We start from the raw sequence: 57,671 nt of genomic DNA on the forward strand, positions 1-57,671 counted from the left end.
GTGTGTCAGGCTCAGAACCGTGACTGACATACCGCCATCGGGAGCAAGCCCCCTCCCACAGTAACCGCGTTAAGCCTTAACTGACTGGCATTTGGGCTTACCCCGCTCGCTACATGGCGGCCACCAGGCTGCTGATGAACGCGGCGCTGTCGATGATGCCGTCATGGTCGGTATCGATCATCACCGAACGCTCGATGCGCCCCTGGCCGATCACCGTCGCCATGTTCTGCTCGATCAGGTCCTTGAAGCGCCCTGCCCGGCTCATGGACGCCCACCAGCAACTCACGGGGGCCTTGATCGGCTTGAAGTCGGATGCCGTCATGCGTTCGCTCAAGGCCCGGTCAACCTCCCAGGAGATCTGCGCCTCATTGCCACGCAGCAACTCCTCCTTGACCGCGATGAAGGCTTCGCCCAGGGTCTGTTCGGCCCAGGCGACGAACACCGGCCACTGCTGGTCCTCGGCCTCGCGCTGACACGCCTGCCAGGCGTCCTGGATCTGTTCGGCAAAGGCCGGGAACATCACTCCGAGCAAGGCCGCACGTCGCTCGTTGGCCGAGACCTCGCGATCATCCTGCGTCACCACCGCATCCCAATACGGCTTGAGCCACTGCGGCGGTGCCGAGTCGATCCAGCCGACAAACTCAACCTCGCGCCCGGCCTGCTCCAGGCCATAGGCGACTTCCATCGCCATATTGCCACCCAGCGACCAGCCTGCCAGGCGGAAGGCGCCCAAGGGCTGCGCCGCCAACAGTTGCGCCGTGTAATCCTCGACCATCGCCTGCCACGGCGGCACCGGCGTACCGGCTTCGGCCAGTGCACGGCAGATCACCCCGAATACCGGACGCTGCTCCCTGAGTGCCAGGGCAATCGCGGTGTAGCAATGCACCGAGCCGAAGCTTGGGTGGAACATGAACAGCGGTGTGCCTTGCGTCTGGCTATTGAGCTTGACGATCAGCGAGCGACGCGTGTCGCCCTGCAAGCAGTTGACCTGGCCGCGCACGGTCGGGTTGAGCATCAGTTGGCTGATGGACAAATCGACCTCGCTGAGCTTGCGGATCCGCTCCTTGAGCATCAGCACCAATAACGAATGGCCGCCCAGCTCGAAGAAGTTGTCGTTCAGCCCAACCCGCTCCACACCCAGCACGTCGCTCCAGATCGCCGCCACCTGCTGCTCCAGTTCGGTCTGGGGCGCCTGATAGCGCTCGGCGCCCTGGGCCTGGGGCTTGGGCAAAGCCTTGCGATCCAGCTTGCCGTTGGGACTCAACGGCATCTGGCTCAGGACCACCCACTGCGCCGGCACCATGTAGTCCGGCAACTGCGCGCCCAGATGGGCCATGACTGCGGCCTTCCAGTCGTCCTCTGGCTGTTGCAGCACCACATAACCCACCAGGTAAGCCGCATCCACCGCCAGCACCGCCGCTTCACGAATACTCGCGTGCTCCAGCAGGCGCGCCTCGATTTCTCCCAGCTCGATACGCAAGCCGCGGAGCTTCACCTGGTGGTCGATGCGCCCGGCGTATTCGATCACGCCGTCGTCGCGATAACGCGCCAGGTCACCGGTGCGATACAGCCGCTCGCCGCTGCCGAACGGGTCAGTCACAAAGCGCTCGGCGGTCAACCCCGGACGGCGGTGATAACCCCGCGCCAGGCCCTTGCCGCCCAGGTACAACTCGCCCAACACGCCCACCGGCGCCGGCTCCAGGTTGCCGTCCAGCACGTAGCAAGCGAGGTTGGCGATCGGTCGACCAATCGGGACGGCATCGCGACCCTCCTCCACACAGGTCCAGTGGGTCACGTCGATAGCCGCCTCGGTGGGGCCATACAGGTTGTACAACGCTGCATCCGGCAGCTTGGCAAACACTTGCTGCTGGGCATCCGCAGGCAAGGCTTCACCACTGCACACAATGCGTTGCAGGCTATGGCACGAGGTAACCGCCGCATCCTGCAGGAATGCCTGCAACATCGACGGCACGAAGTGCAGCGTGGTGATGGTCTCGGCATTGATCAACTTGACCAGCCGGGCCGGGTCACGGTGATCCCCCGGCGCTGCCACGACCAGGCGCGCGCCGGTCATCAACGGCCAGAAGAACTCCCACACCGACACGTCGAAGCTGAACGGGGTTTTCTGCAGCACACTGTCACTGGCATCCAGGCCATAGGCTTGCTGCATCCAGCACAACCGGTTGGTCAGGGCGTTGTGGCGATTGCCGGCGCCCTTGGGTTGACCGGTGGAACCCGAGGTGTAGATGACATAGGCAAGGTTTTCGCCATCGACCGCAATGCCTGGGTTGTGCTCGGCATGGCCCGCCAGCCACGCATCCCCCAGTTCCAGCACCAGGTGTTGGACGCCCTGGGGGATCGGCAGTTGCGCCAGCAGATGACGCTGGGTCAACAACAAGGCCACGCCGCTGTCTTCGAGCATGTAGGCCAGCCGGTCACGCGGGTATTCCGGGTCCAGCGGTACGTAGGCGCCGCCGGCCTTGAGCACCGCCAGCAGGCCCACCACCATTTCCAGCGAACGCTCCAGCGCCAGCCCGACCAGCACGTCCGGCCCGACACCCTCTGCGATCAAGCGATGGGCCAGACGGTTGGCCCGCGCATTCAACTCGGCGTAGCTCAGGCACTGCCCACCAAACACCACGGCCGGCGCCTGCGGCGTACGCACCACCTGTGCCTCGATCCATTGATGCACCGCCTGATCCAGCGGATAAGTCTCGGCCGTGGCGTTCCACCCCAGCAGCACCTGCTCGCGCTCGTCGCGGGCCAGTGAAGGCAATGCACCAAGGCGCTGCGAGGCATCGCCGGCCAGTGCTTGCAGCAATTGCTGGAAGTGCTCGGCCAGGCGTTGAATGTGCGGTGCGCTGAAGCACTGGCGGTTGTAATTGAACTCCAGGCCCAAGGTATCGCCAATCGCCAGCAGCACGGTCAGTGGATAGTGGGTCTGCTCCAGGCTGTGTACCGCACCAAAGCTCAGCCCCGACGGCGCGCTCTGCTCCAGCGCCTCGGACACCGGGTAGTTTTCGAACACCAGGATGCTGTCGAACAACGCCTCGCCGCCCAACCCGGCCCAGCGCTGGATGTCGAACAACGGCGTGTGCTCCTGCTCACGCAAGCGCACGTTCTGTGCCTGCACCTGTTGCAGCCACTGGCTGACCGTCCATTGCGCATCCGGCGTCGCCACCACCGGCAGGGTGTTGATGAACAAGCCGACTTGCTGCTCGATGCCGCGCAGTTCCGCCGGGCGCCCGGCCACGGTGGCACCGAAGGCGACCGTGGCCTGCCCGGTGTGATGCTGCAGCAGCAATAGCCAAGCGCCTTGCACCAAGGTATTGAGCGTCACTTTGTTGCGCTGGGCGAAGGCTTTCAGCTGTTCGGTTTGCGCGGCATCCAGGCTCAGGCGGTATTCGCCGTTGGCCCCAGGTTGCGCGTCGCGCACCTCACGGGCCAGGCGGGTCGGCTCGCGCAGGTTTGCCAGCTGGTCTTTCCAGAACGCTTCGCTGACCGCCTTGTCCTGTGCCTGCAACCAGGCGATGTAGTCGCGGTAACGCCCGGTCGGCGCCGGCAACACTTCACCGGCGTACTGCTGCAACACTTCGCCGAACAGCTGCGAACCGCTCCAGCCGTCCATCAGCATATGGTGGTTGGTGTAGATCAGGTGATAACTCGACGCTGCGGTACGCACCACCGACAAGCTCAACAACGGCGCCTGCTCCAGCACAAAACCCTGGGTCCTGGCGGCCTGCGCCCTGTCATCCAGCGCCTGGGCGCTATCTGCCCGCTCGCGCCAATCGAGTTCGGTAAACGGCAGGCGGGCCTGTTTGTAGACCACCTGCAAGGGTTGCTCAAGCTCGGTCTGCCAGAGGAAACCACTGCGCAGGATCTCGTGACGGTCGACCGCCGCCTGCCACGCCTGGCGAAAACGCGGGACGTCCAGGCCCTGCACATCGATACGCATCTGGTTGATGTAATCCCCAGACCCTGCACCATACAACGACTGGAACAACATGCCTTGCTGCATGGGCGACAGCGGATACAGGTCTTCGACCTCACCGACATTCAGCGGCAAGGCATCCAGTTGCGCTTGCGACAACCGCGCCAAGGGGAAGTCCGATGGCGTCACGCCCTGGCTGGCCGGCTCACAACAGTGATCAATCAGCGCCTTGAGTTGCGCGGCGTAATCGTCGGCCAACTGCTGCACGGTGGCTTCGTCAAACATGGCCTGGCTGAAACTCCAGTTCAACTTCAGCTCGCCGCCGTACACCTGGCCGTTGATCTCCAGCCAGTTGCCCAGGGGTGCATCGGGGCTTTGCTCGGCACCGCTGGCGTCACCGGAGGGCGCGAACAGCCCCTCTTGCTCGCCGCTGTCGAAACTGGCGTCGAACTGCCCCAGGTAGTTGAAGGTAATGCGTGGGCGCGGCAAGGCGGCCAGCGCCTGTTGTGCCTCGGGATTGCCCAGGTAGCGCAGCGCGCCGAACCCCAGGCCCTTGTCGGGCACCGCACGCAGTTGCTCCTTGATCTGTTTGAGGGACGCGGCCAGGGAGTCCGCCGGCACCAGTTGCAGCGGGTAGAGGCTGGTGAACCAACCGACCGTACGGGTCAGGTCGATCTCGTCGAACAGGTCTTCGCGCCCATGGCCCTCCAGGCGGATCAACATCGACGCCTCACCCGTCCAGCGCACGATGACTCGGGCCAGCGCCGTCAGCAGCAGGTCGTTGATCTGGGTTCGGTAGGCACTCGGTGCGTCTTGCAACAAACGACGGGTATCGCTCGCGTCCAGTTGGGTGCTCACGCTCAGCGCCAGGCGGTTGCTCAAGCTGGCGTGCGGGTCGGCCACCGGCAAATCGGTAGGGCTGCCCTGCAACTGCGTTTGCCACCAGCTCAGTTCCTGCTCCAGCGCCGCGCTGCGCGCATAGGTTTGCAGGCGTTCGGCCCAGGCGCGGGTGGCGCTGGTCTTGGCCGGCAAGACCACTGGGGCACCTTGGGCGAGCTGCTGATAGGCGCGTTGCAGGTCTTCCAGCAGGATGCGCCAGGACACGCCGTCCACCACCAAATGGTGGATCACCAGCAGCAAGCGCTGGGAGCCGTCGGGCAATTGCGCCAGCACCGCACGCAGCAAGGGGCCGGCCGCCAGATCAAGGCTGCGCTGGGCTTCGTCGCCCAGGGCGTCGAGCTCCTCGACCTGGTTCAGCGACGTCTGCCACAACAGCTGATCCGCCTGATGCAGCTGCGGCTCGCGATACGTCGCGTTCCAGCCCGCCGCGCCCTCGACGAATGCCGTGCGCAGGGCATCGTGGTGCACGATCAGCGCTTGTAAGGCCGCGACCAGCAGCGACGCCTGCAATGGCTGGTGGGGTTGCAGCACCACCGACTGGTTCCAGTGGTGACGCTGGGGAATCTCATCGGCAAAAAACGCCTGCTGCACCGGCAGCAGCAACAACGCGCCGGTCTGCGCCGACTGGTCCAACTGCACCGCGCCCTCGCCTTCACGGGCCACGGCAGCCAGGCTCTGCACGGTCTGGTGCTGGAACAGGTCCTTGGGCGTGAACCGCACACCGGTCTGGCGCGCGCGGCTGACCACCTGGATCGAAATGATCGAGTCACCGCCCAGTTCGAAGAAGTTGTCGTGCAGCCCCACCTGCGGCAAACGCAGCACATCGGCCCAGATCGCGGCGATCTGCTGCTCCAGCTTGCTCTGGGGCGCCACATATACCTGCTGCAACTGGCTCACATCCGGCTTCGGCAAGCCCTTGCGGTCGAGCTTGCCGTTAGGTGTCAGCGGCATGCGTTCGAGGAACAGCAGATGCGTGGGCACCATGTAGTCCGGCAGGCGGGTTTTCAAGGCGCGACGCAGGGCTTCGCGGCCGTTGGACTGGGCCACGGCGTCGTCCAGCAGGGTCGGGTCCAGGGGCACCACATAGGCCACCAGTTGCTTGCCGGTCGGGCCGTCCTGCGCCACCACCACGGTTTCACCCACGCTGTCCTGCTCGCGCAGGCGCGCTTCGATTTCACCCAGTTCGATGCGGAAACCACGGATCTTCACCTGATGGTCGACACGCCCCAGGTAATCCACTACGCCGTCCGGGCGCCCTCGGGTCAGGTCACCGCTGCGGTACACGCGGCTGCCGGGCTTGCCGAACGGGTCCGGCACAAAACGCTCGGCGGTCAGCGCCGGACGCTCCAGGTAACCCCGCGCCACACCCTCGCCGCCCAGGTACAACTCACCGGCCACGCCGATCGGTTGCAGGTTCAACTGCGCATCGAGCACGTAGCCGCTGCGGTTGCCCAGCAGCGTGCCAATCGGCGCATACACCGCCCCGCACGGGTCGCCTTTGCGGGCTTTCCACAGCAGCGGCGTGACCACGGTTTCCGTCGGGCCGTAGCCATTGAACAGGTAGGTCGGGCGCAGTGCGCGCCAGGCCAGGTCATAGCTCGCCTGGGCCACCGCATCACCGCCGAAGCAATACACACGCACGGCCGGCGGGTTGCCGTCACGCTCGGCATGTTCGGCCAGCTGTTGCAGGTACACCGGCGGGAACACTGCCATGGTCACCTTGTGACGGTGCATCTGTTCGTAGGTGTATTCCGGCAGCCACAGGCTGTCGTCGCGGATCAGCACGCTGGCGCCGTTGATCAGCGGGTGCATCCAGCCTTCGTGGGAGCCGTCGAAGGCGAAGGACATGAAGTGCAATTCGCAATCGGTCGGCCCGGTTTCATAGCGCTCGCCGGTGGCGATGATGTGCGCCACCAACGGCCCATGGGACACCGCCACGCCCTTGGGCAGGCCGGTGGAACCGGAGGTGTAGATCACGTAGGCCAGGTTGTTGCCGTATAGCGTCACTTGCGGCGCACCGTCGCTGTAATCTGCCCACACCGACACCTCGTCGATTGCCAGGGCTTGCAAACCCTCGGGAATCGGCAACCGATGCTGCACCGCCGAATGGGTCAGCAACAGCTGGGAGCGGCTGTCCTGCATCATGTACAGCAGGCGATCGCGTGGGTACTCGATATCCAGCGGCACATATACGCCACCGGCCTTGAGCACCGCCAGGAAGGCCACCATGATTTCGGCACTGCGCGGCATGGCGATGGCCACGCGCACTTCAGGGCCAACACCACGGGCGATCAGCGCATGGGCCAGGCGGTTGGCCTGGCGGTCGAGCTCGCCATAACTCAGGGTTTGCGTATCAAACTTCACTGCGACGGCGTCGGGGTTCTCCCGGGCGCGGTCGGCGAACAGTTCATGCACCAGGCGCTCGGCCGAGAAGCCGGAATCGGTGCAGTTCCAGCGTTCGAGAATCTGCTGTTGCTCGGCAGCATCCAGCAACGGCAGTTGGCTGAGGGGTTGTGCAGGGTTGGCGACCATGCCTTGCAACAGGTTCTGCCAATGCCGGGCCATGCGTTGCACGGTGGCGGCTTCGAACAGGTCCTGGGCGTACCCCAAGGTCGCCCAGATACCTTCGGTAGACTCCTGGATATCGAGGTCCAGATCAAAGTGGGCGGTCTTGCTTTCCCACTCCAGGCCTTCAACCCGCAGGCGTGGCAGTTGCTGCTGCACCTGCGCCTGGCCGACATCGGTCTGGTGGTTGAACATCACCTGGAACAGCGGGTTGTGGCTAAGGCTGCGCTCCGGCTGCAGGGCTTCGACCAGTTGCTCGAACGGCAAATCCTGATGCGACTGGGCCTCCAGCGCCCGCTGGCGGGTATGTTGCAGCAACTGCTCGACACTCATCTGGCCGTGCAGGTCGGCCTTGAGCACCTGGGTGTTGACGAAGAAACCGATCAGGCGTTCGGTCTCGCTGCGGTTGCGGTTGGCGATCGGTACGCCGACGCGAATCTCTTCCTGGCCACTGTAGCGGTGCAACAGGGTCTGGAACGACGCCAGCAACAGCATGAACAGCGTGACGCCTTGTTGCTGGGCCAATGCCTTGAGCTCAACCGTCAACGCCGGCGCCAGTTCGATAGCCAGGCGCGCACCGCGATGGCTTTGCACGGCCGGGCGCGGGTGGTCGAACGGCAACTCCAGCACGTTTTGCTCACCGCCGAGCACGTCGCGCCAGTACGCCAACTGACGCTGCTTCTCACCGGCATCCATCCACTGGCGCTGCCACACGGCATAGTCGGCGTACTGGATCGGCAACGCCGGCAACTGCAAGTCCTGGCCCTGGCTGTAAGCGGCATACAACTGCACCAGTTCCTCGACCATCAACTGCATCGACCAGCCATCGGAGACGATGTGATGCTGCACCAGCACCAACACATGTTCGTCCGCCGCCAGGCGCAACAAGGTCACGCGCACCAATGGGCCTTGTTGCAGATCGAACGGCTGGGCGATCTCTGCCTCGACCCGCGCCTTGAGCTGGGTTTCATCGATATCCACCTGGGTGATGGGCAACCTCGCAAACGGCTCGATCACCTGCACCGCGCCCGCAGGCTCCTGGCGGATATAGGTACGCAGGCTTTCGTGACGGGCCAGCAGCGTGTCAAAGCTGCGTTGCAGCGCGGCGTGGTCCAACTGCCCGTGTAAACGCAGTGCGCTGGGGATGTGATAGGCCGCGCTGTGGGGCTCCAATTGCCAGAGAAACCACTGGCGTTCCTGGGCGTACGACAGCGGCAACGGCTGTTCGCGACCGGCCGGCAACAAGGCCGGAGCCGTTGGCGCGCTGTTGTCCTGGACCTGCATCGCGGCCACGAAAGCGTCCAGGCGCGGGTGTTCGAAGAGCGCCTTGAGCGGCACTTCCAGGCCCAGCGCCTGGCGAATACGCGATACCACCTGCATTGCCAGCAGCGAATGCCCGCCCAGTTCAAAGAAGTGCTGGTTCAAACCGACCCGCTCGACACCCAGGATATCCGCCCAGATTGCCGCGACTTGCTGCTGCAACGCGCTGACCGGCGCCAGCCATGCCTGCTGCAGCGGGCTGCCGTCCGGCTTGGGCAGCGCCTGGCGGTCCAGCTTGCCGTTGGGGTTGAGGGGCATGCGGTCAAGGAAGATCAGGTGCGCGGGCACCATGTAGTCCGGCAGATGCTCACGCAGGGTCTGCATCAATAGCTCCCCCGCCGCTACGCGCTCGGCTTCGGACAACGGCTGCGTCGGCACCAGGTAGGCCAACAATTGGTTGTCGGCCGCCAGCAACAGCGCTTCGCGCACGCTGTCCTGGGCCAGCAGCAACGCTTCGATCTCTCCCATTTCAATACGGAAACCGCGGATTTTCACTTGGTGGTCGACACGCCCGACGTACTCGACCACACCATCGGCGCGATAACGCGCCAGGTCGCCGCTGCGATACAGGCGCTCGCCGACTGCGCCGAACGGGTCGGCGACAAAGCGCTCGGCGGTCAGGCCCGGGCGCTGCAAATAGGCGCGGGCCAAACCGCTGGCGCTGGCGATATACAACTCGCCCACGGCCCCGGTCGGCAACAGGTTCAGGTCGCCGTCCAGCACATACAAGCCGCGCCCGGGCAGTGCACGGCCAATCGGGCTGGCCGTGACGCCGACCACGCTGGCGGGGTCGGTACAATCGAGCACGCTGGACACCACCGTGGCTTCGGTCGGCCCGTAGGTGTTGAGCAGCCGCACATGGCCCAGCTCCGCCCGCTGCCACAACATCGGCCCATCCAGCGGCATGGCTTCGCCGCCGATATGGATCTGGCGCAACGCCCCATAGCTGCGTGGCCCGGCGGCCAGGCAATCGTGCAGGAACAGCTTCCAGTAGGCGGTCGGCAAGTCGGCCAGGGTGATGCCCTGGGCGATGATCTGCCGGTACAACTCGGCGCCGTCCCACAGCTGCGGCCCGCGCAGAATCACGCTGGCACCCAGGGTCAGCGCCGGGTACAGCTGCTCGACGAAACCATCGAAGTTCAGGGTCGCGAACTGCAACACCCGGTCACTCGGGACCAGCCGTGAATAATGCGCCGCGATACCGGCGAACTCACTCAAGGCGGCATGGTTGATGGCAACGCCCTTGGGTTTGCCGGTGGAGCCGGAGGTGTAGATCACATAGGCCAGGCTTTGCGGTTCAAAAGCCCGTTGCGGATTCTCGTCGCTGTACTGCGCCAATGCGCTGTCGGCAAGGTCAAGGTCCAATGCCGCCAGCCCCGCCGGCAACGGCAGGCGCGAGCGCAAGTGGGATTGGGTGAGCACCCATTGCGCGGCGCTGTCTTCGAGCATGTGCACCAGGCGTTCGCGGGGATACTGCGGATCAAGTGGCACATAGGCCCCGCCGGCCTTGAGCACCGCCAGCAGGCTGATCACCATCGCAAAGGAGCGCTCGACGGCAACGCCCACCAACACTTCCGGGCCGACGCCCTGGTCGATCAGGTAGTGCGCGAGACGGTTGGCCTGCCGGTTCAATTCGCCATAGCTGATGACCTGATCATCCAGCACCAGCGCCGGATGCTCGGGTTGAGCCTGGGCCTGGGCCTCGAACCGATGATGCACCGCCTCGGGTTCGGCGGCCGTCGCCGGGGCATTCCAGTCGTGCAGCAGCGCGTGGGTTTGCGCGGTGCTCAGCATGGCCAGTTCCGCGAGACGGCAGTGAGGCGTGCTGACAATCGACGCCAGCAGGTTCTGCCAATGCTCGGCCAGACGTGTGATCGTCGCGGCGTCGAACAAGTCGGTGGCATAGGTCAGCGCCGCCCAGAACCCTTCGGCGGACTCATGAGTGTCCAGGCTCAGGTCGAAGTGGGTGGTGTGGTTGTCCCAGTCCAGCTCCACCACACGCAGGCCCGGCAGTTGCTGGCCGTCGCGACCGCCCTGGGCGTCGGTCTGATGGTTGAACATCACCTGGAACAACGGGTTATGGCTCAGGCTGCGTTCCGGCTGCAAGGCCACCACCAGTTGCTCGAATGGCAGGTCCTGGTGGGCCTGGGCTTCGAGGGCGCGGCGTTTAGTCTGTTGCAGCAGTTCGGCGAAGGTCATCTGCCCGTCAAGGTCGGCCTTGAGCACTTGGGTATTGACGAAAAAGCCGATCAGCCGCTCGGTCTCGACGCGGTTACGGTTGGCAATCGGCACGCCGATACGGATATCAGACTGCCCGCTGTAGCGATAGAGCAAGGTCTGGAACGACGCCAGCAACAACATGAACGGCGTCACGCCCTCTTGCTGCGCCAGGCGTTTGAGACCCGCGACCAGCGCTGCGGGCAAGTCCACTTGCAGGCTCGCACCGCGATGGCTTTGCTGGGCCGGGCGCGGGCGGTCCAGGGGCAGTTCCAGCACCGGTTGTTCGCCGCCCAACAGAGTTTGCCAGTACGCCAATTGGCGCGCGCGCTCCCCCGCCTCCATCCAGCCACGTTGCCACAGGGCGTAGTCGGCGTACTGGATCGGCAGCGCCGGCAATTGCCGCTCAGTGCCCTGGCTGAAGGCCGCGTAGAGTTGCACCAGCTCCTCGACCATCACCTGCATCGACCACCCATCTGAGACGATATGATGCTGCACCATCACCAGCACGTGTTCGTCTTCAGCCAGCTGCAACAGGGTCACCCGCAACAGCGGCGCCTGGTGCAGATCGAACGGCCGCGCGACTTCCGCTTCCACGAAGGCCAGCAACTGCGCTTCTTCAATGCACGCCTGATGGATCTCGACCTGCGCCTCGGGCAGCACCGTTTGCAGCACCTGCTCGCCCTGCTCGACCAATTGGGTGCGCAGGCTTTCGTGGCGGGCCAGCAGGCTGTCGAAGCTGCGCTGCAATGCCGTCAGGTCCAGGCGCCCCTGCAAACGCAGGGCACCGGGGATGTGGTAGGTGGCGCTCTCTGGGTCCAGTTGCCAGAGAAACCATTGGCGCTCCTGGGCGTAAGACAACGGCAGCACTTCGGCATCGTGCCGCGTGGGGGCAATCGGCAGTTGAGCGAAACTCATGCCACGGCTTTGCAAGCGCTGGTAGAACTGCTGGCGCTGCTCCAGAGGCAAGCGAAGAAAGCGCGACACCAGGTCGATATTGGGGTTGGAAAGCATGGTTCAAATCGCCTCTAGTTCGCTCAAAAAGTCACGTAGATCATCAAAATCTTCCGCGCTGCCGGCGCGGAAGGTGGCTGCAGCCTGCACGTAGCTGCGCAGCGATTCGGTCTGGAACAGTTCCACCAGCGGCACCTCCAGGCCCAGTTCGGCCTGGACCCTCGAGGTGATCTGGATCGCCAGCAAGGAGTGGCCGCCGACTTCGAAGAAGTTGTCGTTCAAGCCCACCTGCGGCAGGCGCAGTACCTCGGCCCAGATCGCGGCGATCTGTTGCTCCAGTTCGCTCTCAGGCGCCACGTACTGCTGTTGCAGCAGGCTTGCGTCCGGCTCGGGCAGGCCCTTGCGGTCGAGCTTGCCGTTGGGCGTCAGCGGCATCTGGGCCAGGAACATGAAGTGCGCAGGCACCATGTAATCCGGCAGGCGGGCTTTCAGGGCGCGGCGCAAGGCGTCACGGAACTCGGCCTGATTGCTCAGGCCGGCATCGGCCGGTACGACGTACGCCACCAACTGCTTGCCGGTCGGGCCGTCCTGGGCCACCACCACGGTTTCACCCACGCTGTCCTGCTCACGCAGGCGCGCTTCGATTTCACCCAATTCGATGCGGAAACCACGGATCTTCACTTGATGGTCGACACGCCCCAGGTAATCCACCACGCCGTCCGGACGCCCACGGGTCAAGTCGCCGCTGCGGTACACACGGCTGCCGGGCTGGCCGAACGGGTCCGGCACAAAACGCTCGGCGGTCAACGCCGGACGCTCCAGGTAACCCCGCGCCACACCCTCGCCGCCCAGGTACAACTCACCCGCCACGCCGATGGGTTGCAGGTTCAACTGCGCATCGAGCACGTAGCCGCTGCGGTTGCCCAGCAGCGTGCCAATCGGCGCATACACCGCCCCGCACGGATCGCCCTGGCGGGCTTTCCACAGCAGCGGCGTGACCACGGTTTCCGTCGGGCCGTAGCCATTGAACAGGTAGGTCGGACGCAGTGCGCGCCAGGCCAGGTCATAGCTCGCCTGGGCCACCGCATCACCGCCGAAGCAATACACGCGCACGGCCGGAGGGTTGCCGTCACGTTCGGCATGCTCGGCCAGCTGTTGCAGGTACACCGGCGGGAATACCGCCATGGTCACCTTGTGACGGTGCATCTGTTCGTAGGTGTATTCCGGCAGCCACAGGCTGTCGTCGCGGATCAGCACGCTGGCGCCGTTGATCAGCGGGTGCATCCAGCCTTCGTGGGAGCCGTCGAAGGCGAAGGACATGAAGTGCAATTCGCAATCGGTCGGCCCGGTTTCATAGCGCTCGCCGGTGGCGATGATGTGCGCCACCAACGGCCCGTGGGACACCGCCACGCCCTTGGGCAGGCCGGTGGAACCGGAGGTGTAGATCACGTAGGCCAGGTTGTCGCCGTCCAGCCTCACCTGCGGCGCGGTATCGCGGTAGTCGGCCCAGTCCTCGGTGCGATCGATCGCCAGGGTGTCCAGGCCATCGGGAACCGGCAGTTGCTGCAATGCCACGGTATGGCTCAGCAGCAGCTGCACACGGCTGTCCTGCATCATGTACAGCAGGCGATCACGCGGGTACTCGATATCCAGCGGCACATACACGCCACCGGCCTTGAGCACCGCCAGGAAGGCCACCATGATCTCGGCGCTGCGCGGCATGGCAATGGCCACACGCACTTCCGGCCCCACGCCACGGGCGACCAGCGCATGGGCCAGGCGGTTAGCCTGGCGGTCGAGTTCGCCATAACTCAGGGTTTGCGTATCGAACTTCACTGCGACGGCGTCGGGGTTCTCCCGGGCGCGGTCGGCGAACAGCTGATGCACCAGGCGCTCGGCCGAGAAGCCGGAATCAGTGCAGTTCCAACGGTCGAGAATCTGCCGCTGCTCGGCAGCATCCAGCAATGGCAGTTGGCTGAGGGGTTGCGCAGGGTTGGCGACCATCCCTTGCAACAGGTTCTGCCAATGCCCGGCCATGCGTTCGATGGTGGCCGGGGCAAACAGGTCGGTGGCGTAACTCAGGGAGGCGCGCAGCGTCTGCTGGCTTTCTTCCACGTCCAGCGCCAGGTCGAACTGCGCGACGCCGTCCTCCCCGCTCAATACCTCGACGTGCAGGTCGACCAAACGTTGCAGATGGCTGTCCGCCGCAGTGACGCGGTGGTTGAACAGCACCTGGAACAACGGGCTCAGGCTGAAGCTGCGCTCCGGTTGCAGCGCTTGCACCAGTTGTTCGAACGGCAGGTCCTGATGGGCCTGGGCCTGCAGGGAGCGTTGGCGTACCTGGGCGAGCAATTGCTCCACGCTCATCTGCCCATGGAGATCGGCCTTGAGCACCTGGGTGTTGACGAAGAAACCGATCAACCCCTCGGTTTCGAGGCGGTTGCGGTTGGCGATGGGCACCCCGACGCGCACATCTTCCTGGCCGCTGTAGCGGTGCAGCAGCGCCTGGTAGGACGCCAGCAGCACCATCGGCAACGTCACCCCGGTGTTGTGCGCCAGTTGGCGCAACCCGGCCAATAACTCGGGCGCCAGCTCGATACCCAAGCGTGCCCCACGATGGCTGGGCAGCGCCGGGCGCGGGTGGTCGAACGGCAATTCCAGTACCGGCTGTTCACCGCCCAGTTGCTCGCGCCAGTAGGCCAGTTGACGCGCTTTCTCGCCGGCTTCCATCCATTGGCGTTGCCACACGGCATAGTCGGCGTACTGGATCGGCAGCTCCGGCAGCTGCGGCTGCTCACCCTGACTGAAGGCGGCGTACGACTGCACCAGTTCCTCGACCATCAGTTGCATCGACCAACCATCGGAGACGATGTGATGCTGCACCAGCACCAGCACGTGATCGTCCTCGGCCAGACGCAACAACGTAACCCGCAGTAGCGGCCCGCGCAGCAGGTCGAACGGCCGTGCGATCTCGTCCGCGACCCGCGCCTTGAGATCGGCGTATTCGGTGTCGGCCAGGGCGATATCGATCACGCCGGTCGCTTCAATGACCTGCACCGTACCACCGGCGTCCTGGCGCAAATGGGTGCGCAGGCTTTCGTGGCGGGCCAGCAAGCTGTCGAAGCTGCGTTGCAGTGCGTCCAGGTCCAGCGGGCCGTGCAGACGCAAAGCACTGGGGATGTGGTAAGCCGCACTGTGCGGGTCCAGTTGCCAGAGGAACCATTGGCGTTCCTGGGCATAGGACAGCGGCAGCGGCTGCGTGCGGTCGGCCTTGAGCAGCGCCGGTGCGGTGACGCCCTCCTCGCCCAGGGCACGTACGAAGTCACCCAGCAAGGGTTGTTCGAACAGGGTCTTGAGCGCCACTTCCAGGGCCAGTGCCTGCCGCACGCGCGACACCACCCGCGTGGCCAGCAGCGAATGCCCACCCAATTCGAAGAAGTGATCGTCGAGGCCGACCTGCGGCACGTCCAGCACCTCGGCCCAGATCGCCGCAACCTGTTGCTCCCTTGGGCTGACCGGCGCCACATGGCGTTGGCGCGCCAAACTCGCGTCCGGCTTGGGCAGCGCCTTGCGGTCGAGCTTGCCGTTGGGGGTCAACGGCAGGCTGTCGAGAAACAGCAGGTGCGCCGGCACCATGTAATCCGGCAGGCGCTCACGCAAGGCGGCTTTGTACGCCTCCTGCGTATCGGGCGCCGCGCTGACCAGATAAGCGATCAAGCGCTCGTTGTCGGCCAGCACCACGGCTTCACGCACACCCTGATGTTCGCGCAGGCAGGCTTCGATCTCGCCCAGTTCGATGCGGAAACCGCGCACCTTGACCTGATGGTCGACCCGGCCGATGTACTCCACTACGCCGTCGTCGCGGTAACGCGCCAGGTCGCCAGTGCGGTACAGGCGCTCGCCAGGGGCGCCGAAGGGGTTGGGCACGAAGCGTTCGGCGGTGAGTGCCGGCCGTGCGTGATAACCCCGCGCCAAGCCCACGCCGCCGATCAGCAACTCACCGGGGGCGCCCAACGGGCAAGGGGTCATGCCGGCATTCAGGATGAACAGCGAGGTATTGGCGATCGGCCGCCCGACAAAGGGCTGCGCCTGCGTCAGACGGTGGGCAGCCGACCAGATGGTGGTTTCCGTCGGACCATAGAGGTTCCAGACCGGCCCTTGCAGGTCGAGCAGGCGCTGGGCCAGGTCCGTCGGCAGCGCCTCGCCGCCACACAGGCATTGGATACCGCGCAACAGCTCGGCGCGTGGGCTGTCGAGCAGCATGCGCCAGGTGGACGGCGTGGCTTGCAGCACACTGGCCGATTGCTGGTGAGCCAGATCGAGAATGGCTTCCGGGTCGAGGGCCATTGCCTGGTCGCTCAACAGTAGCGTGGCGCCGACCGTCAGCGGTACGTACAGCTCCAGGGCGAAGATGTCGAACGAGAACGTGGTCAGCGACAGCACGCGCGCCTGCGCATCGATGTGCAGGGTGTCGGCCATGCCGCTGGTAAAGCTGCACAACGCCTGGTGCCGCACCATCACGCCCTTGGGCTTGCCCGTGGAGCCGGAGGTGTAGATCACGTAAGCCAGGTGCTCCGGCACAACCTCAACCTGAGGGTTGTGTTCAGCGCCGTCGGCGGCGTCCACCTGCAACACCCGCAGACCTTGCGGCTGCGCTAGTTGCCCGAGCAGGTGCGGCTGGGTCAACAGCACCCGGGCGCGGCTGTCTTCGAGCATGAAGGCCAGCCGGTCCGCCGGGAATTGCGGGTCCAGCGGCACGTAGGCGCCACCGGCCTTGAGCGTGGCCAGCAGGCTGACGATCATGTCGAGCGAGCGTTCGACATGCACGGCGACCAGCACATCCGGGCCGACGCCGGCGGCGATCAAGCGGTGGGCCAGGCGATTGGCGCGTCGGTTGAGTTCGCCATAGCTCAGGGCCTGGTCATTGAATTGCAGCGCAACCGCGTGCGGCTGGGCCAGCGCTTGGGCTTCGAACAACTGATGCACGCAGCGCTCATGTGGGTACGCGCGGTCGCTACGGTTCCAGTCGCTGATCAGTTGCTGCGATTGCGCCGTGCTGAGCATCGGCAACTCATCCAGGGCCAGCGCCCCATCACGCACCACGGCACGCAGCAGGTTTTGCCAGTGCTCGGCCAAGCGTTCCACGGTCGCCGCCTCGAACAGGTCGGTGGCGTAGGTCAGCGAGGCCCACAAACCGTCGGCCGACGCTTCGGTTTCCAGGTTCAGGTCGAACTGGGTGGTGTGCGCCGCCCAGTCCACCGGCTGCAGGTCCAGGCCGGGCAAATGCAGCGGCGCCGGGCGCAGGTTGTCCTGGTGGTTGAACATCACCTGGAACAGCGGGTTATGGCTCAGGCTGCGCTCCGGTTGCAGCGCCTCCACCAATTGTTCGAAGGGCAAGTCCTGGTGGGCCTGGGCCTCCAGGGCCCGGCGCTTGACCTGGGCCAGCAACTGCTCGAAGGTCATGTGCCCGCTGAGGTCGGCTTGCAGCACTTGGGTGTTGACGAAGAAACCAATCAGCCGCTCGGTTTCCAGACGGTTGCGGTTGGCGATCGGCACCCCGACGCGAATCTGCGACTGCCCGCTGTAGCGATGCAGCAAGGTCTGGAACGAGGCCAGCAGCAACATGAACAAGGTCACGTCCTGGCGCTGGGCCAGGGCCTTGAGTTCGGCCAACAAGGCGCGGTCCAGCTCAATCGTGCAGCGTGCACCGCGATGGCTTTGCTGCGCCGGGCGCGGATGGTCCAGCGGCAATTCCAGCACCGCCTGTTCACCGCCCAGGCGCCCACGCCAGTAATCGAGCTGGCGCTGTTTTTCCCCGGCCGCCATCCAGTCGCGCTGCCACAGGGCATAGTCGGCGTACTGGAGCGGCAACGCCGGCAGCGGAGCCTGGCCCTGATAGAGCGCCACCAGTTCGTCGATCATGACCTGCATCGACCAGCCGTCGGAGATGATGTGATGCTGGGTAATCACCAGTACGTGGTGCTCGGGCGCCACCACCAGCAGTTTGACGCGCATCAGCGGGCCGTTGCGCAGGTCGAACGGGCGCTGGATCTCTTGCGTTACGGCCTGCTCGACGCGGGAAGCGGCGACGTATTCGAGCTCGATCGAAGTCGTCTGGCGCGGTTGAATCACCTGCCAGGTCTGCTCGCCCTGCTCCACAAAAGTGGTGCGCAGCGGCTCATGACGCTGCACCAGTGTTTGAAAGGCCAGCTCCAACGCGGCGATGTCCAACGGGCCGTGCAGGTGCAAGGCGCTCGGCACGTGATAAGCGGCGCTGGTCGGGTCCAGTTGCCAGAGGAACCATTGGCGTTCCTGGGCAAAGGACAACGGCAGCGGTTGATCGCGCTTCACCGCCACCAGCGGCGGCGCGGTGTCGGCTTGCAGCCCCGCGCAGGCGACCGCGAATGCTTGCAGGGTCGGCTGCTCGAACAGCGTGCGCAACGGCACTTCCAGCGAAAGGGCCTGGCGCACCCGCGAAATCACTTGGGTGGCCAGCAACGAATGGCCGCCGCGCTCGAAGAAATGGTCATCGAGCCCGACCTGCTCAACCTGCAACACGGCCTGCCAGATCGCCGCCAGTTGGATTTGCACGGCACTGTGAGGAGCGACGTAGGCGTACTGCATCCGGTTCAGGTCCGGCAGTGGCAAGGCGCGACGGTCGAGCTTGCCGTTGTTGTTCAACGGCAAGGCGTCCAGCACCTGCCAATGGGTCGGCACCATGTAGTCCGGCAGGGATTGGCGCAGCGTGCTCGCCAGTGCCTGGGTGTCCAGTGTCTGCTCGCGGGCGGCAACGATGTAGGCCACCAATTGCGCGCCGGTGGCGCTCGGCTGGGCGATCACCGCCGCTTCGCGCACCTGGGGCAAGGCTTGCAGGCTGGCTTCGATTTCGCCGATTTCGATACGGAAACCGCGAATCTTCACTTGATGGTCGATGCGCCCGACGTACTCCAGGGCGCCTGCCGCGTTGTAACGGGCCAGGTCGCCACTGCGATAAAGTCGCGCACCGGGCACGGCAGAAAACGGGTCCGGCAGGAAACGTTCGGCAGTCAGCGCCGGGCGGTCGAAGTAACCCTGGGCCAGCCCGGCGTCGGCGCCAATGCACAGCTCGCCGATGCCATCGGTGGCCAGCAACTCAAAAGCGCTGTCGAGCACATACAGCGAGCGGCCTGCAATCGCCTGTCCAATCGGCACACCGAACACCTCGCTGGCATCGGCCAGTTGGCAGTCATGCACGCTGGACACCACGGTGGCTTCGGTCGGCCCGTAGGTATTGACCAGCCGCACGCCGCCCAACCCTGCCGCATGCCAGGCACGCAAGCCTTCCACCGACATGGCTTCACCGCCCACATGCACTTGCCGCAGGTTACCCAGTGGCTTGCGGTCGACGGCGCATTCCTTGGCCAGCAAGTACCAGTAGGCCGCCGGCAAGTCGGCCAGGGTCACGCCTTGCTCGACGATTTCCCGCGCCAGTTGCCCGGCATCCCACAGTTCATCGCCACGCATGATCAGCGCCGCACCGGCACACAGTGGCGGGTAGCACTGTTCGACAAAGCCGTCGAAACTGAACGTGGCAAATTGCAGTACACGATCCTCGGCGGTCAGGCGGCTGTAGCGTTCAGCGCTGTCGCAGAACTGGCCGAGGGCCGCGTGGTCGATGGCCACGCCCTTAGGCTGGCCGGTGGAGCCGGAGGTATAGATCACGTAGGCCAGGTCGGCCGCCGCTGCCCGATTGAGCGGGTTGCTGGCGGGGTAGCCGGCCGACTCGTCGCCGCTGGCGGTGAACGCCACGCGGGCCAGCCCTGGGGGCAGCGGCAGGTCGTTGAGCAACCCGGTTTCGCAGAGCAGCAGATCAAGGCGACTGTCAGCCAGCATGTAGGCCAGGCGCTCGGCCGGGTAGTTCGGGTCCAGGGGTACATAGGCCGCGCCGCTCTTGAGCACCGCCAGCAGGCTGACGATCAATTGCGGGCCGCGCCGTGCCGCCAGCCCTACCCGCCGGCCCGGGCCTGCGCCCTGCTCCAGCAAATGGTGGGCGAGGCGGTTGGCGCGTGCGTTGAGTTGGGCATAGCTCAAACGCACATCACCGGCCTGCACCGCCAAGGCATCCGGGGTAGCCTGGGCCTGAGCGGCAATGCGCTCATGGACCCGCGTGTGCCGCTGGGCAGCGGCGGCGCACTGGCTGAGTGCAAGCACGTCGCGCTGCGCGCTGGCGTCCAGCAGTTGCAGGGTGCCAAGCGGCGCACGGGCGTCGTCGAGCATCTGCGTCAACAGGTGCTGCAGGTTGGCGCTCAACCCTGCGACTTGCGGCGCGCTGAAACGCGCGCAGTCGTAGCTGAACTCCAGGCGCAGGCTGGCGCCCAGTTCGATACCCAGCGTCAGTGGGTAATGGGTATGTTCATGGTTGTGCAACGGGCCGAAGCTCAGGCCGGCCGGTGCGCCCTGCTTCAAGGCCTCGGCCACCGGGAAGTTTTCAAACACCAGCAAGCTGTCGAACAGCGCAGCACCTGGTTGACCGGCCCAGCCCTGGATGTCGTAGAGCGGCACGTGTTCGTGCTCGCGCAGGCTGAGGTTCAGGGCTTGCAGCTCGCCGAGCCAGTCGGCAACCGATTGCGCCGGTGCAGCCGCGCTGATGATCGGCAAGGTGTTGATGAACAGGCCCAGTTGCTGTTCGATCCCCGGCAACGGTGCTGAACGCCCGGCCACGGTGGCGCCGAAGGCCACGCACACCTGGCCGGTGTAGCGTTGCAACAAGAGGCTCCAGGCGCCTTGCAACAGCGTGTTGAGGGTAACTTTGTGTTGACGGGCATAGGCCCCGAGACGTTGGGTGAACTCACTGCCAAGGGCCACGTGATGATCCGCCATGCCCACGCCATCGACCGGTGCACGCAGCGCGTCAGCCAACAAGGTTGGCGCTTGCAACGGCGCCAGGGCGGCTTTCCAGAACACTTCGCCCGACGCTTGCTGCTGCAGCCAGCCCAGGTAATCGCGGAACTGCCCCAACGGCGCCGGCAGCGCCTGGCCGGCGTAATGGGCGAGGACTTCACTGAGCAACTGGGCGTTGCTCCAGCCATCCATAAGGATGTGGTGACTGGTGAAAATCAGCTGCCAGGCCGTGCCTGCACCGCGCACCAGCAGCAGGCGAAACAGCGGCGCGCTGCTCAGCTCGAAGCCGCGCTCGCGCTCAGCCACGGCCAGCGCGTCACAGTCGGCGTTTACGTCTTCAATCACCTGTAATTGCAGGTCGACCTGACGCTGAATCACCTGGTGAGCGCTGTCCAGGCCCTGCCAATGGAAGCTGCTGCGCAGGATGTCGTGACGGTCCAGCACTGCCTGCCAGGCGCGGCCGAACCTGAGCAGATCCAGACCTTCGATGTCCAGGCGCAGTTGGTTGATGTAAGCCTGCCCCTCGGGCGCGTACAAGGTGTGGAATAGCATGCCCTGCTGCATGGGCGACAGCGGATACAGATCGGCGATGGCCGGCCCGGCGACCGGCAGCGCGTCCAGTTGCGCCTGGGTCAGGCGTGCCAACGGGAAGTCCGACGGCGTGACCTGCCCTGCCGGCGTGGCGCAGCAGTGTTCGATCAAGCCCTTGAGTTCAGTGGCGTACTCGTCCGCCAGGTGCTGGATGGTCGAGGCCTGGAACATGTCGCGGCTGAAGCCCCATTGCAACGCCAGCTCGCCGCCATACACCTGCCCTTCCACCGTCAGCCAGTTGGCCAGCGGCGCTTCGGGGTCCTGCGCCTGGCCGCTGGTCTGGCTGGCCGGCACCCACAGCGTCGAGTCATCGAACTGGCGATCGAACTGCCCCAGATAGTTGAAGGTGATACGCGGCGCAGCGGCGCCGGCCAGGGCCTCGCGCACCTCAGGGGCGCCCAGGTAGCGCAGCAGGCCGTAGCCCAAGCCCTTGTCGGGTACGGCGCGCAGCTGTTCCTTGACCGACTTGATCGCACTCGCCAGCTCACCCCCAGCCCGCAAACGCACGGGGAACAGGCTGGTGAACCAACCCACGGTGCGCGTCAGGTCGATATCGTCGAACAGGTCTTCACGCCCATGCCCCTCCAGCTGGATCAACGCAGCGGGCTGGCCGCTCCAACGCCCGACCACGCGGGCCAGTGCGGTCAGCAGCAGGTCATTGACCTGGGTGCGATACGCCGCAGGCGCCTCTTGCAGCAGTTGGCGGGTATGTTCGGCATCCAGGCGGATTTCAATCTTGCTGCCCAGGCGATTTTGCAGACCACCGTGGGGGTTGTCGCAGGGCAGTTCGGCGTCGACGGCCTGCGCCTGCCAGTACGGCAGTTGCGCATTGAGGCGTTGGGCATGAGCCTGCGACTGCCGAGCCCACTGCTGGAAAGCACTGGTCTTGGCCGGCAGCGGTGCTGCGCGGTAAGCCTGTTGCAGATCTTCCAGCAGAATGCGCCACGACACGCCATCCACCACCAGGTGATGCACCACCAGCAGCAGACGCTGGCTGCCATCGCCCAGGTTGACCAGGGCGGCGCGCAACAGCGGCCCCTGGCCCAGGTCGAGACTGCGCTGGGCTTCATCGCACAAGGCGGCCAGTTGAGTGTCGTCGTCGGCTTGGGACTGCCACAACGCAGCCTCGCTGACCGGCGCGGCGTAGGCTTGCCGCCAGCCATCGGCATGCTGCACAAAACGCAGGCGCAGCGCGTCGTGATGGTTGATCACCTGCGTCAGCGCCGCCTCCAGGCGCCCAGGCTCCAGCCGTTCACGCGGGGTCAGCAGCAACGACTGGTTCCAGTGGTGGCGCGCCGGGATCGCCTGCTCGAAAAAGCTCTGCTGCACCGGCGTCAGGACCACCTCGCCCGTGACCGGCCCCTGGTCGATCACGCTGGCTTGCTCAAAGCTTGCCACCAAGGCCAGGCTGCACACGCTCTGATACTGGAACAAGTCCCGCGGGCTGAGGCGAATGCCTGCCTGGCGTGCACGGCTGACCACCTGGATGGAAATGATCGAATCGCCGCCCAGTTCGAAGAAGTTGTCGTCCAGGCCGACCTGTTCCAGGCCCAGCACGTCACTCCAGATCGCCGCCAGGGCTTTTTGCAGCGTGCTTTCCGGGGCGATAAATGCCTGTTGCGGCGCGGCGTCCGGCAGCGGCAAGGCTTTGCGATCCAGCTTGCCGTTGGCGGTCACCGGCAGTTTGGCCAGCACCATCAGGTGCGTCGGCACCATGTATTCCGGCAGGCTGCCGAGCAGCCACGCCTTGAGGTCGGCGGGTTCGGCGCTTTCCAGCACCAGGTAGCCGACCAACTGCTTGCCGCCCTGCACCAGCACCACGGCTTCGCGGACTGTGGGGTGCTGCAGCAGGCGGGCCTCGATTTCGCCCAGCTCAATGCGCAAACCGCGCAGTTTCACCTGATGATCGAGGCGGCCGAGGTATTCGATCACGCCGTCGGCACGCTGGCACACACGGTCGCCAGTTCGATACAAGCGCTCGCCGCGCAGGAACGGGCTCGGCACAAAGCGCTCGGCCGTCAGCGCCGGGCGCCGATGGTAACTGCGCGCCAGGCCGGTGCCGCCCAGGTACAGCTCACCCGCGACGCCGGCGGGCACCGGGTTGAGCTGGGCATCGAGCACGTAAGTGGCCAGGTTGGCGATCGGACGGCCGATCGGCACGCTGTCGGCGCCTTCGTCGACGCAGGTCCAATGGGTCACATCGATGGCCGCTTCGGTCGGACCATAGAGGTTGTACAACCCCACCCCCGACAACTTGGCGAACACTTGCGATTGCGCGTCCAGGGGCAAGGCTTCACCGCTGCACACAATGCGCTTGAGGCCCGTGCAGGCGTGCACGCCCGGCTCATGGATGAACGCCTGGAGCATCGAGGGCACGAAGTGCAAGGTGGTGATGGCGTACCGGCCGATGGTTTCGATCAGCCGCGCCGGCTCACGGTGCTCACCCGGCGCTGCGACCACCAGGCGAGCGCCGGTCATCAGCGGCCAGAAGAACTCCCACACCGAGACGTCGAAGCTGAACGGGGTTTTCTGCAGGACCGCGTCGCCCTCATCCAGGCCATAGGCGTGCTGCATCCAGCACAAGCGATTGACCAGCGCACGATGGCTGTTGCCGGCGCCCTTGGGTTTGCCGGTGGAACCGGAGGTGTAGATCACGTAGGCCAGGTTCAACGCCTGGAGATCCACGGCCAGCGATTCGCGGCTGTAGCCGTCGAGCCAGCCTTCGGCCTGGTCCAGGGCAATCACCGGGACACCGGCGGCGGGCAACATCGGCAGCAGGTGTTGCTGGCTGAGCAGCAGCGCGATGCCACTGTCTTCGATCATGTAGGCCAGGCGGTCCTGCGGGTATTCAGGGTCCAGCGGCACGTAGGCGCCCCCGGCCTTGAGGATCGCCAGCAACCCCACCACCATTTCGATGGAACGTTCGACGCAGATGCCGACCAGCACGTCCGGGCCGACGCCCTGTTCGCGCAAGGCATGGGCCAACGGGTTGGCACGGGCATCCAGCTCGGCGTAGCTCAAAGTGCTGGTACCAAACTGCAACGCCGGTGCGTGCGGCGTGCGCTGCACCTGGTCCTCGATCAACTGATGGATGCCGCGTTCGGTCGGGTAGGTCTCGGCGGTCTGGTTCCATGCGTTCACCAGCACATGCTGCTCGTCGGCGGCCAGCATCGGCAGCTCGCCGATGCGTTGCTCGCCATCGGCAACCATGGCCTGCAGCAGGCTGATCCAGTGGCGCGCCATGCGCTCGATGGACGGCGCGTCGAACAGGTCGTTGGCGTAGGTCAGTGCGGCATGCAGGGTGCCGGACTTTTCAAAGGTGTCGAGGGTCAGGTCAAACTGGGTGGTACGCCCTTGCCACTCCACCAGCGCCAGTTCCAGGCCCGACGCAGTGCTGACGGCGGCGATATCTGCGACCAGCGGCTGGTGGTTGTACATGACTTGGAACAGCGGCGTATGACTGAGGCTGCGCTCGACTTTCAGCGCTTCCACCAGGCGCTCGAACGGCAATTCCTGATGGGCCTGGGCCTCCAGGGCGTGCTCCTTGATGCCTTGCAGCAACTCGGCAACACGGGTTTGCCCGGTGAGTTCGGTACGCAGCACCTGGGTGTTGACGAAGAAACCGATCAGCCCTTCGACTTCGGTGCGGTTGCGATTGGCAATCGGCACGCCGACGCGAATATCGCTCTGCCCGGTGTAGCGATGCAGCAGCACGTTGAACGCGCCGAGCAGCAGCATGAACAGGGTGACGTTATGGGTTTGCGCGCAACTGCGCAGTTGCGCGGCCAGTGCCGGGTCAATCGCGAAATTATGGCGGGTGCCCTGATAGCTGGGCATCGCCGGGCGTGGGCGGTCGGTCGGCAACTCCAGCACCGGATGCTCATCGCCCAGACGCGCCTGCCAGTATTCCAACTGACGCGCCTGCTCCCCCGCTTCCAGCCACCGGCGCTGCCACAGCGCATAGTCGCTGTATTGAATCGGCAACGCCGGCAGCCGGGGCTGCTCATTGCGCTCATGGGCGTCGTAGCAGCGGATAAATTCGTCGATCAGCACGTTCATCGACCAACCGTCGGAGACGATGTGATGCAGGGTCAGCAGCAGGACATGCTCCTGCTCATCAAGCTTGAGCAGTTGCACGCGCAGCAGCGGGCCGTCCTCCAGGTCGAACGCCAGCAGCGATTGCCGGGTTGCCGCGTCGTTGACGGCCGGCTCGCGCGCATCAGCCGGCAATGTGCTGAGATCCACCTGTTCGATGACCAGCGACGGCACTTTGGCGACTTGCGCCAGGCGATCATCCGCCTGGCGCTGGAACACCGTGCGCAAGGTTTCATGGCGCGCCACCAGGCTGGCGAAGGCTTGCTCCATCGCCGGCACATTCAGCGCACCCTTGAGCCGCACGGCACCGGGCAGGTTGTAGGCACCGCTTGCCGGGTCCAATTGCCAGAGAAACCACATGCGCTGCTGGGCGTAGGACAACGCCTGGCGATCCTCCACTTCCACTCCTGCCGGAATCGGAAACCGGGAAAAATCCACGCCTTCTTTCTGCAGGGCCTGCAGGAACAATTGGCGTTTTTCCAGGGGCAGTCCGATAAACCGGCGAGCAAGTTTCAAGGAGTCTTCAGCATTCATTTCTTGGGGTCCGGAGCAATAGGCGGGAAGCACAAAGGCACGTCGTCCCTATAAAACGAACCGGGAAGGGAAAAATTAGCGGGGGGGGTTGGGACCGGTATCTGCTGGAACGCAGCGACAGGGAACGGTCCTACACGAAACCCGTAAGCAACTGATGTTGCGAGTGAAATGCCTGGCCTAGGGTGAGCGGCGCCAGGTCACCGAACTGTTGCAGGACAAGCAGAGGGGCCGCATCAGCCCAACCGCCGATACCCTACCACCGCTGATCCCAGCACCACCGCCCCCGCCATCAGCGCCACCCAGAACCCACGGGTGGCGCCGTAGTGGTCAATCATCCAACCCGAACTGGCGGCCCCCATGGCCACGCCGATGCTCAGGCCGGTGATCAGCCAGGTCATGCCTTCGGTCAGGCGGCTGGGTGGGACGATCTGCTCCACCAGGGCCATGGACACAATCAGGGTCGGCGCGAAGAACAACCCGGAGACGAACACCGTCAGCGCCAGGCCGGGAATATTGCTCACCAGCAGCAGCGGCAATGTGCTCAACGCGGTCGCCACACCGCAGAACAGGAACTGCCGGGGCAACGGCGCCTTGCGCTTGAAGGCGCCGAAAGCCAGCCCGGCCAGGCACGAACCGATGGCATACACCGACAACACGATGCTCGCCGCGGCCGGCTGGCCTTGCTGCTGGGCAAAGGCCACGCTGACCACATCCACGACGCCCACGATCACCCCCATGGCCAGCAACAGCACCATCAGGATCAACACCGAGGGCGAAGCGATCAGCCAGCGGCCATGATGGCTCTGGTGTTCGTGGACCGGCGGCTCGGTTGCGCGTTGCAGCACAAAGGTGGTGACGCCCACCGCCAGCAGCAAAGCCGCAACCAACGGCCCGGCCTGCGGGAACACCACCACGCACAAGCCGACCGATATCGGCGGGCCGATGATGAAGCACACTTCATCCAGCACCGATTCCAGCGCAAACGCGGTTTGCAGCTTGGGTTGGCCGCGATATAACGCGGTCCAGCGCGCCCGCACCATGGCCGACATATTGGGCATGCAACCGGCGAAGGCCGCGAATACGAACAGTGTCCAGTCAGGAGCTTGCACATAGGTGCACAGCAACAACAGCAACAAGGCCCCGCCGCCGATCAACGCGGCAATCGGCAGGACCCGGCCCTGGCCGTAACGGTCAACCAAACGTGAAACCTGCGGCGCACACAAGGCCGTGGCCAAGGCAAACACCGCCGCCACCGAGCCCGCCAGGCCGTAACCGCCGTGCACCTGCGAGAGCATGGTGATCAGCCCGATACCGGTCATGGACACCGGCATGCGCGCCAACATGCCGGCCAACACGAAAGCGCGCGAGCCAGGCGCCTGGAACAGCTCGGCGTAGGGATTTGCCATCAATCAAACGTCTTGTTTTGTGGATTTGTGCAAGCTTGTATCACACCAAGCGCTTGATCTGCTTGTGCCGCCATACCACGCGATAATACGCAGTCTGCAAGGCCAGCATTGCCAGGTAGGTCACCGGAAACGCCATCCACACCCCTTCCAGGCCGAAATGCGCATTGAACAGGTACGCCATCGGCAGCTCAACGCACAGCACACAGAAGATCGAGATGGCGACCGGCATCAGCACCACGCCGCTGGCACGCATGATCCCGCCGATCACCGCCTGGAAACCGAAGACCAGCACGCTCCACAGCATGATGTGCAGCAGGTGTTCGGCGTTGACTCGCGCAGCCTCGTCGGTGATGAACAACCCCAGCAGCCAATGCGACAGCAGGTAGCCGAGCACGATCAAGCCACCGGTCAGGCAGGTATTGATCAGCAGGCCCGTGCGCAGGATCGGCCCGATACGTTCCAGGCGCCCGGCACCGATCGCCTGGGCGCCCAGGATCGAGGCGGTAATGGCGATCGACAATGCCGGGAATTGCACATAGTTGACGATCTGCGTCACCGCGCCATACGCCGCCGTGGCCTGGGAACCGTGGCCGTTGACCAGGGCGAGAATGACCAACTCCGACAGCGACAACACCACCATCTGCAAGCCGGTGGGCAGGCCGATACGCAGGACTTTACCGAGAATCACGCGGTCCAGGCGCAAGGCGCCGAGCAACTCACGGTCCGGTGCCATCACATGGTTTTTATGCCGCAGGCGCAGCATCAGGAACAGCATCGCCAGGGTGTTACCCACCAGCCCTGCGTACACCGCGCTCTGGATACCCTGGGGCGGCAGGCCGAGCCAGCCGCGAATCAGCGCCGGTGTCAGCAGCAGGCCGGCCAACGTCGACACCATCAGCGCCAGCAGCGGCGATATCGTGTCACTGACGCCGCGCAACAACTGGGTGTAGAGGATGAAGACCAGCAACAGCGGCATGATCAACATCATCATCTGGGCATACCCGACGGCCTCCTCCAAGACATCAACCGGCGTGCCCAACGCCTGCAAGGCCGGGCGCGCAAACAGGCTGCCCAGCACCGCCGCGACCAAGCCTACCAGCGCGCCCAAGGTCAGGGTGGCGCCAGTGATCACCTTGACCATTGAGGTTTCCTGGGCACCCCAGGCCTGACCGATCAGCACCGAGGCGCCCGCCCCCAGACCGATCACCAGGGCAATAAAGAAAAACACGATGGGGAACATCCCCGACACCGCTGCCAACGCCTGGGTGCCGAGCATCTGCCCAACGTAGATACCGTTGAGGGTGCCGGAAAAGCTCTGTAGAAAGTTGGACAGCACCATCGGTGCCAGAAAGAGCAGGTAGATCTGCCAAAGCGGGCGTTGCAAGGGGCTTTGCATGAAAAACGGGGCCTCGGGTCACTAAAGCGTCCGAGGGTTATACCGCAATTGGATCCCATCTTCCTGTGCTTTTGGGCGCCGCCTTGCAACAGGCATGCGGCAAGCGCCGGCTCAAACTCAGCCTACTCCGCTATCTCTTTTCGCCGCCGTGAGGCAATTGCCCCACCGGGCACGCGGCGACGCCTACCGCGCTGCGAGTGAACTGCTCGACAGTCTCCTGCGCCTTTCGTGCGTCCAGCACCCAGTTGCGGTAGAACTCGAACGGACAGTCCGCCACGCCCTTGTCGCCGTCCCCCGAGGCATGCATGCCGGTGTAGCCACGGTGCAGCAGCTTGAACAGATGGTTCTGTGACTGGTCATTGGCCCGTGCATCGCGAATCTGCGACACCGACAGCTGCGCATACTGGATGCCCATTTCCTCCTCGCCACATTCGCCCAGAGTACGCCCGTCGAAGCCAATGATTGCCGAGTGGCCAAAGTACGCATACACACCGTCGAACCCGGCCGCATTGGCCACCGCCACGTAGCAGTTATTCGCCCAGGCCATACTCTTGGACATCTGCACCTGCTGCTCCTTGGCCGGGTACATATAACCCTGGCAACGCACGATCAGCTCGGCGCCTTTCATCGCGCAGTCGCGCCAGATCTCCGGGTAGTTACCGTCATCGCAGATGATCAGGCTGATTTTCATGCCCTTGGGCCCGTCGCATACGTAGGTACGGTCCCCCGGATACCAGCCTTCAATCGGACACCAGGGAATGCACTTGCGATAACGCTGCACGATCTCGCCGAGGTTATTGATCAACACCAGCGTGTTGTAAGGCGCCTTGTGCGGATGCTCTTCGTGGCGCTCGCCGGTCAGGGAAAATACGCCCCAGGTATTTGCCTGGCGGCAGGCCGCCGAGAAGATTGCGGTTTCCTCGCCGGGAATACTCGCCGCGGTAGCCATCATTTCTTCAGGGTCGTACATGATGCCCATGGTGCTGTACTCGGGGAACACCACCAGGTCCATGCCGGGCAGGCCCTGCTTCATGCCGACAATGATCTCGGCAATCTTCTTGGCGTTATCGATGACTTCGGCCTTGTTGTGCAGGCGCGGCATCTTGTAGTTCACCACCGCTACACCGACGGTGTCCGGGCTGCTGGAAATGTCGCCATGGCGCATTGCAATGCTCCTGTTCTAGTGACTGATCATCCACGGCCGTGGGCCGGTCCTGGTCTTGAGCCCCAAGGGATTGGCCTTGCTCGGCACGACTTTTTTACTCGTACCGCAGCAACTGCAACCGACCGGGTGCTTGCGACTTTCCTGGTATTCGCCGACGGTTTGCGGCGCGTGGGCGCTGCGCTCGTTGCCGGCGATAGCCTTGCGCTGGTTTGCCGACAGGGTTTGCAGCGCCGGGGCCGATACCAGCAGTTGCCCGCCAGGTCCTTCACAGTACGGGCATTGGCTGGGTTCGTTGCGCTGCGCCATTGGGCGCAACATCGTGAAGGTGCCGCAGCTGTCGCAGGGGTATTCGTAGGTCGGCATGGCTACAGGTCCAGGGCGATGGGCAGGTCGATACTGCCGTCGAGGAACCGGGTCGGGCCGTTGGCGCTGGGGTTGATGTCGAACTCGAAGATTTCCGTCGGCAACCACAAGGTCGCGCAGGCATTCGGGATGTCCACCACGCCGCTGATGTGCCCTTGCACCGGCGCGGAGCCGAGCAGCGCATAACCCTGGGCCGGCGAGTAGCCGAACTTGGTCAGGTAGTTGATCGCGTTCAGGCAGGCCTGGCGGTAGGCGACGTTGACATCCAGGTAGTGCTGCTGGCCCTGTTCGTCTACCGAGATGCCTTCGAAGATCAGGTAGTTCTGGTAGTTCGGCGTGATCGGGCTCGGCTTGAACACCGGGTTCTTGATCCCGTACTTGGCCATGCCGCCCTTGATCAGCTCGACTTTCATATGCACCCAGCCGGCCATTTCGATGGCGCCGCAAAAGGTGATTTCGCCGTCGCCCTGGCTGAAGTGCAAATCGCCCACCGACAGTCCCGCGCCTTTGACATAGACCGGGAAGAAGATCTTCGAACCCCGGGACAGATCCTTGATATCGCAGTTACCCCCATGTTCACGCGGTGGCACCGTACGCGCGCCGGTCGCGGCGGCATCATCACGCGCCTGGCCTTTCATCTTGCCCATATGGGCTGTGGCGGCCAGCGGTGCATTGGCCAGTGGCGGGACACGGGTCGGGTCAGTGTCGATCAGTTCCTGTTCGCGGCGGTTCCAGTCGGCGAGCATCACCGGATCGGGCAGGCAGCCGATCAGGCCGGGATGAATCAGGCCGGCGAAGTTCACGCCGGGAATGTGCCGCGAGCTGGTGAACATGCCTTTGAAATCCCAAATCGCTTTTTGCGCATGGGGGAAGTGATCGGTGAGAAAGCCGCCGCCGTTCTGGCGCGAAAAAAACCCATTGAAGCCCCACTGGGAATCCGCCTTGGCGCCGATATCCAGCAAGTCGACCACCAGCAGGTCCCCCGGCTCGGCGCCGTGCACACCTACCGGCCCGGACAGGTAATGCACGGTGGACAGGTCCACATCGCGCACATCACTGGCGTCGTCGTTGTTCTTGATCGCGCCGGCGGTCCAGTCGTAGGTTTCAAGGATGAAGTCATCACCCGGCTTGACCCAGCACGCCATCGGGATATCCGGGTGCCAGCGGTTGTGGATGTGCTCGTTCTCGGTAACAGGCTGGTTGAGGTCGACTTTGATCAGTGTTTCGGTCATGGACTGGCTCCTGGGAAGGATGACAAGGCGTGGGATCCAGTCTCAGGCGGCCAGGAAAAACGGGAAATACGTCGGATGACGTATGAATCCAGGTTTTATTCCATCAATTTGCTCGATGATGGTTTAAGTATTTACTGATTGGACCCGTGGCAGGCAGATAGATAGATTCGCGGCAAAGATAGCTTTTAGCCATCACTCCTTGCCCTCCCGAATATCGAGCTTTCCATGAAAAAACCTGTGTCGTTGGCGATGCGCATCGGACTGGGCTTCGCGTCCACCCTGTCGTTACTGGTGCTGATCACTGCGGTCGGTATTCAACGCGTGGGCTTTATCGACAGCACGCTCAAGGATGTCGGCGAAAAAGCCGCCGTGGTCCAACGCTACGCGATCAACTTCCGTGGCAGCGTGCACAACCGCGCCATCGCCATTCGCGACGCGGTACTGGTCAAGGATGAGACGACGCTCAGCCACCACTTGGCCGAGATCGAGCAACTCAAACGCGATTACCAGGACTCGGCGGTGCTGATGGATCGCCTGTTCGCCCAGACCACGGCCGGCGCCGAAGAATCCCGGCTTCTGGGGGATATCAAGGCCATCGAGACCCAGGCCCTGGCCTCCACCGAACGCGTGATCAGCCTGCGTCGCGGCAATGACATTGCCGGCGCCCAGGAGCTGCTGCTGACCCAGGCATCGCCGTACTACACCGAATGGCTCAAGCGCGTGAATGCATTGATCGACTTCGAGGAAGCCCAGATCAAGCAACGCCTGGACACGGTGCAATCGGCAGCCGGCAATTTTGCCGTGCTGATGCTGCTGGCCAGTGCCGTGGCAATCGTCTTGAGTGTGCTGGTATCGCTGCTGATCATTCGCCAGGTCAAGGCGACCCTCGGTGCCGAGCCGGAAGAAGTCGCCCAAGCGATCCGTCGCCTGGCCAATGGCGATTTGAACCAGCTCATCGAAACCCGCTACCCCGATAGCGTGATGGGCATCCTGAAAAACGCCCTGGCGCGTCTGCGCGACACCATCACCGAAGTACGCTCGGCGGCCCAGGCGCTACGCCACTCCTCGGTCACCCTGTTGACGGTGGCCAGTGACAACCGCCAGCAGATCACCCTGCAAACCAGCGAGGCCCAGCATGTAGCGGCCGCGATCACGCAAATGGCCGCCTCGGTCAGCGAGGTTTCGGGCTACGCCTCGACCGCATCGAAAGCGACGAGCCTGGCGGATGCCGAAGTGGACAGCGGCCATCGCCTGGTGGGCGAGGTCACCGTGGCCATCGAGGAGCTGGCGACGATCCTCGACCAGGCCACCAGCCGGGTAAACCAGGTGTCCAGTGACAGTGAAAACATCGAGACCGTGATCGAAGTGATCAACGCGATTGCCGCCCAGACCAACCTGCTGGCACTCAACGCCGCCATTGAGGCGGCGCGGGCCGGTGAACAGGGTCGTGGTTTTGCGGTGGTGGCCGACGAAGTCCGCTCGCTGGCGACGCGCACCCAGGCGTCCACCCAGGAAATCCGCGACATGATCGGCAAGCTGCAAAGCGGCACCCAGGACGCCGCGGGCATCATGCAACGCAGCCGCAGCCTGGCCCAGGTCACCGTGGCGCAGACCCGCGACTCACAAGCGGCACTGGGCAAGATCAGCCAGGAAGTGGGCGCGATCAACGCGATGAATGCGCAGATCGCCAGTGCCGCAGTCCAGCAAAGCGCCGCCGCCGAAGAAGTCGCGCAGAACGTCACACGCATCCACAGCTCCACCGTGCAGTCGGCGGCCCGTTCCGAACAGGTAGAAAACTCCAATCATGAACTGGTGGAGCTAGCGGACCGCTTGAGCACCCAGGTGGCGTTTTTCAACGTGGCCTGAAGTTTGTCGCGCTTGATCTGCAAGAGCTTGCAGGTCAAGCGCGCAGCACTTTTCACACCGACAGATAGCGGCTGATCGTCGCTTCGTCGACCCGGTCCCGGGTCTCTTCGATCACAAACCGCCCCTTCTCGATCACCAGGAAGCGGTCGGCGATGTCCAGGGTGAACGACAGCACCTGCTCCGACACCACGATAGTCAGGTCGCGCAGGTTGCGAATCTCCTTCAGCGTGCGCGAAATGTCCTTGATGATCGACGGCTGGATGCCCTCCGTCGGTTCATCCAGCAACAGCACCTTGGGATTGGTCGCCAACGCACGGGCGATCGCCAACTGTTGTTGCTGGCCGCCGGAGAGGTTGCCACCCTTGCGCGATTGCATGTCGTAGAGCACGGGGAACAGTGCGTACAAGTCTTCCGGCACTTTGCCGCGTGCCGACGCCGGCAGGCCGGTCTGGATATTCTCCAACACCGTCATGCTCGGGAAAATCATGCGGCCCTGAGGCACATAGGCGATGCCACGTGCCACCCGTTCATGGGTTTCCAGCGCCGACACATCGTGGCCGTCCACGCTGACCTGGCCTTTCCACTGCGGCAGGATGCCCATCAGGCTCTTGAACAGGGTGGTCTTGCCCATGCCGTTGCGGCCCATCACAGCGACGATTTCACGCTTTGCGACGTCCAGATGCAGGTCATGGAGGATCTGGCTCTGCCCGTAGCCGCAGGACAACTGGTCGATCTTGAACATACCTGTTTCCTCAGTGGCCCAAATACACTTCGATGACTTTCGGGTTGCTTTGCACCGACTCCATGCTGCCCTCGGCCAGCACCTTGCCCTGGTGCAACACCGTGACTTTGTGGGCGATGCTTTTGACGAACTCCATATCGTGCTCGATCACCAGCACCGAACGGCCCTGGCTGATGCGTTTGAGCAGCTCGGCGGTTTGCGCGCGCTCGTTGACGCTCATGCCCGCGACGGGTTCGTCGAGCATCAGCAACTCGGGGTCCTGCATCAGCAACATGCCGATTTCCAGCCACTGTTTTTGCCCGTGGGACAGCAGGTCAGCCTGTTGTTGCAGCAAGTCGCCAAGAAAGATTTCTTGCGCCACCGCTTCTACCCGTTGGATGACTTGGGCACTGCGCTTGAAGAACAGCGCGCCCCACACCTTGCGCCCCGCCGGGTAGGACATTTCCAGGTTTTCGAACACCGTGAGGTTCTCGTAGATCGACGGGTTCTGGAACTTGCGCCCGACCCCGGCCCGCACAATGTTGTACTCGCGCATCCTGGTCAGTTCCTGGCCATCGAACTGGATACTGCCGCTGGTGGCGCGGGTCTTGCCGCAGATCAGGTCGAGTACGGTGGTCTTGCCCGCGCCGTTGGGGCCGATCACCACGCGCACTTCATTGCGGTCGATATACAGGTTGAGGTTATCGACGGCCTTGAAACCGTCGAACGAAACGGTGAGACCTTCGATGGCGAGCACCGGTTTGTTCATTTCAAAACCGACGGCGGTCATGGTTGGGTCTCCAGGATCTTGGTGCTGGCCTTGGCTTTAATCGGGGCTTGCACTACCGGTTTGCGTCGCAACAGTTTCGCCAGCGCCTGGCGACCATGGCTGTCCCATAGCCCGGCGAGACCATTGGGGAAATACATCACCACCGCGATAAACAGCCCGCCCATCAGGTACAACCACAACTCGGGGAACGACTCGGAAAAGTACGTCTTGCCGTAATTCACCAGCAGCGCGCCGTACACCGCGCCCAGCAGCGACATGCGCCCACCCACCGCCGCAAAGATCACCATCTCGATCGATGGCACGATGCCCACGAACGAAGGCGACATGAAACCCACCTGCAAGGCAAACATCGCCCCGCCGATCGCCGAGAAGGCAGCCGCCACGCAGAACACGAAGATCTTGAAGCTGGCCACGTCATAGCCGGAGAAACGCACGCGCTCTTCCTTGTCGCGCATGGCCATCAGCAGCCGGCCAAGCTTCGACGCCAGGATGAAACGGCCAATCAGGATGCAGCCGAACAGCAACCCGGCGTTGATGAAGTACAGGGTCATCTTCGCGCTGTCGGTGCGCAGGTCCCAGCCAAGCAGGGTCTTGAGGTCGGTGATGCCATTGACGCCGCCGGTCAGACCTTGCTGGCCGACGATCAGCACCGTGAGAATCAGCGCAATTGCCTGGGTGACAATGGAGAAATACACATCGCCCACGCGCCGCTTGAACAGCGCCATGCCGATGATGAAGGCCAGCAGCACCGGCACCGCAATCACTGCCACCAGCGTGAAGCTGAAACTGTGGAATGGCTGCCACAACCACGGCAGTTCGGTGATCTGGTTCCAGTCCATGAAGTCCGGGATGCCCGGCGTCGATTGAATCTTGGTGCTTTCCGGGTCCGAGGCCTCAAGCTTGAGGAACATCGCCATGCAATAGCCGCCAACCCCGAAGAACACGCCCTGCCCCAGGCTGAGGATGCCGCCATAGCCCCAGCACAGCACCAGGCCGACCGCGACAAACGCGTAGGTCATGTATTTGCCGACCATGTTCAGGCGGAACGCATCCAGGGTCAGGGGAAATATCACCAGGATCAACAACGCCAGCAACACGATGCCGATCAGGTTTTGCTGGCCGCCCAGCAGCTTGTCTAAAGCCTTCATCCGGTCGCCTCTACTTGCGCACTTTGATGGAGAACAACCCTTGCGGGCGCAGCATCAGGATCAGAATCACCGAGGACAAGGTGAGCACCTTGGCCATCGAGCCACTGAGAAAAAACTCCGACAGCGATTGGGTCTGGGCAATCACGAAAGCCGAGGCGATGGTGCCGAACAGGCTTTGCGCGCCGCCGAACACCACCACCAGGAAAGTGTCGACGATGTACTGCGAGCCCGCCGTCGGCCCGGTCGAGCCAATCGTGGTGAATGCCGCGCCGGCCACACCGGCCACGCCGCAGCCCAGGGCGAAAGTCATGCGGTCGACCTTGCGCGTATTGATACCCACCGCACGGCTCATCAGACGGTTCTGCACCGTGGCGCGTACCTGCAAGCCCCAGCGCGAACGGTAGAGCATCAGGAAGATCGCAGCGGTGAGCAGCAGGGTCAGGCCCATCATGAACAGGCCGTTGCGCGGGATCTCGATGGCATCGGTGAAGTTCACCGACCCCATCAGCCATGCCGGTGGTTCTGCGCTGACTTCACGGGCACCGAATACCGACCGGAAGGTCTGTTGCATCACCAGCGACAAGCCCCAGGTGGCAAGCAAAGTGTCCAACGGGCGCTTGTACAACCGGCTGATCATCGCCCATTCCACCAGCCAGCCAATGGCACCGGCGACGAGGAATGACAGGGCGATGGCGAAGAAGAAGTAATAGGGTTGGAAGCTCGGTGCAAAGTGCGCCGTGAGGCTGGAACACACGTAGGTGGTGTAGGCGCCGATGGTCAGGAACTCACCGTGGGCCATGTTGATGACGCCCATCTGGCCAAAGATGATCGCCAGCCCCAATGCCATCAGCAATAGCACGCAGAACACGGACAAACCGTTGAACCCCTGCATCGCCGCGATGGCTCCAAATTCCGATAGCCATTCCATGATGATGGTCTCCTGCAGAGAAATGAAATGCGGGCTGCCTTGGCTTTATGTGGGAGGTGGCATTAGGGCAAGCCACCTCCCACAGGTGAAACCCGTTACTGGTAGCCTTTCGGGAATGGGTTCGGCTCGATCAGGTCCGACTCGTAGATCACCTTGAACTGGCCGTTCGGCTGCACTTCGCCGATGCGCGACTTGCTCCACAGGTGATGATTCTCGTGGATCTTCACATAGCCTTCCGGCGCGGTTTTCAGTTCGATGCCCGGGGACGCGGCCACCACTTTATCCACGTCGAAACTGCCGGCCTTCTCCACCGCCGCTTTCCACAACCATGGGCCGAGGTAGGCTGCCTGGGTTACGTCGCCGATCACCGCATCCTTGCCGTACTTGGCCTTGAAGGCTTCGACGAAGGCTTTGTTGTTAGGATTGTCCAGGCTCTGGAAGTACTTCATCGAGGCATAGAAACCGGCCATGTTCTCGCCGCCGATGCCGAGCAGTTCGTCTTCGGTGACCGACAGGGTCAGCAAGGTCTGCTTGGAGGCATTCACGCCTGCGGCATTGAGTTGTTTGTAGAACGCCACGTTGGAACCGCCCACCACGGCGGCAAACACCACGTCAGGCTTTTTCAGCTTGACCTTGTTGATCAGCGAACCGAACTGGGTGTTGCCCAAGGGGTAGTAGTCTTCGCCGACCACGGTGCCGTGCAGTACGTTTTCAATGTGCTTGCGCGCGATCTTCATCGAGGTGCGCGGCCAGATGTAGTCGGAGCCGACCAGGTAGAAGGTCTTGGCGCCCTTGGTCTTGGCGATCCAGTCGAGGCTGGCGAGAATCTGCTGGGTGGCTTCCTGCCCGGTATAGATCACGTTTTTCGACTGTTCCAGGCCCTCATAGAAGGTCGGGTAGTACAGCAGGCCGTTTTCTTTCTCGAAGATCGGCAGCACGGCTTTGCGCGAGGCCGACGTCCAGCAGCCGAACACCGCGGCAACCTTGTCGTTGACCAGCAGTTTCTTGGCTTTTTCGGCGAAGGTCGGCCAGTCGGAGGCGCCGTCTTCCTGAATGACCTTGATCTGCCGTCCCAGGATCCCGCCCGAGGCGTTGATCTGTTCGATGGCCAGGCGCTCGGCCTGGATCGAGCCGGTCTCGGAAATAGCCATGGTGCCGGTGGCCGAATGCAATTGGCCGACGGTGACTTCGGTGGGGGTCACGGCCAGGCCTTCGTTATCGGCCAGCACGCCCTGGCTGAACAGAGCGGCCGCCAGCAATGACAAGGCCAACAGCGGTGTGGAGCGGATCAATCGTATTGCCATGGGGCGACTCCTCTGCAATGAGGTGTCCAGCATGGCGGCAGTCAGCCGGCTCGGGTATACGCAGCCTGACGTAACGGTGTACGTCATTTGACGTATGCCGCGGCGCACCAATCCAGGGCAGGATCACGCTCCCCCAGGCACTGGAGATCCCCAGTGAGAGCGGGCTTGCTCGCGAATGCGCGGTAGCTGTCACCCCATCTGTTACAGACACACCGCATTCGCAAGCAAGCCCGCTCGCACATTTGGATCCTGGTGGCTGTCGGGGCATGGAATTTGCTGATCAATCTCGCCCACTTCCCGGAGCCTTCCACCGTGCAGCCCCCTCCCGGTACCCAGCGCATCATCAAGATCCGCCGCGACTACAACACTTGGGTCGCCGACGAGACCATGGAAGACTATGCCCTGCGCTACACCCCCAAGTCCTTTCGCAAATGGTCGGAACTGCGCATTGCCAACACGGCCCTCGGCGCGGTGTCGTTCCTGGCGCTGGAAGCCATCGGCGGTGTGCTGGCCTTGAGTTACGGCTTCACCAACACCTTCTGGGCGATCCTCGCCATCAGCCTGATAATTTTCTTGAGCGGCCTGCCCATCAGCTACTACGCCGCGCGCTACGGTGTGGACATGGACCTGCTCACTCGCGGTGCCGGCTTCGGTTACATCGGCTCGACTATCACCTCGCTGATCTACGCCAGCTTCACCTTCCTGTTCTTTGCCCTGGAAGCAGCGATCATGGCCCTGGCCCTGGAGCTGTATTTCCATATCCCGCTGGCCCTGGCCTATGTGATCTGCTCACTGCTGGTGATCCCGTTGGTGGCTTACGGCGTGACCCTGATCAGCCGCCTGCAATTGTGGACGCAACCGATCTGGCTGCTGTTGCTGGTGTTGCCCTACGGCTTTGTGGCGTGGAAAAACCCCGACGCTTTCAGCGACTGGACCAGCTTCGTCGGGCGCAACGCCGACGGCGGCGATTTCAATCTGCTGGCGTTCTGCGCCGCCTGCACCGTGGCGCTGTCGCTGGTGACGCAAATCGGCGAACAGGTGGACTACCTGCGCTTCCTGCCGGAAAAAACTGCTGCCAACCGCAAGCGTTGGTGGGCCGCCCTGCTGTGTGCCGGCCCCGGCTGGATCGTCCCCGGCGCCTTGAAGATGTTCGGCGGGGCGTTCCTGGCATTTCTCGCGCTGCAACATGAAATCCCCATGGAGCGCGCCGCCGAACCGACCCAGATGTACCTGGTCGCGTTCCGCTATGTGTTCAGCTCACCGGAATGGGCACTCGGCGCCATGGTGTTGTTCGTGTTCATTTCGCAGATGAAGATCAACCTGACCAATGCCTATGCAGGCTCGCTGGCCTGGTCCAACTTCTTTGCCCGGGTCACCCACAGTCACCCGGGCCGTGTGGTGTGGCTGGTGTTCAACGTGGCCATTGCGCTGATGTTGATGGAGTTGGGCGTGTTCGATGTGATCGATCAGGTACTGGGGCTCTATGCCAATATCGCGATTGCCTGGATCGGCACCCTGGTGGCCGACCTGGTGATCAACAAGCCTTTGGGCCTGTCGCCCAGGCACATCGAGTTCAAGCGCGCGCACCTCTACGACATCAACCCGGTAGGCGTCGGCTCGATGCTGATTGCCTCATTGCTGTCGATCCTCGCGCACTTTGGCCTGTTCGGCGCCCTGGCCCATGCCGCGCCGCCCTTCGTGGCACTGGGTACCGCGCTGGTGATGGCGCCGCTGTTGGCCTGGCTGACCCAGGGCAAGTACTACATCGCCCGTACCAGCGACGTGCAGTTGATTCACCCGGTTGCCTGCGCGACGCACGCGGTCTGCGGGCTGTGCAGCAACCCGTTCGAGACGGCGGACATGGCGTTCTGCCCGGCCTATGGCACGCCGATCTGTTCGCTGTGCTGTTCGCTGGATGCGCGTTGCGGAGATCGTTGCAAGCCCCACGCCCGTTTAGTCACCCAGTTCGAAAGCGTACTGCGCTGGTTGCTGCCCAATACGCTGATGCCACGCTTGCATACCCGGTTGGCACATTACCTCGGATTGCTGATGGCGCTGGTGTTGATGCTCGCCGGTGCCTTGGCCTTGATCTATGTGCAGGCAGCGCAAGGCTTGCCGCATTCGGAAACCTTGTACCAGGCGTTCTTCAAGGCTTTCCTGACGTTATCCGTGTTGGCCGCGGTGCTCGCCTGGTGGGTGGTGCTGACCCGCGAAAGCCGTGGCGTGGCCCAGGAAGAATCCGACCGCCAGACCCTGCTGCTGATGCAGGAAATCGACGCCCACAGCCTCACCGACCAGGCGCTGCAACAAGCCAAGGAGGCCTCCGAAGCGGCGAATGCCGCCAAGAGCCGCTACGTCACCGGCCTGTCCCATGAACTGCGCACGCCGCTCAATAGCATCCTCGGTTTCACCCAGATTCTGCAGCGTGACAGCGCCATGCCCGAACAGCACCAGGATGCGCTAGCAACCATTTTGCGCAGCGGCTCGCACTTGGTCTCGCTGATCGACGGCCTGCTCGACGTGGCCAAGATCGAGGCCGGCAAGTTGCGCCTGGAACCCACCGAGATCCCCTTCCCCGAGCTGCTCCACGACCTGGAACAGATGTTCACTCCGCAAGCCCGGGACAAGGGCCTGCGCTTTCGCCTGGACTGCGTGGGCAAGATCCCCGCCGTGGTGCGTGGCGATGAAAAACGCGTGCGCCAGATTCTGATCAACCTGTTGGGCAATGCGGTGAACTTCACCGACAGCGGCGAGGTGTGCCTGAGGGTCAGCTATAGGCGCGAGACCGCCAACTTTGAAATCATCGACACCGGTATCGGCATCGACCCCGGCCAGTTGGAGCGGATTTTCCAACCGTTCGAACGCGGCGACCTGATGCGCCAGGGCAATGGCGTGGGCCTGGGGCTGACCATCACCCGCATGCTCACGTCCTTGATGGGCGGCGAACTGCGGGTCACCAGTGAGCTGGACAAGGGCACCTGCTTCCAGGTGCGGCTGTTCCTGTCGCAGGTGCGCGCACCGCAAGCGGTGGTACATGTCGAGCACGACATCATTGGCTATCAAGGCACGCGACGGCGCATTCTGGTGGTGGATGACCATGTGGATCATCGCAAGGTGCTCAGCGGCATGCTCACGCCGCTGGGTTTCGAGGTGATCCAGGCCAGCAACGGCCAGGATGCAATCCGCCAGGTGGCGCTGCTGGCGCCCGACCTGATCCTGATGGACCTCTCGATGCCGACCCTGGATGGCTATGAAACCAGCCGCCTGATCCGCCGCAATGCGTTGTCCACCGCGCCGATCATCGTGATCTCGGCCAACGCGTTCACCGACGACCGCGAACGCAGCATTGCCGCCGCCTGCAACGATTACCTGGCCAAGCCCGTGCGCACGCCGGAGCTGCTCGGCTGCTTGCAACAGCACCTGGGCCTGCAATGGCTGCGGCGCACCCAAAGTCGGATACCACCGCCACCGCCCAGCGTATTGCCCAGCCCTGCAGACCTGGCTGAACTCGCCGAGCTCAGCGCCATCGGCTATGTGCGGGGCCTGCATGCCAAACTCGACACCCTCCTTGAACAGCGCCCGGACACCGAACCTTTTATCAGCAAGGTCCGCGGGCTGCTCAAGGGCTTCCGCCTGGATGAACTCAACCGAACCCTCAAGGAGGCCGCAGATGAATGCATTGACCAGTAATGAACCCGGCGTCGTGCTGATCGTGGACGACACCCCGGATAACCTGGCCATGCTCTCCGACGCCCTCGACGACGCGGGCTATATGGTACTGGTTGCCCTCGACGGCCTCAGCGCGTTGAACCGCGTGCAACGCCGGCGCCCGGACCTGATCCTGCTGGACGCGATGATGCCCGGCCTGGACGGCTTCGAGACCTGCCGTCGGCTCAAGGCGCAGCCTGCCAGCGCAGACATTCCGGTGGTGTTCATGACCGGGCTGACCGATAGCAAGCATGTCGTGCAGGGGTTTGAGGTAGGTGGCAGCGACTACGTGACCAAGCCGATCCAGACCGATGAAGTGCTGGCACGGGTGGCGGCACATTTGCGCACGTCGCGTATTTTGCTGTCGGCAAGGGAGGCACGGCAGCCGAGTGTACTGACGCTTGAAGATGCGCCGGCACAAAGGCTGCTGTCAGCCAGATTCCAACTGACCGAGCGCGAGGTGGAGGTGTTGCGCTGGGTGGCGTGTGGGAAGACCAACCGGGATATCGGGGATATTCTGGGGTTGAGTCCGAGGACGGTGAACAAACATCTGGAGCATGTCTATGTGAAGCTCGGCGTGGAGACCCGCACGGCAGCCACGTCGGTAGCCCTGGCCGCGATCTAGACCTGTGCGGGGCGATAGGGGGTACCGCAAAAATGAGTTATCCCCCAAACGTCTGTGAAGGCCGGCGCAAGGTCGGATCAAACGGATTGATCCGCGGCCCGATCGCCGCCGCTTCGCGCTTCAACAACTCCACCACCATCGGTAAGCGGCTCGGCCCCAGCCGGTCGCTGATGGTTGCCACACTCAACGCCGCCACCGCATGCCCCTCGCGATTGAGGATGGGCACCGCCAGCCCGGCCATGCCCTCCAGCACCCCGGTATTGCGCGCCGCATAGCCAAGCTGGCGCACGTTCTCCACCTCCGAACGCAACAGCACTTCGTCATACAGATGGAAGTCCTTGAGGCGGGGCAAGTTGTAGCGGATCACCGTTTCGCGCTCTTCCTCCGGCAGGAACGCCAGGATCGCCAGGCTGCCCTGCCCGACACCCAGCGCCACGCGCCCGCCGATATCGCCGGTGAAGGTGCGGATCGGGTATGGACCTTCGCTGCGGTCAAGGCAAATCGCATCAAAACCGCTGCGGGCCAGCAAAAACAGTGAGTCGCCCAGGGACGCGCTCAGGCGCAGCAAGCTTGGCCGCACCAGGTCACGCAGGTTGCCGGTCTTGCCCGCATTCGCCGCCAGCGCGAAAAACTCCAGGCTCAGGCGATAGCGCTTGCTGCGCGCATCCTGCTCGACCATGCCCTCGTCCACCAGGCTGCGCAGCAGGCGGTGGGTAGTGGGCTGGGACAGGCCCACCTGCTGCGCCAGTTGGGTCACGCGTTCGCCGCCTTCCGGCACCGTACCCAGCGTGCGCAATAACGCAAACAGCCGAGACACACTGCCCGCGCCGACTTCCCTGCTCTCGATATTCCGCTCAGTGGAATCATTTTCCATCGAAAAGCCTCAACTATTCTGACCATTGAATAAAACTGAAAATAATACTTCATTCAGTGAAATTCCATCTTCCACCCTTCCGGCTCTTCGTCCTAATCTGCGTTCACAGGGGCGAAATGAACAACAATCGGCAGCCGACTTGAGATCGAGCGCCAACGCACCCGCGACACTTCTTTCGCATCTGCCCAAAACAAAAAAGCGCGTCTTGACGCGACTCAAAAAGGTGGAACGCACTATGGCATTTCTCCAACTCAACGCCTTGAGCAAACGCTATGGCGCCGTCGACGCGGTGGTCGCTACCGACCTTGCGGTGGAAAAAGGCGAATTCGTGTCCCTGCTCGGCCCCTCGGGTTGCGGCAAGACCACCACCTTGCAAATGATCGCCGGCTTCGTGGACGTCAGTGGCGGGCAAATCCTGCTCGACGGTCGCGACATCACTCACGCCAAGCCCGCCAGTCGCGGCCTGGGCGTGGTGTTCCAGAGTTATGCGCTGTTCCCGCACATGAGCGTGCGCGACAACGTCGCGTTCGGCCTGAAAATGCGCAAAGTGCCAGCCAGCCAAATCGCCACCCAGGTCAAAAACGTGCTGGAGCTGGTACGCCTGGCGCAACATGCCGAGCGCTACCCGCGCGAGCTGTCCGGCGGCCAGCGCCAACGGGTGGCCCTGGCGCGTGCGCTGGTGATCGAACCGCCGGTGTTGCTGCTGGACGAACCGCTGTCCAACCTCGACGCCAGCCTGCGCGAAGAAATGCAATTTGAAATTCGCCGCATCCAGTGCGCCGTGGGCATCACTACCTTGATGGTCACCCACGACCAGGCCGAAGCACTGTCGATCAGCGACCGCGTAGTGGTGATGCAGGCCGGGCGTGTGACCCAGATCGACGCGCCGTACACACTCTATGAGCACCCGCGCACCCGGTTTATCTCGGACTTCGTCGGCAAAGCCAACCTGTTGCCCGGCGACTACGACGCACTCGGCAACCCGCAAGTGCGCCAGGCAGGCGGCAGCGGTGAACTGACCCTGAGCCTGCGCCCGGAGAAAATCCAACTGGTAGACGCCGGCCTCGGCCGCCTGCAAGGCAGCGTGCGCGACCGCTACTTCTTCGGCAGCCAATGGTTGTACCGCGTCCACACCCCGCTCGGCGAAATCACCGTGGCCTGCAGCAACGACGGCAGCGTGCCACTGGGCTGCGGCACGGCGGTGGGCCTGCAGTGGCAAGCCGAGTTGTTGCGCGTCTTGGCGGCGGATGAGGTGTGCCCATGAGTCGGGGCTACTTATTGTCGTTGCCGGCCCTGGCCCTGTTTACCGGGCTGTTGCTGCTGCCGCTGGGCTTGACCTTGGTGCTGTCGTTCAACGTGTTCGACTATCAGGTCGGCGTGAAGGCCGATGAGTGGACCTTCGCCCATTACCTGTCTTTGCTGCGCGATGCGTATTTCTACGAAATCTTCTGGCGCACCTTCTGGATCAGCGCCTTGGTGACCTTGCTGTGCGTGGTCATCGGCGTGCCCGAGGCCTACATCCTCAGCCGCATGGGTACCCCGTGGCGCTCGATTTTCCTGATCCTGATCCTCACCCCGCTGTTGATCTCGGTGGTGGTGCGCGCCTTCGGCTGGAGCTTGCTGCTAGGCGCCGACGGCTTGGTCAATCAAGTGATCCAGGCCCTCGGCGGGCGCCCGGTGAAGCTGCTGTACACGCCATTTGCCGTGATCATCGCGCTGGTGCACGTGATGCTGCCGTTCATGATCATTCCGGTGTGGACCTCGCTGCAAAAACTCGACCCGTCGGCTGAACAGGCGGCGCTTTCGTTGGGCGCAAGCCAGGCCACGGTGATGCGCAAGATCGTCTTGCCGCAGGTGATGCCCGGCGTGTTGTCCGGCACCTTGATCGTATTCGGCCTGGCCGCCAGCTCATTCGCCATTCCCGGCCTGCTGGGCGGGCGGCGCCTGAAAATGGTCGCCACCGTGGTGTACGACCAGTACCTCTCGGAACTCAACTGGCCCATGGGCGCGACCATCGCGGTGGTGCTGCTGCTGGTCAACCTGCTGATCATGCTGAGCTGGAACCGCATGGTCGAAAGCCGCTACAAAAAGTCCCTGGGGGTTTAAGCGCATGTCCAGAAACGGTCCTTTGGCCCTGGGTTTTCACGGCCTGGTGGTGCTGTTCATGATGGCGCCGCTGGTGGTGGTGTGCCTGGTGGCCTTCACCCCGGAAAACACCTTGAGCCTGCCCACATCGGGGTTTTCCCTGCGTTGGTTTCGTGCAGTGTTCGAGCGCGCGGACTTTATCCAGGCGTTCTATAACAGCCTGGTCCTGGCCTTCACGGCGGCAAGCCTGGCCACACTGATTGCGGTGCCCGCCGCCTTGGCCATCAGCCGCTATCAGTTCCCCGGACGCAATTTTTGCAGTGCCTTGTTCCTGTCGCCGATCATCATCCCGCACCTGGTGCTGGGGGTGGCGATGCTGCGTCTGTTTGCGCTGATGGGCGTCAACGGCAGCTTCACCTGGCTGATGCTGGCGCACGTGGTGATCATCACGCCGTATGTGCTGCGCCTGGTATTGGCGGCCGCCATCGGCATTGACCGCAGTGCCGAGCAAGCGGCCGAATCCCTCGGTGCCGGGCGCTTTACGCTGTTTCGCCAGATCACCCTGCCGATGATCCTGCCCGGCGTGGCCGGCGGCTGGCTACTGGCATTCATCAACAGTTTCGATGAAGTGACGCTGTCGATCTTCGTCAGCTCACCGGCCACGCAAACGCTGCCGGTGCGCATGTACGTCTACGCCACCGAATCCATCGACCCCATGATGGCGGCAGTGTCGGCGCTGGTGATCGGGTTGACGGCGATTACCATGATTGTGCTGGATCGGGTCTACGGCCTGGACCGCGTCCTGGTGGGGAAACACTGATGGCGCTGTTCAAGCGATTGGCCGAAACCACGCGCCCTGCCCTGGCCTTTACCCTGGACGGGCAACCGGCCACGGGGCTGCTGGGCGACACCCTGCTCACGGCCATCCTGACCTGCGCCGATCACCTGCGAGGCAGCGATTTCAGCGCCGAGCGCCGCGCCGGGTTCTGCCTGATGGGCGCCTGCCAGGATTGCTGGGTACGGCTGGAGGACGGGCGGCGCGTACGGGCCTGCTCGACGCTCCTGGAAGAGGGCCAGGCCATCAGCCGCGACCCGGGGCGCCAAGCATGAAGCCGGTGGTGATTGTGGGCGCAGGCCCGGCGGGGATCAGTGCGGCGCGTACCCTGCTCGAACATGGCATCAAACCGTGCCTGATCGATGAAAGCCTGCGCGGCGGCGGGCAGATTTATCGGCGGCAACCGGCGAACTTCCAGCGTTCGGCCAAGCAGCTTTACGGTTTTGAAGCGGGCAAGGCTGAAGCGGTACACCGCACGATGGATGAATTGGCGCCGTTGCTCGACTACCGGCCCGAAACCCTGGTGTGGAATGCCGAAGGCGGTCGCCTGGACCTGCTCCATCACGGCCGTGCCGAAAGCCTTGCGTACTCGCGCATCATCGTTGCCACCGGCGCTACCGATCGTATGCTGCCGGTGCCGGGCTGGACCCTGCCTGGGGTGTACAGCCTTGGCGCTGCGCAAATCGCCTTGAAGTTTCAAGGCTGTGCCATCGGTGAGCGCGTGGCGTTTTGCGGCAGCGGGCCGTTGCTGTATCTGGTGGCGTATCAATACGCCAAGGCCGGGGCCAACGTGGTGGCGGTGCTCGACAGCGCGCCCTTCGGCGCTCAATGCCGGGCATTGCCGGCGTTGCTCGGGCAACCGCTGACGTTGGCCAAGGGCTTGTACTACCGCGCCTGGCTCACGGCCCATGGGGTTCCCGTACATCAGGGGGTGACGCTCAAGCAGATTGACGGTGAACAACGGGTCAGCGCCATCCGTTGGGCTGAACAGAGCCTGGCCTGTGATGCGGTGGCCTTCGCCCATGCGTTGCGCAGCGAAACCCAGCTGGCGGACCTGCTCGGCTGCGAATTTGCCTGGAACGCCCTGAATCGTGCCTGGTTGCCGCAACGCGACAGCGCCGGGCGCAGCAGTGCCGACGCGGTGTACCTGGCTGGCGACGGCGCCGGCATCATGGGCGCGGAGGCTGCCCACATGGCCGGTGAGCGGGCAGCCTTGGCGCTGCTGGATGATTTGGCTATCACCATTGATCAGCGCCGCGCCGCCTGGCTGGAGCAGCAGTTGGCGGGCATCCAGCGCTTTCGCCAGGGCCTGGAAACCGCCTTCCCCTTCCCGCAGCAGTGGGCAGCCGAGGCGCCCGATGCGTTGATCCTGTGCCGTTGCGAGGAAGTCAGCGTGGGCGATGTGCGCGCGGTGGTCGACGAAGGCCACTGGGAGATCAACCGGGTCAAGGCCCATTGCCGCGTCGGCATGGGCCGCTGCCAGGGCCGCATGTGCGGTTTGGCGGCGGCGGAAATCATTGCCGAACACAGTGGCCGAGGCATTGAGCAGGTCGGGCGGCTGCGCGGCCAGGCACCGATCAAGCCACTGCCATTTGGCGTGCAGGTGCAACCATGATCGACGTCATTGTGCTGGGGGGTGGCATTGTTGGCGCATCGGCGGCCCTGATGCTCGCGCAGCGCGGCCAGCGCGTGGCGCTGCTGGAACGGGACTTTTGCGGCTCCCATTCCAGCGGTGTCAACTATGGCGGCGTGCGGCGTCAGGGTCGGCCATTGCATCAACTGCCGCTGTCGCAACGCGCCCATCAGCTCTGGGCGGACTTGCCGGGGTTGATCGGTATCGATGGCGAGTACGTGCGCTCCGGGCATCTGAAGTTGGCGCGCAGTCACGCGGATTTCGCCGCGTTGCAGGCTTACGCAGACCAGACGCGAGGATTCGGCCTGGGCTTGCAACTGCTCGATCACGCGCAGCTGCGCGCCAGGTTCCCTTGGGTGGGCGACATCGCGGTCGGTGCTTCGCTGTGCCCCGAGGACGGCCATGCCAACCCGCGCCTGGTGTCGCCGGCCTTCGCCCGTGCCGCGCAACGCCTGGGCGCAACGATCTTTGAGCAGGCCGAAGTGATTGGCATTGAGCACGACGGAGCGTGTTTCCAGGTGCGCTGTGCCAACGGCCTGCACTTACACGCACCCTGGCTGCTGAATTGTGCCGGCGCGTGGGCCGGCACCGTCGCCGCACAGTTTGGCGAGCCGGTGCCCATCACTGCGGCGCACCCGGCGATGCTGGTGACCGAACCGCTGCAGGTGGTGATGACGGTGAGTACCGGCGTTGAAGGCGGTGGGATTTACGCGCGCCAGGTCGCCCGCGGCAATTGCATCCTGGGCGGCGGCCGCGGCTTCGCCCTGGGCCCGCTGACGGCCCGTCCCGGGCAAGCGGCCGTGCTGGAGATCTTGCGCAACGCCACTGAGCTGTACCCGTTTCTCCAGGGCGCGCAGGCGATCCGTACCTGGAGCGGCACCGAAGGCTACCTCCCCGATCATGAACCGGTGATCGGTCCCAGCAGCACCCAACCCGGCCTGCTCCACGGTTTCGGCTTTGCCGGCGCCGGGTTCCAGCTCGGCCCGGCGGTCGGTGAAGCCCTGGCGGACCTGGTCTGCACAGGCGCCAGCCGCCAACCCATTGCAGCGTTTTCCATTCGTCGTTTCCAAGCCTGAGAGGAAAAACATCCATGAGCCTACGTATTGCACTGTCCTGCTTGTCCCTCGCCACACTTGCTTGCACCGCCCAGGCAGCGCCCACGCTGTACCTGGGCATGAACGGCGGCACCATGGAGCGGGTGTACGCCGACAAGGTGCTGCCCGCCTTCGAAAAAGCCAATAACGTCAAGGTGGTGATCGTGCCCGGCACGTCGTCGGACATCCTCGCCAAGGTCCAGGCCAACAAAGACAACCCGCAGATGCACGTGATGTTCCTTGATGACGGCATCATGTACCGCGCCATCTCCATGGGCCTGTGCGACAAGCTCACGCCCAATCCGACCCTGGAGCAGATCCCCGCCAAGGCGAAGATCAAGGATCAAGCCGTAGCCGTCACGCTCGGCGTGACCGGCCTTGGCTACAACGCCAAGATGTTCAAGGAAAAAGGCTGGGCGGCGCCCACCTCGTGGATGGACCTGGCCGACCCGCGCTTCAAGGACAAAGTGGTGTTCCAGTCGCTGGCCTCCTCCACTTTCGGCCTGCACGGCTTCTTGATGTTCAACCGCATCCAGGGCGGCGACGAGAGCAATGTGGAGCCCGGCTTCAAGGCCTGGCCAAGCACCATCGGCCCGAATGTGCTGGAGTACATCGCCAGCTCCGCAAAAATATCTGAAATGGTGCAAACCGACGAAGCCGCCATCTTCCCGCTCACACCGACCCAGGTCACCACTCAGAAACTGCTCGGCATCCCGATGGAATATGCCCAGCCCAAGGAAGGTGCGGTGGTGCTGAACGTGGCCGAGTGCGTGATTGCGCGCAATGACCAGCCGGAACTGGCGCAGAAACTCGCGGCGTTTTTGCTGACCGCCGAAGCCCAGGCGCCGGCACTGGAAGAAGGCGACCAGATTCCGTCGAACCCGACCACCCCTACCACCGACAAGACCCGTGGCCGGGTGGAGGCCATGCAGGGTTACTTGCAGAGCGCAATTTCGATTGATTGGGACCAGGTCAACCAGGCGCGGCCGGAGTGGAACGCGCGCTGGAGCCGGTCGATCGAGCGCTGATCAGACAGGCGCTATCGGCAGCGCACGCTTGTGCGCTGTCTGGCGGTACGCCTTCTCGACGATTGCCCGCACCCGTTCAGTCACCGGTTCGCCCATCAGGTAGGCATCGATCTCGGCGTAAGAACAGCCATAGGCGTGCTCATCGAGCTTGCCCGGTGCCAGCTCTTCCAGGTCGGCGGTGGGGTGTTTGTGCACCAGATTGTCCGGTGCGCCGAGAGCGCTGGCCAGCAGCCGTACCTGGGTCTTGGTCAGGCCCGACAGCGGTGCGAGGTCACAGGCGCCGTCACCGAACTTGGTGAAGAAGCCCATCAACGCTTCCGCGCCATGGTCGGTGCCCACCACCAAACCGTTGTGCAGGTTGGCCACGGCGTATTGGGCGACCATGCGTGCCCGGGCCTTGACGTTGCCCTTGATGAAATCTACATGGCTGGCGCTGGCCTCTGCGGCGCGCAGGCTGGCCATCAAGCCATCGACCGTGGCGGCAATGTTGAGCGTTTCGATCTGGTCCGGGGCGATGAAGTCCAGGGACGCCTGGGCGTCGCCTTCGTCGGCCTGGGTCTTGTAGGGCAGGCGCATGGCGATAAAGCTTGCGGCATACGCTTCGGCGCGCAGTTGCTCGACGGCCAGTTGGCAGAGGCGCCCGGCGGTCAGTGAGTCGACGCCGCCACTGATGCCCAGCACCAACGCCGTGCAACCCGACTGGCGCAACGTGGACTTGATGAAGTCGATACGCCGCTGAATCTCGCGGGGCTCGCCGCCCTGGACCAGCGAGCGGTCGATGTTCAGTTCCTGAGCGATACGTTGCTGGGTTTGCATGTCACACCTCCACGCTGCCGACGTTGAATACCTGTGCTGCATACTGCAAGAACGAGGCGTCTTCGCAGACGTTCTTGATCGGGTCATCCGAGAACTTCACCACCGGCTCGCCGTGCACCCGCACCAGCTTCATCACGATGCTCAGCGGTTGTACACCGTCCACATCGCAGGCCAGGCTGGTGCCCATGCCAAACCCGAACTTGGCCTTGCCGCGCACGTGCCGCAGGATCGGCAGGCATTTCTCGAAGTTCAAGCCATCGGAGAACATCAGGTCCTTGGTCATCGGGTCGATACCCAACTGTTTGTAGCGGGCCAGCACCTTGTCGGCCCAGGCGATGGGGTCGCCGGAGTCCTGACGCAGGCCGTCGTAGAGCTTGGCGAAATACAGATCGAAATCCTTGAGGAAGAAATCGGTGCTGATCGTATCGGTCAGGGCGATCCCCAGGCGGCCACGGTACTCACCCACCCAGTGCTCCAGTGCGGCGTTCTGGCTCTCGCGCAGGCGCCCCAGTTGCTGGTGCACCATCAGCCATTGGTGAGCCATGGTGCCGATCAACGGCAGGTCGAATTCGTAGGCCAGGTGCGCGTTGCTGGTGCCGACGAACTGGCCGGGAAAGTCGCGGCGCATGATGTCCACCACTTCGCGCTGGGCCTTGAACGACAGGCGCCGACGGGTGGAGAAGTCAGACACGCGCAAGTCGGCCAACTCCTCGCGGCTGAGGTTTTTCTCCAGCCAGTCGAACTTCTGGTAGAGCTTGCGGGTGACGTCTTCCAAGGTGACGTCGGGGTATTTGTCACGGTTGCGCAGTTCGCTGACCAGCGCCAATACCGGTTGTTCGAACATGATGCAGTGCAGCATCGGGCCGATAACCCGGATATTCAGTTGGCCGTCGACTTCGCTGACGTGGATATAGCGCAGGTTGAAACGGAACAGGCCGAGAAAGCGCTCGTAATCCGGCGTGAGGTATTCGCGAAAACGCGGGTTGAACAGAAAGCGCAATTCGCCTTCACGGGCCTGCAAGCCAGCCATGTTCTCAAGTTCAGCGCGCAGTTGCGGGATCAAGTGGCCGAGCTTCTCCTTGGAGCGCACGATGAAGTTGTATTCCACATCGACGTTGGGGTACTGATGCAATACGGCCTGCATCATGGTGAAGGTGTAGTAGTCGGTGTCGAGCAAGCCCTGGATCACCGGCGTTTCGTAGTTGTAGGCACTTTCCATGGTGAGTCTCCTTAACGCGTGGCGTGTACTGCCAGTTCTTCGCGGGTGCTGCTGATGACGGCACCGGCCTTGAGCAATTCATTGACGGCCTGCACGCTGCCCTCCTCGCTGATCCCCCGGCAGGCCGGCAGGTGCAGGACGACCTCCAGGCCGGCCTTGAGCAATTGCAGCGCGGTGGTCTTGACGCAGTAGTCCAGGGCCAGGCCGCCGACGATCACCCGCACGACGCCCTGGGCCTTCAAATACTCGATCACACCGGTGGAAAGCTTGTCGTGCAGATCGTGATAGCAGGCACCGTAAGGGTGCAGATCGGGTTCGACGCCCTTCCAGACGAAGTAGTCGTAGTCATACGGGGCGGGCAGTTCATCGAGCAGCGTGAAACCCTCGGTACCCGGCACGCAGTGGCTGACCCAGGTGAGGTCGGCGTGAGGCAGGCGGGTGGGTTGCAACATCGCGCTGGCCTCGGTCACCACCCACGGTGCGTGCGGGGTGTGGGCGTCCTTGCTGCCCACGCGGTTGCCAACGAGGCTGGCCATGTAGTTGAGCTCGGCGCCGATCTGGTCACCACCCGCCACCGGCAGTTCGTTGGGGCACAGTGGCGTGAAGCTCTTCTGGGCATCGACATCAAATGAAGCGAGGGCGGTTTTCGCGAGGGTCATGGTGGTTCTCCTGTGGCCTGGAAACAAAAGTACACGTCATGTACTTTCATTGCAAGAAACATTTGTTTATCTATGCTGGAACCAGTACATGACATATCTGTTCGATTGGTTAGACTGTGCGCCACCGCTGTTGCGAAGGATTTCCCATGCCACTTAGCCCTTACCTGCATACCGTCGACCTCTGCGCGCTGTTCTACTGCCGCGCCTCCGGCGAATTGAAACTGCTGCTCAATAAGCGCGACGCCGAACCCTTCGCCGGGCATTGGGCGCTGCCCGGGGTGGTGGTCAACGGCGATGTGCAAGACTTGAGCCTCAAGGATGCGGTGGAGCGTTTGCGGGTGAGCGCCAAAGTCGGCCTGGACCTGGCCTGGTGCGAGCAGGTCGGCACTGTGGGCGATGCATTTCGCGACCCGCGTTGCTGGTCGTCGTCCACCTTCTACCTGGCGATAGTTGCGCAAGAGGTGACGCTGGCCGAACACCAGGGCTGGTTTTCACTGAATGCGCTGGCAAATGGCAGCATCAAGCTACCGTTTGACCATAACCTGATCGTCGCGGCAGTCCAGGAGCGGCTGTTTTCCAAGTCGCTGTACAGCAGCTTGCCGTTGCTGTTCCTGGGGAATGAATTCAGTGCGCCGGAAGCGACCACGATTTTTTCGCTGGTGCTGGCGCGGCCGGTGTTGAAGACCAGTATTCGTCAGCGTCTGTTGAAGCTGACCGAGGCGGGATATCTGCGTGAGACCGGGCGCAAGAAGCACGGCGAAGGCGGCAGGCCCCAGGCGACCGTGCAGAACCTGAAGCCTGGAGCGGTGTATTTCTTTGATCGCAGCTTTGCTGAATAGACGCGGTCAGCTCATCCAGTTGCCACCGTCGACGTTGTAGGTTTGCGCAACCACATAGTCGGCGTCCTGCGAGGCCAGGAAGATCGCCATTCCGGTCAGGTCCTGCGCCGTGCCCATGCGCCCGAACGGCACTTCGGCGCCTACCCGCCTCTTCTTCTCGCCGGGTGCCAGCCCTTCATGTCGGGCGAACAGCGCATCCACCCCGTCCCAGTGCTCACCGTCCACCACCCCCGGGGCGATGGCGTTGACGTTGATACCGTGCTTGATCAGGTTCAACCCCGCCGACTGCGTGAGGCTGATCACCGCCGCCTTGGTCGCACAATAGATCGCCACCAACGGCTCGCCACGCCGCCCTGCCTGACTGGCCATGTTGATGATCTTGCCGCCATGGCCCTGGTTGATCATCTGCCGTGCGGCGGCTTGCAGGGTGAACAGCGTGCCGGCGACGTTGATCGAGAACAGCCGTTCATAGCTGTCGCGGGTGATCTCGACAATCGGCGCCAGGTCAAACAGCGCCGCGTTGTTGATCAAGATGTCGAGCTTGCCGGCATGGGCCACCACCGCGGCAATCGCCGCATCGATAGAGGCCTGGTCGGTGACGTCCATCGCCACCGCGTAAGCCTGTGGGCCCAACTCGAGCGCCGTGGCCTGGGCGCGTTGCAGGTTGATGTCGGCAATCGCGACGCTAGCCCCTTCGGCAATATAAGCCTGGGCAAAGGCGCGGCCGATGCCGCGTGCCGATCCGGTGATCAGCGCGCTTTTACCTTGCAGTCGTTTCATGAGCGTGGTCCCTCGGGGGTCATAGGGGTGTTGTTTGAGCGTTATTGGGTAGCTGTTGGGTAGCTATTTGGGATAGCCGGCGCGCTTCATCTCGCGCTCGGTGGTCGACTGGGCCTCAAGCAATGCCTGGTCAACCGACATGCCGCCGGTGAGCGCCGCCGAGAACAGCTTGCCAACCGAGGTGCCGATGGCCTGGAACTCGGGAATCGTCACGTACTGGATCCCCACGTAAGGCACCGGTTGGGCCGAGGGGTGCGCAGGGTCAGCATGCTTCATCATCTCCAGGGTCACCTGGGCAAACGGCGCAGCTTTCAGGTAAGCCTGGTTGTAGGTGGACTGGCGGGTGCCTGGCGGCACGTTGGCGATGCCTTCCTGATCAGCCACCAACTGGATGTAGTCCTTGGATGTCGCCCACGTGATAAATGCCTTGGCCGCGTCCTTGTGCCTGGACGTAGCCGGGATAGCCAGGGACCAGGCATACAACCAGGAGGAGCCTTTGTCGGTGACTTCGGTGGGGGCCGCCGCAAAACCCACGCTGTCGGCTACTTTGCTCTGGCTTTTGTCGGTGGTGAAGGAGCCGGCGACGCTGGCGTCGACCCAGATCGCGCACTTGCCGCTGTTGAACAGTGCCAGGGTTTCGTTGAAACCATTGCTGGAAACCCCAGGCGGCCCATAGTGCTTCAGGGTGTTGACGTAGTAGTTGGCCGCCGCCGTCCATTCGGGGCTGGTCAGCTCAGGCTGCCATTGTTCATCGAACCAGCGTGCGCCAAAGGCGTTGGCCATGGTGCTCAACAATGCGATGTTTTCGCCCCAACCCGCCTTGCCACGCAGGCACAGGCCGTATTGGTCCTGGTCTTTTGCCGTGAGCTTGGCGGCGAATTCGCCGAGCTGGGTCCAGGTCGGGTGCGCGGGCATCGTCAGCCCGGCCTGCTTGAACAGGTCGGTACGGTAGTAGGTGAGCGTACTTTCGCCATAGAACGGCAAGGCATACAGGGTGTTGTTGACCGACAGGCCCTGACGCACGGCGGGGAAGATATCGTCGGCGTCGTAATCCGCCGGGAGTGGGCTCAGCGGTTCCAGCCAGTGTTTGGCGCCCCACAGTGGCGTTTCATAAGTGCCGATGGTCAGCACGTCAAACTGCCCGCCCTGGGTGGCGATATCCGTGGTGAGGCGCTGGCGCAACACGTTTTCCTCCAGCACCACCCAGTTGAGCTGGATGCCCGGATGCTGCTGCTCGAAGACCTTGGACAGACGCTGCATGCGGATCATGTCGCTGTTGTTGACCGTGGCGATGGTCACGGTGTCGGCGGCGTGGCTGGGCAAGGCCAACGCCAGGCCGGCCAGCACGAACAACGCTTGCGGGAGCTTGGACATAGCGGTTTCCACCTGTTGTTTTTGTTGTTGAGGGCCGATTACAGCAGCTTGACCAAACCCTCACAAACGCGTGGCGAATGCTCGACTGATACTTTTTTAACCTCATCGTCAAAATCAAAAAAGTATCGGCTCAGGGCGAAACCCTGGGTAGCGCAGAGGCTGCCGGTGCGCGTATTTTGAGGCGTTCCCTTACTTGAAAAGAGGCATGAGCATGCCCGTCAGCCGCGCCGAACTGTTCGAGCATCGCCCCGCCGAACTTGAAGTGATCCTGCCCGAACCGGACCGCTGCTTTCGCTGGTTCGAACATGACTACCCTTACGACCTGGCGCGCTGGAACCACCATCCCGAGTTCGAAATCCACCTGATCCGCCAAGGCAGCGGCAAACTGGTCGCCGGGGATTACATCGGTGCGTTCAACGCCGGGCATGTTGCGCTGATCGGCCCGGACCTGCCTCACGACTGGATCGGCGACCTCGCCCCCGGCGAATACCTGAAGGGGCGCGACGTGGTGCTGCAATTCGACGGCGCCGCCCTCCTCGCCCTGCGCAAAAACCTGCCGGAGCTGGGCGATTTGCTCCCCTTGTTCGAACGGGCGCGGCGCGGCCTGGCATTCAGCGGCAGCACGGCCACGCAGGCGGCACAGTTGATCGAGGCCATCGGTCATGCCCAGGGCCTGCAACGGCTGATCCTGTTCCTGCAACTGCTCGACACCCTGAAAACCGCACCACAGCAGCAGGTTCAGACACTGGCCAGCCCCTGCTACGCCCCCACGCTGGATGCGCGCAGTGCCGAACGCATCAACCAGGCCTTCGACTACCTGATCCGGGAACTCACCGGCGACGTGCGCCTGTCGGTGATCGCCCGGCAACTGGAGATGAGCGAAGCGGGCTTCTCGAGGTTCTTCAAGCGCAACACCGGCCATGGTTTTATCGAGCTGATGCGCAAGTTCCGCGTGCAGCGCGCCTGCCGGTTGTTACTGCAAAGCGAGATGTCGGTGGCGGCTATCTGCTTTGAAGTGGGTTACGCCAACCTGTCCAACTTCAACCGGCACTTTCGGATCGAGATGAATCTGACGCCGAGTGAATATCGCCGTGAAACGGCGATGCGATGGTTCAACCGCACTGGCCTGTAGCGTCGGTTACCGGGCCAACGCGCTTTGTGCCAGGTGGACGACCTCAAGATTGATTTCTGCGCGCTGGCGTTCTCCGTCCTCAAGAAACCAGGCTGCCGATAATCCGGCATGCGCCACTACCCATTGCAGCAGGCGTGGGCGTGCGAGGCCGGCCGTTTGTGCAATCACGTCAACCTGGCGGATGAAACGTACCGGGTCGTTACAGGTAGGCAAATCCGGGTTACAGATCAGATTGGCGTAGTCGTAACCGCGCTCGCCCATCACCCGCTTTGGGTCGATCGCCAGCCAACCCCGCGCACCGAAGTCGAGAATATTGTCGTGATGGACATCACCATGCAGCACCACGATGTCCTGTTGCGCCGCCAGCAACGCACGCGCCGTCGCTGCGCAGTCGAGCAACCTGCCGCCCTCATCCTCAGCCGCATTCCACAAAGACTGAAACCAGACGTCCAGGGTCAGTAACCCTTGCGGTGGCGATGGACGCGGCGCGTGCAGTCTGGCAACCGTCGCGCAGGCAATCCGACTGGCTTCGTCATCCTGACCCGTGAGCGCCATACGCATCAAAGAACCCGGGCCGGTGGCACGTTCCATCAACAACGCATCGTCATCATGGGCGTACACCTGCGCGGCGCCATCGCCTGCCCACCAGCTCATCAACCGCCCA

Annotated in this window: 31 protein-coding genes and 1 pseudogene (1 of these 32 running past the window's edge); 13 read left to right on the plus strand and 19 right to left on the minus strand. The window is 63.5% G+C overall.

Going from position 1 to position 57,671, the window contains the following annotated elements; translation table 11 throughout:
* Positions 1-109: 109 nt before the first annotated feature.
* The 7 genes from ACQRBT_RS24935 to fmdA all read right to left on the minus strand — a co-directional run bounded on the left by ACQRBT_RS24935 (position 110) and on the right by fmdA (position 31,549).
* Complete coding sequence (locus ACQRBT_RS24935) at positions 110-11,947, minus strand: non-ribosomal peptide synthase/polyketide synthase (RefSeq protein WP_412047638.1); 11,838 nt, start codon at positions 11,945-11,947, stop codon at positions 110-112.
* A gap of 3 nt (positions 11,948-11,950) precedes the next feature.
* Entirely contained in the window at positions 11,951-25,987 is a 14,037-nt protein-coding gene (locus ACQRBT_RS24940) for a non-ribosomal peptide synthase/polyketide synthase (protein ID WP_412047637.1), read from the minus strand.
* 233 nt (positions 25,988-26,220) lie between these two features.
* On the minus strand, positions 26,221-27,393 hold the full coding sequence (locus ACQRBT_RS24945; RefSeq protein ID WP_412047636.1) for an MFS transporter: 1,173 nt from the start codon (positions 27,391-27,393) through the stop codon (positions 26,221-26,223).
* Between the two features lie 40 nt (positions 27,394-27,433).
* The gene (locus ACQRBT_RS24950; RefSeq protein ID WP_060755330.1) at positions 27,434-28,789 is read right to left on the minus strand and encodes an MATE family efflux transporter; all 1,356 of its coding nucleotides are present in this window, start codon (positions 28,787-28,789) and stop codon (positions 27,434-27,436) included.
* A gap of 130 nt (positions 28,790-28,919) precedes the next feature.
* Positions 28,920-29,954, minus strand: a complete 1,035-nt coding sequence (locus tag ACQRBT_RS24955) for an aliphatic amidase (protein WP_060755331.1) — start codon at positions 29,952-29,954, stop codon at positions 28,920-28,922.
* A 15-nt stretch (positions 29,955-29,969) separates the two neighbouring features.
* A complete protein-coding gene (locus ACQRBT_RS24960; RefSeq protein ID WP_060755332.1) occupies positions 29,970-30,317 on the minus strand; it encodes an FmdB family zinc ribbon protein in 348 nt (115 codons plus the stop codon).
* Positions 30,318-30,319: 2 nt separating this feature from the next.
* Positions 30,320-31,549: a formamidase gene (fmdA, locus tag ACQRBT_RS24965; protein ID WP_060755333.1), complete on the minus strand. Its 1,230-nt coding sequence runs from the start codon at positions 31,547-31,549 to the stop codon at positions 30,320-30,322.
* A gap of 249 nt (positions 31,550-31,798) precedes the next feature.
* On the opposite strand from fmdA, the pseudogene ACQRBT_RS24970 reads away from it, so the two are divergent.
* A pseudogene (locus ACQRBT_RS24970) lies at positions 31,799-32,290 on the plus strand (MCP four helix bundle domain-containing protein); the annotation flags it as partial.
* Positions 32,291-32,707: 417 nt separating this feature from the next.
* On the plus strand, positions 32,708-33,415 hold the full coding sequence (locus tag ACQRBT_RS24975; protein ID WP_411984738.1) for a methyl-accepting chemotaxis protein: 708 nt from the start codon (positions 32,708-32,710) through the stop codon (positions 33,413-33,415).
* A 52-nt stretch (positions 33,416-33,467) separates the two neighbouring features.
* Here the strand turns inward: ACQRBT_RS24975 and urtE are convergent, their stop codons facing one another.
* The 5 genes from urtE to urtA all read right to left on the minus strand — a co-directional run bounded on the left by urtE (position 33,468) and on the right by urtA (position 38,306).
* Positions 33,468-34,157 (minus strand): urea ABC transporter ATP-binding subunit UrtE, encoded by a 690-nt coding sequence (gene urtE, locus ACQRBT_RS24980; protein ID WP_104993389.1) that lies wholly within the window; start codon positions 34,155-34,157, stop codon positions 33,468-33,470.
* A gap of 10 nt (positions 34,158-34,167) precedes the next feature.
* Positions 34,168-34,926 (minus strand): urea ABC transporter ATP-binding protein UrtD, encoded by a 759-nt coding sequence (gene urtD / locus ACQRBT_RS24985; RefSeq protein WP_060755336.1) that lies wholly within the window; start codon positions 34,924-34,926, stop codon positions 34,168-34,170.
* Entirely contained in the window at positions 34,923-36,074 is a 1,152-nt protein-coding gene (urtC, locus tag ACQRBT_RS24990) for an urea ABC transporter permease subunit UrtC (protein WP_412047635.1), read from the minus strand. Before urtC ends, urtD begins: the two co-directional genes overlap by 4 nt.
* 10 nt (positions 36,075-36,084) lie before the next feature.
* Positions 36,085-37,002, minus strand: coding sequence for an urea ABC transporter permease subunit UrtB (gene urtB / locus ACQRBT_RS24995; protein WP_060755338.1), 918 nt, complete (start codon positions 37,000-37,002; stop codon positions 36,085-36,087).
* A gap of 95 nt (positions 37,003-37,097) precedes the next feature.
* A complete protein-coding gene (urtA, locus tag ACQRBT_RS25000; RefSeq protein ID WP_060755339.1) occupies positions 37,098-38,306 on the minus strand; it encodes an urea ABC transporter substrate-binding protein in 1,209 nt (402 codons plus the stop codon).
* Between the two features lie 312 nt (positions 38,307-38,618).
* Between urtA and ACQRBT_RS25005 the strand changes: the two genes are divergently transcribed.
* The gene (locus ACQRBT_RS25005) at positions 38,619-41,996 is read left to right on the plus strand and encodes an ATP-binding protein (protein WP_060755460.1); all 3,378 of its coding nucleotides are present in this window, start codon (positions 38,619-38,621) and stop codon (positions 41,994-41,996) included.
* On the plus strand, positions 41,977-42,639 hold the full coding sequence (locus tag ACQRBT_RS25010) for a response regulator (RefSeq protein WP_060755340.1): 663 nt from the start codon (positions 41,977-41,979) through the stop codon (positions 42,637-42,639). The genes ACQRBT_RS25005 and ACQRBT_RS25010 overlap by 20 nt, the downstream gene beginning before the upstream one ends.
* Positions 42,640-42,676: 37 nt before the next feature.
* Here ACQRBT_RS25010 and ACQRBT_RS25015 read toward each other — a convergent pair whose 3' ends face one another.
* Positions 42,677-43,513, minus strand: a complete 837-nt coding sequence (locus ACQRBT_RS25015) for an IclR family transcriptional regulator (RefSeq protein WP_412047634.1) — start codon at positions 43,511-43,513, stop codon at positions 42,677-42,679.
* Positions 43,514-43,748: 235 nt separating this feature from the next.
* On the opposite strand from ACQRBT_RS25015, the gene ACQRBT_RS25020 reads away from it, so the two are divergent.
* From ACQRBT_RS25020 to ACQRBT_RS25050, 7 genes are read left to right on the plus strand one after another with little or no spacing between them, the layout of a single operon-like run.
* Positions 43,749-44,777 (plus strand): ABC transporter ATP-binding protein, encoded by a 1,029-nt coding sequence (locus tag ACQRBT_RS25020; RefSeq protein WP_060755342.1) that lies wholly within the window; start codon positions 43,749-43,751, stop codon positions 44,775-44,777.
* Positions 44,774-45,619, plus strand: coding sequence for an ABC transporter permease (locus ACQRBT_RS25025; protein ID WP_244383774.1), 846 nt, complete (start codon positions 44,774-44,776; stop codon positions 45,617-45,619). Before ACQRBT_RS25020 ends, ACQRBT_RS25025 begins: the two co-directional genes overlap by 4 nt.
* Positions 45,620-45,623: 4 nt before the next feature.
* Positions 45,624-46,418: an ABC transporter permease gene (locus ACQRBT_RS25030; protein ID WP_412047633.1), complete on the plus strand. Its 795-nt coding sequence runs from the start codon at positions 45,624-45,626 to the stop codon at positions 46,416-46,418.
* A complete protein-coding gene (locus ACQRBT_RS25035; RefSeq protein WP_060755345.1) occupies positions 46,418-46,708 on the plus strand; it encodes a (2Fe-2S)-binding protein in 291 nt (96 codons plus the stop codon). Before ACQRBT_RS25030 ends, ACQRBT_RS25035 begins: the two co-directional genes overlap by 1 nt.
* Entirely contained in the window at positions 46,705-48,048 is a 1,344-nt protein-coding gene (locus ACQRBT_RS25040) for an NAD(P)/FAD-dependent oxidoreductase (RefSeq protein ID WP_412047632.1), read from the plus strand. Before ACQRBT_RS25035 ends, ACQRBT_RS25040 begins: the two co-directional genes overlap by 4 nt.
* Positions 48,045-49,142, plus strand: a complete 1,098-nt coding sequence (locus ACQRBT_RS25045) for an NAD(P)/FAD-dependent oxidoreductase (protein ID WP_412047631.1) — start codon at positions 48,045-48,047, stop codon at positions 49,140-49,142. Before ACQRBT_RS25040 ends, ACQRBT_RS25045 begins: the two co-directional genes overlap by 4 nt.
* Positions 49,143-49,156: 14 nt before the next feature.
* A complete protein-coding gene (locus tag ACQRBT_RS25050) occupies positions 49,157-50,188 on the plus strand; it encodes an ABC transporter substrate-binding protein (protein ID WP_060755348.1) in 1,032 nt (343 codons plus the stop codon).
* Here ACQRBT_RS25050 and nadE read toward each other — a convergent pair whose 3' ends face one another.
* Genes nadE through ACQRBT_RS25065 form a run of 3 tightly spaced genes read right to left on the minus strand, consistent with a single transcriptional unit; the run spans position 50,189 to position 52,882 of the window.
* Positions 50,189-51,004 carry an ammonia-dependent NAD(+) synthetase gene (nadE, locus tag ACQRBT_RS25055; RefSeq protein WP_412047630.1) on the minus strand — a complete coding sequence of 272 codons (816 nt, stop codon included), beginning with the start codon at positions 51,002-51,004 and terminating at the stop codon, positions 50,189-50,191.
* Position 51,005: 1 nt separating this feature from the next.
* Positions 51,006-52,223 (minus strand): nicotinate phosphoribosyltransferase, encoded by a 1,218-nt coding sequence (gene pncB, locus ACQRBT_RS25060; protein WP_244383778.1) that lies wholly within the window; start codon positions 52,221-52,223, stop codon positions 51,006-51,008.
* An 11-nt stretch (positions 52,224-52,234) separates the two neighbouring features.
* Positions 52,235-52,882 carry an isochorismatase family protein gene (locus ACQRBT_RS25065; protein ID WP_412047629.1) on the minus strand — a complete coding sequence of 216 codons (648 nt, stop codon included), beginning with the start codon at positions 52,880-52,882 and terminating at the stop codon, positions 52,235-52,237.
* A 146-nt stretch (positions 52,883-53,028) separates the two neighbouring features.
* Here ACQRBT_RS25065 and ACQRBT_RS25070 point away from each other — a divergent pair, with 146 nt between their 5' ends.
* Positions 53,029-53,721: an NUDIX hydrolase gene (locus ACQRBT_RS25070; protein ID WP_411984610.1), complete on the plus strand. Its 693-nt coding sequence runs from the start codon at positions 53,029-53,031 to the stop codon at positions 53,719-53,721.
* Positions 53,722-53,727: 6 nt separating this feature from the next.
* On the opposite strand, the gene ACQRBT_RS25075 is transcribed toward ACQRBT_RS25070, so the two are convergent.
* Together ACQRBT_RS25075 and ACQRBT_RS25080 are read right to left on the minus strand one after the other, a co-directional pair.
* Positions 53,728-54,501 carry an L-iditol 2-dehydrogenase gene (locus ACQRBT_RS25075; RefSeq protein ID WP_060755353.1) on the minus strand — a complete coding sequence of 258 codons (774 nt, stop codon included), beginning with the start codon at positions 54,499-54,501 and terminating at the stop codon, positions 53,728-53,730.
* Between the two features lie 63 nt (positions 54,502-54,564).
* Positions 54,565-55,875 (minus strand): ABC transporter substrate-binding protein, encoded by a 1,311-nt coding sequence (locus tag ACQRBT_RS25080; RefSeq protein WP_060755354.1) that lies wholly within the window; start codon positions 55,873-55,875, stop codon positions 54,565-54,567.
* A 211-nt stretch (positions 55,876-56,086) separates the two neighbouring features.
* On the opposite strand from ACQRBT_RS25080, the gene ACQRBT_RS25085 reads away from it, so the two are divergent.
* Positions 56,087-57,007 (plus strand): AraC family transcriptional regulator, encoded by a 921-nt coding sequence (locus ACQRBT_RS25085; RefSeq protein WP_412047628.1) that lies wholly within the window; start codon positions 56,087-56,089, stop codon positions 57,005-57,007.
* 6 nt (positions 57,008-57,013) lie between these two features.
* Here ACQRBT_RS25085 and ACQRBT_RS25090 read toward each other — a convergent pair whose 3' ends face one another.
* Positions 57,014-57,671, minus strand: partial view of an aminoglycoside phosphotransferase family protein gene (locus ACQRBT_RS25090; protein WP_412047627.1) — the 3' portion only. It continues 143 nt past the right edge of the window; 658 of the gene's 801 nt are visible here — the last part of the coding sequence; its start codon lies off the right edge, out of view; its stop codon occupies positions 57,014-57,016.

The sequence above is a fragment of the Pseudomonas sp. R19M genome (assembly GCF_050312585.1).
GTDB lineage: Bacteria > Pseudomonadota > Gammaproteobacteria > Pseudomonadales > Pseudomonadaceae > Aquipseudomonas > Aquipseudomonas palleroniana.

Coding starts and splice junctions, on each gene's coding strand:
- ACQRBT_RS25015 (WP_412047634.1), bottom strand. CDS start 43,513: ATGGAAAATGATTCCACTGAGCGGAATATCGAGAGCAGGGAAGTCGGC.
- ACQRBT_RS24975 (WP_411984738.1), top strand. CDS start 32,708: ATGGCCGCCTCGGTCAGCGAGGTTTCGGGCTACGCCTCGACCGCATCG.
- ACQRBT_RS24945 (WP_412047636.1), bottom strand. CDS start 27,393: ATGGCAAATCCCTACGCCGAGCTGTTCCAGGCGCCTGGCTCGCGCGCT.
- ACQRBT_RS25075 (WP_060755353.1), bottom strand. CDS start 54,501: ATGAAACGACTGCAAGGTAAAAGCGCGCTGATCACCGGATCGGCACGC.
- ACQRBT_RS25085 (WP_412047628.1), top strand. CDS start 56,087: ATGCCCGTCAGCCGCGCCGAACTGTTCGAGCATCGCCCCGCCGAACTT.
- ACQRBT_RS24940 (WP_412047637.1), bottom strand. CDS start 25,987: ATGAATGCTGAAGACTCCTTGAAACTTGCTCGCCGGTTTATCGGACTG.
- ACQRBT_RS25010 (WP_060755340.1), top strand. CDS start 41,977: ATGAATGCATTGACCAGTAATGAACCCGGCGTCGTGCTGATCGTGGAC.
- ACQRBT_RS25080 (WP_060755354.1), bottom strand. CDS start 55,875: ATGTCCAAGCTCCCGCAAGCGTTGTTCGTGCTGGCCGGCCTGGCGTTG.
- nadE (WP_412047630.1), bottom strand. CDS start 51,004: ATGCAAACCCAGCAACGTATCGCTCAGGAACTGAACATCGACCGCTCG.
- ACQRBT_RS25065 (WP_412047629.1), bottom strand. CDS start 52,882: ATGACCCTCGCGAAAACCGCCCTCGCTTCATTTGATGTCGATGCCCAG.
- ACQRBT_RS25040 (WP_412047632.1), top strand. CDS start 46,705: ATGAAGCCGGTGGTGATTGTGGGCGCAGGCCCGGCGGGGATCAGTGCG.
- fmdA (WP_060755333.1), bottom strand. CDS start 31,549: ATGACCGAAACACTGATCAAAGTCGACCTCAACCAGCCTGTTACCGAG.
- ACQRBT_RS25070 (WP_411984610.1), top strand. CDS start 53,029: ATGCCACTTAGCCCTTACCTGCATACCGTCGACCTCTGCGCGCTGTTC.
- ACQRBT_RS24955 (WP_060755331.1), bottom strand. CDS start 29,954: ATGCGCCATGGCGACATTTCCAGCAGCCCGGACACCGTCGGTGTAGCG.
- urtB (WP_060755338.1), bottom strand. CDS start 37,002: ATGGAATGGCTATCGGAATTTGGAGCCATCGCGGCGATGCAGGGGTTC.
- ACQRBT_RS24960 (WP_060755332.1), bottom strand. CDS start 30,317: ATGCCGACCTACGAATACCCCTGCGACAGCTGCGGCACCTTCACGATG.
- ACQRBT_RS25035 (WP_060755345.1), top strand. CDS start 46,418: ATGGCGCTGTTCAAGCGATTGGCCGAAACCACGCGCCCTGCCCTGGCC.
- urtD (WP_060755336.1), bottom strand. CDS start 34,926: ATGACCGCCGTCGGTTTTGAAATGAACAAACCGGTGCTCGCCATCGAA.
- ACQRBT_RS25020 (WP_060755342.1), top strand. CDS start 43,749: ATGGCATTTCTCCAACTCAACGCCTTGAGCAAACGCTATGGCGCCGTC.
- ACQRBT_RS24950 (WP_060755330.1), bottom strand. CDS start 28,789: ATGCAAAGCCCCTTGCAACGCCCGCTTTGGCAGATCTACCTGCTCTTT.
- ACQRBT_RS25045 (WP_412047631.1), top strand. CDS start 48,045: ATGATCGACGTCATTGTGCTGGGGGGTGGCATTGTTGGCGCATCGGCG.
- ACQRBT_RS24935 (WP_412047638.1), bottom strand. CDS start 11,947: ATGCTTTCCAACCCCAATATCGACCTGGTGTCGCGCTTTCTTCGCTTG.
- urtA (WP_060755339.1), bottom strand. CDS start 38,306: ATGGCAATACGATTGATCCGCTCCACACCGCTGTTGGCCTTGTCATTG.
- ACQRBT_RS25025 (WP_244383774.1), top strand. CDS start 44,774: ATGAGTCGGGGCTACTTATTGTCGTTGCCGGCCCTGGCCCTGTTTACC.
- ACQRBT_RS25030 (WP_412047633.1), top strand. CDS start 45,624: ATGTCCAGAAACGGTCCTTTGGCCCTGGGTTTTCACGGCCTGGTGGTG.
- urtC (WP_412047635.1), bottom strand. CDS start 36,074: ATGAAGGCTTTAGACAAGCTGCTGGGCGGCCAGCAAAACCTGATCGGC.
- pncB (WP_244383778.1), bottom strand. CDS start 52,223: ATGGAAAGTGCCTACAACTACGAAACGCCGGTGATCCAGGGCTTGCTC.
- urtE (WP_104993389.1), bottom strand. CDS start 34,157: ATGTTCAAGATCGACCAGTTGTCCTGCGGCTACGGGCAGAGCCAGATC.
- ACQRBT_RS25050 (WP_060755348.1), top strand. CDS start 49,157: ATGAGCCTACGTATTGCACTGTCCTGCTTGTCCCTCGCCACACTTGCT.